This window comes from Jannaschia aquimarina, assembly GCF_000877395.1.
Lineage (GTDB): Bacteria > Pseudomonadota > Alphaproteobacteria > Rhodobacterales > Rhodobacteraceae > Jannaschia > Jannaschia aquimarina.
This window is the reverse complement of record NZ_JYFE01000081.1, coordinates 1-53030: the sequence shown is the minus strand read 5'-3', so window position 1 is coordinate 53030 and position 53030 is coordinate 1. Positions and strand designations below refer to the sequence as shown.

Below are 53030 nucleotides of genomic sequence, written 5' to 3'. Positions count from 1 at the left end.
CCTTGTCGGCGATGTCGAATCCCAGAGGGCCGACGAGGCAAAGATCGACCTGAAGCGCCGCGCAGGTCCGCGCGATGGTCCCGGTATTTCCGGGGATCAGCGGTTCGACCAGGACGATCGCGGGGCCCGCGCTCACGCGTGGACGGCCCACCACCGCTCGATCAGGTCGAATTGCAGGCTGCGCGCGCGCCGCCCCCAGGCGCGGCCCCCTTGCGGGCGTTCCCGCTCGGAGACCGACAGGCCGGCCCGGCGCCGCGTATCGGCGCAGAAGGTCGCAAAGGCCAGCGGACGACCGGAGGAGGCGTTGAAGTAGCCGCCCAGGCCGGACACGAAGTTCAGCGTCCCGGTCTTGGCCTGGATGGGGATGTTGGCTTGCGTGCCCTCGATGGTGATCTCCTTGAGGATCGGCCGCAGGATGCCCTCGGCTCGCGGCGCCGTCAGCATCTTGACCATGCCGATGCCACTGAGGCGCGTTGTCCCGTTGAGCCCCGAATGATCGTCGAAGTCGGCGCGCGTCACGCTGGCCCGCTGGCCCAGCCACCGGGTCATCAGGTCGCCCGAGGCGTCCAGCGTCGCCCGGTCCAGCCCCCGCTGTGCCGAGGCGGACAGGCCGATGACCTCTGCGGTGAGGTTCGTAGAATAGCGCAGCATGGAGCGTGCCACGCGGTTGAGCGCGGCCCCCGTCTCCGTGGCGATCGTCTGTCCGGCGGGCAGGCCCGTCATGCGCTCGGCTGCCGGAACGACGATGCCCTCGGACCTCAGCATCGTGCGCATCACGTCGCCGGCATAGAGCGCGGGGTTCCGCACCGGCAGCCAGCGCGATCCCGATCCGCCCAACTGCCCCCGCGCCACGGTCCAGGCATCGACGCTGCCGCGCGTGTCGTAGGTATAGACCGGCATGCTCCGGTCGGCGATGCGCATCGTCGACGTGGTGACGTCGGGACGGAACCGGCCCGTCCGGGCGTCCATGGTGGTCCGGTATCCGTTGCCCCCCCGTTCCCACGAGAAGTGGACGCGGTTGAAATTCAGGTTCAGGCCCGACACGGCGGGATTGTAGCCGACATGCTCGGGCTGGGACCGGTCGATGCGCTCGATCGTGGGCAGTGCGCCGGACGACACGAGAAACCGCCCCGTCACCTCGCGCAGACCGGCGGCCTTGGCGGACGCGGCGAGGTTGTGCAGCCCGTCGGTGTCGAGCGAGGGGTCCCCGCCGCCGACGAGCACGAGGTCGCCCTCCAGCCGTCCGTTCGAAATCGGACCCGTGGCGACGAGCCGCGTGGAGAAGCGATGCTCCGCGCCCAGTGTCTCTATGGCATAGAGGGCCGTGACCGCCTTGGTGACCGAGGCCGGCGGCAATGCGCGGATCGGATTGTAGGTCTCGAGGATCTCGCCGGTTCGCGCATCGGCGACCACTGCGGACACGTCTCCGCCCAGATTGGCGGAGGCGACCAGCCGTTCGGCCGCAGCGGCCGACCGGGCGAGGATGTCGTCCGGCTTGAGGACCGGACGCGCTGACGTCTCCGGCGCGTTCGCACAAGCCGGAAGCGCGGCCGTCGTCAGAATGCCGGACAGAAAGCTGCGCCGATGCATCATTCACGTTCCCCTTTCACCCAACATGCTTTTGATGCCCCGCCCGGCGCCCGTTGTGAAGGCCGTGCGCGCCTGTTAGCGCGCTGTGTATGGATCGCCACACACTCGGATCGGTCGCGCTGATGTTCGCCGCGATGTCACTGATCCCCATGGGCGATGCGGCCGGCAAGCTGCTGACCGGCACCTACGGCGCGAGCCCCCCGTTCGTCGCCTTTGCGCGCTTTGCGGTCGGGGCGGCGATGGTCGCGATCCTGCTGCGCGAACGCGTGATGTGGTGGCTCTACCGGGACTGGCGGATCTGGCTGCGCGCGGGCCTCATCGCGGGCGGGATCGGATGCATTCTGGCGGCGCTGCGGACCGAAGAGATGGCGACCGTCTTCGGCGCGTTCTTCGTGGGGCCTCTCTTCTCCTACGGGCTGTCGGCCTGGCTTCTGAAGGAGCGGATCTCGGCGGGGCAGTCGGTGCTCGTACTGGTCGGGTTCTGCGGGGTGCTGCTGGTGGTCCGTCCCGGCTTCGGCGTGACGTCCGGGGTCGGCTTCGCGCTGGCGGCGGGCCTGCTCTACGGGGCATTCCTGACCACATCGCGTTGGCTGGCGACGATCGCCCCGCCCAGACAACTGATGATGACCCAGACCTTGCTCGGGACGTTGATGCTGGCGCCGCTCGGGCTGGCCGGGACGGTCCCGGCGATGGATGCGACTGTGGCGGGGCTGCTTCTGGTTTCGGGCGTGGCATCGGCATCGGGCAACCTGATCCTGATCCTCGCCTTCCGCAGGACGGGGGCGACCGTGCTGGCGCCCTTCGTCTATTTCCAGCTGATCTCGGCCACCTTCTTCGGCTGGGCGGTTTTCGGGAATTGGCCCGATGGGATCACGCTTGCCGGTCTCGTCCTCCTGCTCTCCGCAGGCTTCGGTACGCTCGCGTTCCGGCGCTAGGACCAGTCTCCGGCGCGCCGGATATCGGTCGAGGAGGCCGGATGCATCGGAACGTTGATGAGGCACCAGGCCGGCGGGTCCGTCCGGCCCAGCCGGTGGCTTTGCGCCTCGGGGAGTTGCCACCTGCGAAAGGCGTGGGCCGCCGGTGACATGCGCGCGCGCATGCGTTCCCCCGGCCGGGCGACGATGCCGACAGGCGTCGTCCGCAGAATGGTCCGCCAATCGTCCCACAGGTGGAACTGCGCCAGATTGTCCGCGCCCATCAGCCAGACGAACCGCCGGCCGGGATAGAGCAGCCGGATCGCCCGAAGGGTCCGCGCGGTGTAGCGGGTGCCCAGCCGGCTTTCGAGATCGGTCACCTCTACGCGGGGATGCCGCATCATCGTACGGGCCCGTCCCAGCCGCTTGTCCAGCGGCGCCGGACCTGACGTCTTGAGGGGGTTCCCCGGGGATACGAGCCACCAGACGCGGTCCAGGCCGAACCTGCTGAGCGCGGCGCGCGTGATGTGTACATGTCCGGCATGGGCGGGATCGAACGACCCGCCCAGAAGACCCACGACCATGCCGGGCCGGGCAGAGGGAAACGCCAATCGCATGCCGCGCAGCTAGGCCCGTTCCGGCGGGTAGGGCAAGGCGGACCGGATGGCGGCCATCATCCTTCGGCCGGGTGGTGCGCCGATGCGTTGCGCCCGCCGCGCGCCCCGACTACATCCCGGCCAAATCCCGAAGGGAGCGCGACAGATGGCCAGCTATCAGTATGTCTACCACATGGACGGGGTCTCGAAGACCTATCCGGGTGGCAAGAAGGTGTTCGAAAACATCCGCCTCAGCTTCCTGCCGGGCGTGAAGATCGGCGTCGTCGGCGTCAACGGCACGGGCAAGTCGACGCTGATGCGCATCATGGCCGGTCAGGACAAGGAGTTTCAGGGCGAAGCCTGGGCCGCCGAGGGGGCAAAGGTCGGCTACCTCCCCCAGGAGCCGCAACTCGATGAAAGCCTGACCGTCCGCGAGAACGTGATGCTCGGCGTCGCCGAGAAGAAGGCCAAGCTGGACCGCTTCAACGAACTGGCGATGAACTACTCGGACGAAACCGCCGAGGAGATGGCCAAGCTCCAGGACGAGATCGACAGCGCGGGCCTGTGGGATCTCGACGCGCAGATCGACATCGCGATGGAGGCGCTGCGCTGCCCGCCGGACGAGGCGATGCCCGCCAACCTGTCCGGTGGCGAACGCCGCCGCGTGGCGCTTTGCAAGCTGCTGCTCGAAGCGCCGGACATGCTGCTGCTGGACGAGCCGACGAACCATCTCGACGCCGAGACGATCGCGTGGCTTCAGCGGCACCTGATCGACTATAAGGGCACCTGCCTGATCGTCACCCACGACCGCTATTTCCTCGACGATATCACCGGCTGGATCCTCGAACTCGATCGGGGCCGGGGCATTCCCTACGAGGGCAACTATTCGGCCTGGCTGGAGCAGAAGGCCGAACGCGTGGCCCGCGAGGCGAAGGAAGACAAGTCCCGCCAGAAGACGCTGGAGCGGGAACTCGAATGGATCCGCGCCGGCGCCAAGGCCCGTCAGGCCAAGTCCAAGGCCCGGATCCAGGCCTACGAGCAGATGGCGAACCAGTCCGAGCGCGAAAAGGTCGGCCGCGCCCAGATCATCATCCCGAACGGGCCGCGTCTCGGCTCCAAGGTGATCGAGGTCGACGGGCTCAAGAAGGCCTATGGCGATCGCCTGCTGATCGAGGACCTCACCTTCGCCCTGCCGCCCGGCGGGATCGTCGGCGTGATCGGGCCGAACGGCGCCGGCAAGTCGACCCTGTTCCGTATGCTGACGGGACAGGAGCAGCCCGACGAAGGAACGGTCGAATACGGCGACACGGTCAAGCTGTCCTATGTCGACCAGTCCCGCGATGACCTGAACGCCGACTACACGGTCTGGGAGGCGATCACCGGCGGGGCCGAGCTGATCAAGCTGGGCGACGCGGAGGTCAATTCCCGCGCCTATTGCTCCAGCTTCAACTTCAAGGGCGGGGACCAGCAGAAGAAGGTCGGCCTGCTCTCGGGAGGAGAGCGAAACCGCGTCCACATGGCCCGTCTCCTGAAAGAGGGCGGCAACGTTCTGCTGCTCGACGAGCCGACCAACGACCTGGATGTCGAGACGCTGCGCGCCCTTGAGGATGCCATCGCCGATTTCGCAGGCTGCGCGGTGGTGATCTCGCACGACCGGTTCTTCCTCGACCGCCTCTGCACCCACATCCTCGCCTTCGAGGGCGAGGCCCATGTCGAATGGTTCGAGGGCAACTTCGAAGCCTACGAGGAAGACAAGGCGCGACGCCTCGGTCCCGATGCATTGGAGCCGACGCGGGTGAAGTACAAGAAATTCACGCGGTAAAGAGGACCCTGCCATGTCGGACGCATGTTGCTCTGGCATGGGCCTGACCCTCCGCAGGGGGGCGCCGGAGGGCGCGGCGGGGATCTGACCCGCGCCATGTCGATCCAAGCGTTCCGTGGTGGGGCTCGGCCTGCCGCGTGCAGAGGACGATCCGGAGAGAGGCGAACGGTCGGGTCGCGCTGGACACAAGGGGCGTGGCGAGTTCGAGGGACGCGGATGCGCCGCGTCCGGATCGGAAAGCGATGAAGGGTGCGCGAATGGCGAAGTTCGGGGGGCGTCACCTGTGCCACTGGGTCTGCCGCCCCTTCTCCCTTCGACCCGCCGCATGCTACCGGCCCCTCGAAGATCGGGGAGCGTGATGGCGGCATTGGGCAGGTTCGCGTGGCTGGTGGTTCTGCTTTCAGCGATCTGGGTTGTGCAGGCGGTCAACTGGGTCACGGGATATGTGCTGAACGGCTGGCTCGGCCTGATCCCGCGAACCGTGGCGGGGCTGGACGGGGTGCTGTTCATGCCGCTTCTCCACGGGTCGTTCTCGCATGCCGCTGCCAATACCGGGCCGCTTGCTGTCTTCGGCGGATTGCTGACGTTGACGGCGCGGGCCCATATCGCCCCGGCCACCGCGATCGTGGTCGCCCTGGGCGGTTTCGCGGTCTGGGTCCTTGGGGGCGCGGCCATCCATATCGGGGCATCCGGCCTGATCTTCGGCTGGTTCGGCTATCTGCTCGCGCGGGGTCTGGTGGACCGCCGTCCGGTGCCGTTGCTGGTGACGGTGGGGGTGGCGCTGATCTACGGCACGATGCTCTGGGGTGTGCTGCCGGGCCAGCCAGGCGTCAGTTGGGAGGCGCATCTCTTCGGCGCCGTCTCGGGCATCTGCGCCGCCTTTCTGCTGCGCGGACGCCTGCGCGCGCTCTGACAGGGCGTGCGGGTCGCCGAAAGCGCCCGACACGCCCCGGCGAAAAACGCACTGAAAGGGGTGCAAGGTTACGGGCGGTCGGTCACATCCTTGATCCATGAGAATCGCCGCTTGGTCAGGTCCCCGAAATCTCTCGACGGCGATGATGTACAGCTTCGCCGCCAGACCCGATGTCGACGCGGTGGACGAGCCCTTCTATGCCGCCTTCCTCGCCCGCAGCGGGCTGGAGCATCCGATGCGGGAGGTCGTCCTGTCTGCCCAGCCGACCGATCCGGCAGAGGTCGCCGCCGGCCTGGCCCGCGAGGGGGCCCGACACAGCTATCAAAAGCACATGGCTCACCACATGGAGGGGATGCCGCTCGATTGGGCCGGGGGCTGCGTGCACATCCACCTGATCCGCCATCCCGCCCGCGTCATCGCGAGCTATGCCGCCAAGCGCGAGAACCCGACCGAGAGCGATCTGGGCTTCGCGGCGCAAGCGACGCTCTATGACCGGCTGGGCGGCGTGGTGGTGGACACGTCCCTGCTGCGAGAGAATCCCCGCGCCATGCTGGAAGCCCTCTGCGCCGAGATCGGGCTGCCTTGGGACGACGCGATGTTGCGATGGAAGGTGGGGCCCAAGCCCTATGACGGGGCTTGGGCGCCGCATTGGTACGGTTCCGTCCATCGCTCCACCGGGTTCGCGTGGCCGGAAGGGCCGTTGCCAGAGGTGGCGCGGGACGACCTGCTACGTGCGGCGATGCCGTTCTACCGCGCGATGGCCGCGCGGGCGTTGCGGCCCTGAGGGTGGTTCAGCCCTCGGCCCAGAGTTCCTCGTAGACGCGGCCGATCCCGTCGGCCTCGGCTTCGATGGAATGCAGCTCGACCGCCCTTTCACGGGCGCGCCGGGACATCTCGGCATGGCGAGGCGGATCCGACAGCAGCGCGTCGATCCGGCTTGCGGCCTCCTCGATCAGCTCTGCCTCCTCGACGACCAACCCGGCTTCTTCGCCCTCGGCGAAGGCGCGGAAGTTGCCGGCCGTCGAGCCGACGAAGGGCACGCCCGAGGCCATGCCTTCCAGCGGCGTCATCCCGTAAGGCTCGTAGCGGGGGACCGGCACGGTCAGGGACAGGGCGCGAACGAGCGCGGGCATCGCGTCGGGTCCGATCTCTCCGGGGAAGAGCAGGCGGTCGGCCAGGCCCGCCGTTTCGACCTTGCGCTTGAGACCGTCCAGAAAGCCCTGATGCTGTGGCTGCGCCTTGCCCAGAACAAGCGCCGTCAGGTCGGGCTGACGGGGGAGGACGCGCAGCATGATCTCGACGAAGCGATCCGTCCCCTTCGACGACCTGATGCGCCCCACCGCCGCCACCCCCCGCGTGCCGGGAAACCCCGTCGCCGCCCAAGCCGCCGCGCGATCCTCTGCCGGGTGCCAGACCGTGCAATCGACGCCGTGGGGAACGACGGCGCGGACATGGGGCTTGCCCTCGGCTGCCGCAGGGATGGTCGCGATCAGGGCGTCCATCCGCGACATAAGCCAGCGCGGAAAGGCCGAATGGCGGTGCGTTCCCGCGCTGGTGAAAACGATGCGGATCGGCAGCCGCAAGACGTCGCGCCCGAAAAGCGCGGCGCGCATCTCGTTGTTGCGGCGCACATGCCAGATGGCGAAGGGCTTCCCGGCCGGAGCTTCGCGGGTCAGGCGCCATGCTTCCCGCACGCCGACAGGATCGGGGCAGCCGGGCAGGGCGGTGCCGCACAGGACGGCATCGTAGCGGTGTCGCTGCACGCCCAGAACGCGGGCGGCTGTAGAGGATACGCCGGTAAAGTTGCGGTTCAGGTTGGTGACGACCAGTTCGGTCATGCCGCCTGCTCGATCTGAGTCGCGGCGAGTTGCGCATAGAGCCCGCCTTCGGCCAGCAGCTCGCCATGGGTGCCGCGCTGGACGATGCGACCCTGCTCCATCACGAGGATCTGGTCCGCGTCGCGCACGGTCGAAAGCCGGTGCGCGATCACCAGCGTCGTCCGGTCCGCCGAGAGCCTGGCCAGCGCGTCCTGGACCAGTTTCTCGGACTTGGTGTCGAGCGCGCTGGTCGCCTCGTCCAAAAGCAGGATCGGCGCGTCCCGCAACAGCGCGCGGGCGATGGCGACGCGCTGGCGTTGCCCGCCCGAAAGGTTGCCGCCGCGCGGCCCGGCCGGACTGTCGAGACCCTGCGGCAGCCCCGCGGCGAAGTCGGTGACATGAGCGGCCTCGAGTGCCGCACGCAGCCGATCCTCGGGGACCTCGCGGCCCAGGGTCACGTTCTCGCGCAGCGTCTCGTCGAAGAGCAGCGTCTCCTGGCTGACGGTGCTGAAGAGGCCGCGCAATGCCGTCAGGTCGAAGTTGCGCAAAGGCTGGCCGCCGATCGTGACTTGCCCGGCATCGGGGTCCACGAGCCGGGTCAGGACGTTGAAGACCGTGGTCTTGCCCGCCCCCGACAGGCCGACCAGCGCCGTCACCGTGCCCTGCCGCGCCTCGAAGTCGAGCCCACGCAGGACGGGCGCGTCACCATAGGCCAGCTCCACGCCCTCAAAGCAAACATCCAGCCTGTCGGGCCGGGCCGCGACCGGGGTCGCGGGCGACAGGATGGTCGGCGCCGTGTCGCGCAGGGCGTAGATCCGCTCCAGCGAGGCGGTCAGGGTCTGCCATGTTCCCGCCAGCCCGGCCAGCCGGCGCAAGGGCTGGAAGGCCAGAGCCATGGCGGTGAAGAACGACATGAACTCGCCGATGGTCTTTTCGCCCGCGACGATCTGGGGGCCGCCATAGAGGAGCACGGCGAAAAAGCCGATCCCCACGGCGATGTCGACCAGCGCGGGCACCGTCGCTTGACCCGCCGTGGTGCGGATCGTGGCGCGGACCATGTCCTCGGTCGCGGTGCGGAAGCGGGCCTGCTGATAGGCCTCCATCGCGTTGAGCTTGATCGGTGCGATGCCGTGGAAGATCTCGTCCAGGCGCGTCGTGCGGCGACCGGCGATGTCGCGCAGCTTGTGGGCCTTGCGCTTGATGTAGCGCTGCACCACGAGGCTGGGCAGGATCAGGAGAGGGGCGCCCACGACGGCGACCGCCGTCCAGACCGGATCCACCGACAGGGCCACTGCAAAGAGCGAGATCAGCCCCACGGCATCGCGTCCGAAATTGGTGATGATCGTGGTCCACTGGGTCTGGATCGCCTGCACATCGCCCTGCACGCGCTCGATGAGCAGGCCCGGCGACCGGGCGGCGAAAAACGCGCTGTCGAGGCGCAGCACATGGGCCAACAGATCCTGTTGGAGTCGCGAGGACGCCCGAAACGAGACCCGCGCCATGATCACGCGCTGCGCCACGCCGGCGAGGCCGCGCACGAGGAACAGCGCGAAGATCGCGCCGCCGACCCAGGCGATCAGGTCGGTGCGGCCCTCGACGAAGACGGTGTCGAACATCGGCTCCAGCATCCAGGCCAGCGCACCGACGGCACCGCCCTCGATCGACATGAGCAGCGCGGCGACCGCGATCCAGGGCCAGGAGCGGCGGAGATATTCGCGCCACAGGCGGCGGAAGGGGTGCGGTTGCGCCATGACTGGCGCCTAGCGCGGCGGCGGGGGGTGCGGCAAGCTCGCACGTGATGCCCTATGCGCGCGACAGCCTGTTCACGCTGGAAGCCTGGCAGATCGCAGGGGTTCTTGCGGTCGCGGGCCTGCTGGCGGCGATTTGGGTTGGCTTGGCTTTGCGGACGAGTGGGCCATGGCCCGTCCGTTTGGCATTCGGTGCAGGGCTGGCCTGGTCGTTCGAGTGGCTCTCGCCGCAGGTCTTTTATCTCTACTACCTGGCGGTGTTGGAGGGGCTGCCGCTGCAATGGGTCATCGGCTGGCCCCCCGCCCCGGCACGTATGCTGGAACTGCTGACCTTCGGGGAGGCGGAAAGCCTGTCCGGTCTGGGACGCGGGTTGTTGGGCTGGGTGGTGATCCTGCTGTCGCTCTGGCGGCGGGGGCGAGGGGCCAGCCCCTCGCGCTCCCCGGGATATTTCTAGCAGGATGAGGGAGGGTCGCGCTCTCCCTCTTCTGGGGTCAGATCGTACCGTTCCGCAAGTTTCCAGACATGGCCGGGGACCATGTGGCGCATCCTTTCGGGCGCGGCACGGCGCAGGTGCAGGATCGTCTCGACGGCCTTCATCTCGACACGCGCGCGGGCGAATTCCATGCCCTTGGGTCCGATCCGGGGCTGGAGCCAGGCGACGATGGGGCGCAGCCAGTCCGGCATCCGGCGGAGCGGCAGCCCGCCCGCCGCCCGTTCGGTGTTGGCCTTGAAGCCCTCCACGGCCGCCTGCCGCTTGCCCCGCGACGTCAGCGGCTTGAGCGCGACCGTGTCGCCCAGACCCGCCAGCATCTCCGCCCCGCAGGCGTTACGGACGATCAGCCATTGATCGCCGTCCCCGCCCATATATCCGACCGTGATGTCTGCGAGACGGTTGGTGTAGTCCACGCAGGTCCGGCAGGTCAGCGGGAAGAAATCGGAAGGCAGATCGGAGAGCGGCAGCTTCAGGAACGGGATCAGGCGTCTGGCGCCGTCCGAGAACCGCATCTCGACGCGGTAATCGGCACGGAATTCGAGATATGTCACATCGCCCGGTCGGTCCGTGAGGCGTCCGAGGAAGGCGTGAAAGTTCTCGGTCGTGGTGTTGTCGCTGCAAGGCGTGCCGATCACGTAGAGCCGCTCCAATCCGAGCTGCGTCTCGATCGCGCGCAGGGCGTAGACCTGACAGGGAATTCCGATGACTGCGATGCGCCGGTGGCCCTGCGCCATCGCAGGCTCAAGCAGCGCGAGAAGCGGCGCATAGCCCATCCGCATGCCGCGGACCTGAGCCATGCCCTCCGGCGCGGTGACGATCACGGGGACGGGCCGGAACGGATCGTCCTCGGCCGGTGCCAGGGTCAGGACGGCGGTGACGGCACCGCTTTCGAGCAGACCTTCGGCCAATGCGGTGGTGATGCCGGTCCATTGGGCGCCGGGCGCGGGGTTGCGCAGGGCCGCGCGGTGCATCGCGAGATGCGGGCCGAAATGCGGGTCATCCGCACGGTCGCCGTGGATCTGGTGCTGCGACGCCGGATAGTCCGGCACGGTGAACTGGCAGGCGCGGCCGCATTCCCGCGCGAGGCCCATCCGCGACAATCCGCAATCGGTACACATCCCGCGTCGGGCCGGGGGCGGCAGATCGGGTGCCTGGACGGCGCTGACATCCGGATTGTCTCGCATGACGAACAGCGTGGACCGCGCGCGCGGCCACGTCCACCCCGCGCGCGATGGCTGGACGCGGCGTGGCCGTCATGATCTGCCTGCCCGCCGGAGGAGACCCATGAAGATCGGCATCGCCGCCCTGACGCTCGCCTACGTGTTGAGCCAGTTCTACCGTGCGTTTCTCGCGGTGCTCGCCCCGGAGCTTGAGGCAGAGCTGGGTGTTGGTGCAGCGCAACTGAGCCGGGCGTCGGGCATCTGGTTCCTGGCTTTCGCGGCGATGCAGATCCCCGTGGGATGGGCGTTGGACCGGATCGGTCCACGCATCACGGCCTCGACATTGCTGGCCCTGGGTGGTGCAGGGGGCGCGGCCCTCTTCGCGCTGGCGGGGGCGGGCTGGCAGATCGAGCTGGCGATGGGCCTGATCGGCATCGGATGCGCACCGGTTCTGATGGCCAGCTACTACATCTTCGCGAGGACCTACCGGCCCGCGGTCTTTGCCACCTTGGCGGCGACATTGGTCGGGGTCGGCTCCCTCGGCAACATCGCAGCATCGGTACCCCTGGGCTGGGCGGCCGAGACGGTGGGCTGGCGCGGCGCGCTCTGGGCGCTTGCGGCGGTAACGGGGCTCGTCGCGCTGGCGGTGGCCCTGCTGGTCCGCGACCAGGAGGCGGCCGATGGCGCGGGTGACGGATCGCTCTGGGACGTGCTGCGGATCCCGGCTTTCTGGGCGATCCTTCCGATGATGCTGATGAATTATGCGCCCGCCGCCGGGCTGCGGGGCCTCTGGGCCGGGCCCTACATCGCCGAGAGCTACGGCGCGCAGTATGTGGGCGTCGTCACGCTGGTGATGGGGCTTGCCATGATCGCGGGGAACTTCGCCTATGGCCCGCTCGACCGGCTGACGGGGACGCGGAAGGGCGTGGTGCTGGGCGGCAACATCGCCGGCGCCCTCGTGCTGGCGGCGCTGTGGTGGGTGCCCGTGCCCGGTCTCTGGGCGGCGGCGGCGGCCCTGGCGCTGGTGGGGGCGCTGGGGTCCAGCTACGCCGTGGGCATGGCCCATGGCCGCGCCTTCGTTCCCGCGCATCTGACGGGGCGGGGCGTGACGCTGCTCAACCTCTTCTCGATCGGCGGTGTTGGCGTGATGCAGTTCGCCACCGGCCCGATCTTCGATGCAGCCGGGGGCGGGACCGAAGGCTATCGCGCGCTCTTCGGTCTCTTCGCGCTGGCCCTTGCGGCGGGCTGCGCGATTTATGCCTTCGCCCCCGATCGGACGGATTGATCGAACCGAATCGGCCCGTTGCCGGTTGGCCCTCCGAAGTCCCAACGACGGAGCGAGCCATGGCCGACGCGAAAAAGACCGATCCAGACCTGTGGGAAGAGGTGAAAGAGGAAATCAAGGACTCCGACAAGGGCGGCGATCCGGGCCAATGGTCGGCACGCAAGGCCCAGATGGCGGTGCAGGAATACAAGAAGCGCGGCGGCGGCTACGAGGATGACGGCCCCGACCAGGAGGATACCGACCTCCACGAATGGACCGAAGAGGATTGGGGCACCAAGTCCGGCGGCCAGTCCGACGACACCGGAGAGCGCTATCTGCCCAAAAAGGTCCGCATGCTGCTGACCGAGGACGAATATGCCCGGTCGACCCAGAAGAAGAAGGATGGCGATCAGCAATTCGTGGACCAGCCCGACGACGTCCGCGACAAGGTGGCCCATATCAAGGAGAACGGCCCCACCAAGGAGATGCTGGTCGAGCGGGCCAAGGATCTGGATATCGACGGTTACTCGCAGATGGACAAGGACGAACTGCTGGACGCCATAGAGGACGCGACCGACGAGAATGGGCGGGGGAAAGGCTCCAGAGTTGCGCTGGAGCAGAAGACCAAGGACGAGCTGATGGAGATGGCGCAGGACTGCGACATCGACGGGCGGTCCGACATGTCCAAGGACGAGCTGGTCGAGGCGCTGGCTGGCAAAAAAGACCTGTCCTCGAAGACGAAGGACGAACTCATGGAGATGGCCCAGGACCAGGAGATCGAGGGCCGCAGCGACATGACAAAGGACGACCTGATCGACGCGCTGAAGGAGGCGTCATGAGCACGCCGCTCGAAGATCTCAACGTGGATGCCCTAAAGGATCTCGGTCGGGTGCAGAAGGTCGAGGGCCATAACGACATGACCCGCGACGAGTTGCTGGACGCGCTGGACGGACCCGCGGATGACGATCTGGCGAAATGGCTCGGCAAGCCCCGGTCCGAGATTTACGAGGCCGCCGGAGAGAAAGGCATCAAGGGCCGGAAGGACATGCAGAAATGGGAATTGCTGGAAGCACTGGCCAAGGCCTGACCGGGACCCGCAGGGCCGAGATGGCATCGCGCGTGACGAGGATGCTTTGCCTTAACGCTTAGGTAACCAATTTCATCGAATCCTCTCGCCGACCCTTGGCAGGAGGATCCGGCATGTCCATCGCATCGAAGCTCGCCATTCGCAGCCGGCGGGACATTCTGGGCCACCTCCGCTTCATCCCGCTTGCGTCGGACGTGGATCCCCGGAGGGCCGGGCGGATCGTTCAGTTGGATGCACCAGACGCGGACAACGCATCATGCGAACGCCACATCGTTCCGGATGCCGCCGGAACGGTCGTCACATTCGGCGGCATGCAGAGCGGGATGGGCATTCCGCGCCGGGAATTCGCAGGCACGCTGCGCGATCGGGGACGGAACCTGCTTTTCGTGAAGGACTTCGCGCAATGCTGGTACCAGAAGGGTCTGGCCGGTCTCACCACCAGTCGGGCCTCTACCGCTCTGTTTCTGGCGAAGCAGCTTTCCACCTTGCCCCGGCCGTGGACCTTCGTGGGCCTGTCGGCTGGCGGCTATGCCGCGATCCATTTTGGCCGCGCATTGGGCGCAGACCACGTCGTAGCCTTCTCGCCGCAGACCTCCGTCGATCACGAGGCATGGAACAGGTTCGCCAGCGTCTCGACGGTTCGGAACCGGTTCCGACTGGACGACCCCGAGAACGATCTCAGTGCTGCCAGCGAGGCGCCGGAGGTTCCGGTGGACCTCCATTTCCCCGCGCACAACCCCTATGATGCCGGGCAGGCGCTCCGGCTTCAGGGACAGGCGGGCGTCACGCTTCGACCGCATGGCCATGACGATCACAACGTTCCCCGGCAATTGCGCAATGCCGGGCGCCTGCATGCGACAATACTTGGTGGGGCCCAGCGGAACGAGGCGCCCGCCCTCGCCTGACCGTCCCGCGCGCGGTGGATGGTCAGGGCGATCGGGCGCGCATATGGTGGAGGCCATGCGGCGTCTCCTCCTTTCCATGGCCTTCCTCGTCCTGGCGGTCCCGCTCTACACGGCCGCGATGGCGCGCGTCGGCGGCACGGAGCCGCCGGCCCTGCGGCCCCCGGATCAGCGCGCCGACCTGATCCATGTCGACAAATCGGAGCGGAGGATGACCCTGCTGCGTAACGGTCACGTCTTGGACAGCTACGAGATCAGCCTGGGCGCCGACGGCGACGGAGGCCACAAGCAGCGCGAAGGCGACGAGCGGACGCCCGAGGGCCGCTATGTCATCGACTGGCGTAACGACCACTCCATCGCACATCTGTCGCTGCACATTTCTTACCCCAACGCGGCCGATAGGGCCCGTGCCCGCGCGGCGGGCGAGGATCCCGGCGGCTTCATCATGATCCACGGCATCGCCAACGGATGGGGCTGGCTTGGGCCGTTGCATCGGCTCTGGGACTGGACCGATGGCTGCATCGCGGTCACCGATGCCGAAATGCGCGAGATCTGGTCCCGCGTCGCCGACGGCACGCCCATCGAGATCGAGGCCTGACCGGCGGCCCCGGCCTGGGCTACGACCGCCCGGGGAAGCCTGCCGTGCCGCGTGCCTTTCCATCGCGTGGGCCCTGCCTAGATATGATGGTCAAGGAGAGGACGCCCAGATGACACCGACGACCCGCGCATTCGCGTTCTGGCTGATCCGCGTCGGCATCGCCGTGGCGCTGGTGATCGCGATCCAGGCGTGGCGGGGGCCGGATCCCCTCCTGTGGTGGCTGGCGGCGATCTACACGGTGATCTCCCTCTTCACGACGCTGATGATCCTGCGCAGCAAGCGGTGACGACGATCGGTCGCGTGTTGCGGGCCCGAGATCCAGCGCCGTCGCAGTCTCGGCCGCACGCCGGCGATGGGATCGAAACATGAGGCACCGGATGCGATTCGTTTTCCTCGTCTTGCTGGGGCTGGTCTTCCTGAATGCGGCGTCGATCGTCCTTTCAGTCGAGAGGCTCGCGCGTCTACCGGAGGGGGGATGGCAACTGGGCGGGTTCCGCGTGGTCGGGGCGGGGGCCGCGCTGCTCGTCGTGAGCACGGCCGTGGCGATGTGGCAGGTTGCACGCCGCGTGCCCCTTTCGGGCTGGCTGGTCCTGGCCTACCCGACCGGTGCGATCCTATATCTCGCGGGATCTGCTAGAGCGATGCTCGGCATCACGGGCGGGGATGCGTTGACGATCGGATGGCTCGCGATACTTGCCCTTCTGCATATCGTCGCAGCCTTTCCCCTGCTCAGAGCCCAGCCGCCCGGATGACCCCAGAACTCACCGCCCTCGCCGTCGCGATCCTGATCCAGGCGCTCCAGTTCGTGATCTACGCGATCCCCGCCAACCGGGAACTCGGCACCGGCTACACGATGTCCGCCCGCGACAGAGAGCCATCGCGCGGGATGTCGGACCGGACGGCCCGGCTGGGACGGGCGATGGACAACCACTTCGAGGGTCTGATCCTGTTCACGGCGGCGGTCCTGCTGGTCGTCGTCTCTGACCAGTACACTGCGATAACGGGGGGACTGGCCTGGATCTACGTGGCCGCCCGTATCCTTTACGTTCCCGCCTATGCCTACGGGTGGCGGCCCTGGCGGTCGATCATCTGGATGGCGGGGTTCACGGCCACGCTCCTAATGGTTATCTCGACGCTCATCTGACCCCCGGCCCTCGGGGCGCCTCGTACATAGATCGTATGCACGGGCGGTGCACAGGGGGTGTACGGGGGGTGCACGTCTAGATTCGCGCCGGAGAGGCTTCATGAGCGACCCCCAATCCTACGACCTGATCGTCATCGGCTCCGGCCCCGGCGGCTATGTCTGCGCCATCCGCGCAGCCCAGCTGGGGCTCAGGACGGCCTGCGTCGAGGGGCGCGAGACGCTGGGCGGGACCTGCCTGAACATCGGCTGCATCCCGTCGAAGGCGCTGCTGCATGCCAGCCACCAGCTTCACGAAGCCGAGCACAACTTCGCAAAGATGGGTCTGAAGGGCGCGGCCCCCTCCGTCGATTGGAAGCAGATGCTCGCCTACAAGGACGATGTCATCGGCCAGAACACCAAGGGCATCGAATTCCTGTTCAAGAAGAACAAGGTCGACTGGATCAAGGGCTGGGGCAGCATCCCGGCCGCGGGCAAGGTGAAGGTCGGCGATACGACCTACGAGGCCAAGCATATCGTGATCGCGACGGGTTCTGACTCCGCCCCCGTTCCCGGAGCGGAGGTCGAGGTCGACGAGAAGATCGTCGTGACCTCGACCGGCGCGCTGGAGCTGTCGAAGGTGCCGAAGACCATGACCGTGATCGGCGGCGGCGTCATCGGGTTGGAACTTGGTTCGGTCTATACCCGGCTGGGGACGGAGGTGACGGTGGTCGAATACCTCGATGCCATCACACCCGGGCAGGATGCCGAAGTGGCCAAGCAGTTCCAGAAGATCCTGGGCAAGCAAGGCTTGAAATTCGTCACCGGCGCCGCCGTCTCGAAGGTCGAGACGAAGGGCAACAAGGCCACGACGCATTACACCCTGCGCAAGGACGACAGCACCCACGAGCTGAAATCCGACATCGTTCTGGTCTCCACCGGACGGCGCCCCTTCACCGATGGGCTGGGCCTTGAGGAGTTGGGCGTCAAGACGACGCAGCGCGGACAGATCGCCGTCGATGACGAGTACCAGACGAGTGTCGCGGGCATTCGCGCTATCGGTGATGCGATCGAGGGACCGATGCTGGCCCACAAGGCTGAGGATGAGGGCATGGCCGTCGCGGAGATCCTCGCCGGGCAGGCGGGTCACGTGAACTACGACGTCATCCCCGGCGTGATCTACACGCATCCCGAAGTCGCCAGTGTCGGGCTGACCGAAGAATTGGCCAAGGAGTCCGGTCGGGCCTACAAGGTCGGCAAGTTCAGCTTCATGGGCAACGGCCGGGCGAAGGCCAACTTCGCCGCTGACGGGTTCGTCAAGATCATCGCCGACAAGGAGACTGACCGGATCCTGGGCTGCCATGTCATCGGTCCGATGGCGGGTGACCTGATCCACGAGGTCTGCGTCGCGATGGAGTTCGGAGCAGCGGCCGAGGATCTGGCCCGCACCTGCCACGCCCATCCGACCTATTCCGAGGCCATGCGCGAAGCGGCGCTGGCCTGCGGGGACGGTGCCATCCACGCCTGACGTCCTCTGCGAAAGAGCGTCTCCGCCTACTCGAACCGGGCGGGGACGGCCTAGGAAGCGCCGCAAAAGCGCGCAAGGCTCTCCACCGCTTTGCCGCATTCGCGCGCCAAGGGTTACGTCGACAAGACTTGGACCCGACATGCCACTCGCCCCGCTCGCCCTTCTGACCCACGCCCTCCGGCCCATGGATCCAACCGAGCCGCTGCACGTCCCCGAACCCTTCGCGACCATTCCCGCGGATTTCTTCGGAACGAACTGGCCTTTGGCACTGACGATGATGATCTGCGGTGCGGTTCTGATCGTGACGACCCATCGCAGGTTCGCCAAGCGGCGCCACAAGAAGCGGATCCTGATCCTGGGACAGGGCCGCGGTCCCGGTTTCATGCTGACCGACATCCTGTGCCACGCGATCCGGAAGGGGCCGATGGTCCATCCCGCTCGGCTGAGAAGGGCGGTGCAGGTCGCCAACGATCTGACCGGAATGGACTACGACGAAGAGACGCTGCGCCAGGCCGCGCGCTACGCCGACAAGATCGTGATGCCGCTGTCCTTCGCATGGATGCGGCCTGCGCTGGATCATGCCGGACGCCGCCGGATCGTCGAAGCGGCGACCGCGGTCATGCTCGAATCCGGACCGTTGACGAATGGGGACAGGGCCTTCTTGCGCACGGTGGCGACCTCGATCGGAACACCGCCGGAGCGTGTCCAGGCCATGCATTGGCTGCACCAACCGATCTGAGGAGAGACATGGGACAGGTGCTGACACTTGCCGCGGCCACGATGGCGGCCGCGATCCTTTCGCTCGCCACGCCGGCAGAGGCCGGGCGCAGCGACGGGTTCGATCTGCGGGCCGTGGGGCAGATGGCCAAGGGCGCCAAGACCTGGCTCCAGAGCGGCCTCTATCCGCTCGACCCGGCGGTGACAGTCGATCTAGGGCGGGGGCGGGAGACACTCTGCCATCGCCGCCAGCCCTATGCGGTCTGGCACATGCTCGGTCTGGTCGAGATGCAGGTCGAATATGCCTTGTCGCGCGAGGGATGCCGCGATCGCGGGGGCGAGCCGCTTCCGATGTCGGTCGATACGCTGCAATCCATCGGCCGGTTGCCGGCGACCTTGCCGGCTGCGCCCGCCTTCGTTCCGACAGAGCGGGACAAGCTGATCGCCCTGGGCCCCTGGGTCGCGTTCGGCGCGATCCTGACGCTGGTCTCGCTGCGGCGGGGAATGCGAAGCCGTCGCAGACGCATCCGCCGGGAGATTATGGGCCTGCCCGACGGTCCCGTCTTCCGCTTGATCGACGCGATGGCACATGCCGCCGCCTGCGATGGCGACGCCGCCCCCGAAGAGCTTGAGCATATCCTGCGCGTCGCGCGCGAGGTCACCGATCTGGACTACACGGCCGATCATATCTCGGAACTCGTCTCGCGCAGCGAGCGCCCGCGCAGCGTGGGAGCCATGCGCCGGGAATTCGCGGACGGCCTGACCGTGGCGCAGGGCAGGCTGATGCTGAACGCCGTCCTCTCCGTCGTTGCCGCCGACGGGCGCATGGCAGGGGCCGAGAAGCGCTTCGTGAACCGGCTGACCAAGGCACTCGGCTTCCGGCGAAAGGAAGTCCGAACGGCGCTTGCCGACATGCTCAGCCGGCGAGGAGACGCAGCCCCTGCGTGACATCCGCGCGCACGGCGAGGCGGAGACCCGGTTCGTCCCCGGCGTGGAGCGCGGCGACGATCAGACGGTGGTTCTTGGGGAGTTCCGTCCGGTTGAGCCGCCCATAGAGCGACCGCATCGTCGGACCGAGTTGAAGCCAGACCGTCTCGACCATTGCCAGCATCGCCGGCGCCTGTGCCCGGAGATAGAGTGTGCGATGGAATTCGAGGTTCGTCCGGATGTAACCCGGCGCATCGTGCTTCACGACCCGCTCGGCGATCGAGCTGTTGATCGCGTCGAGGCGATCCACGAGGGCCGGATGGGCCCGCGGCAGGGCGCGCGCGGCCAGTTCCGGCTCCAGCAGGGCACGCAGGCTGGCCAGTTCCTCGATCCGCTCTGTCGACAGCGCGGGCGTGGTCACGCGCCCTGATGCCGACAGCGACAGCGCTCCCTCGGCGACCAATCGGCGCATCGCCTCGCGCACCGGGGTCATCGAGACCCCGTAATCCCGACCGATCCCCCGCAGGGTCAACGCTGCCCCTGGCTCAAGTTCGCCGTGCATGATCCGGACCCGCAGACTGCGGTACAGGCGGTCGTGGGCCGCGCCGGCGCCTTCGGGGAGCGGGTTCAGAAGCATGGCTGCACCCTCTCTCACGGGTCGCCTGCGATCAAGCGCCCCTGCGTGACGCCCGGAGTCCGACGCCGCTTGGAACCTCGTCACCCGAAGTCGATGGCGTGAAGCGTTGCGCCGTTCTTCTTCAACCAAGCCCGGCGCGGCGCGTAGTCCGGCAGGAGACGCCCGACGCAGGCCCAGAAGCGCGGTGAATGGTCCATATGGGCAAGATGCGCGACTTCGTGTGCGGCCACGTAGTCAAGCACGTTGGGCGGAGCCATTGCCAATCGCCAGCTGAACATCAGGTCACCGCGTCCCGTACAGGACCCCCACCGGGATCGCGTATCGCGCAGCGTGATCCGGCCTGCCTGGCGACCGAGCGCTTCGGCGTGGCGATCGACCGCTGCGACCAGATGGCTCCGTGCGACCTCCTTCAGAAGGGCGGCGATCCGGCGCCCCGCCCGTTCGTTGTCCGGCACGGCCACCGCCTCGCCTGTCCATCGCGCGGAACGCCCACCGCCGACGATCACCGGAACCTCTCGGCCCAGAACCGGGATCCGCGCACCCACGGTGACCGGCCGGGCACGGGGGGCGGCTTGGACCTGACGCGCGATCCAGTCGGCTTGACTGGCAGCGAATCCCTCTGCCTCGTGATCAGGTACGCCCGGCGGCACGGTCAGCGTCACGTTTCCGCCGACCCGGGCCACCCGCAAAGTCATGCGTCGGACGCGGGCCGAGCGGCGCAACGCGACGTCCACCTCACCGATCCTGAGCGTCCGTGTCATGCAACTCCCGATCTGGTCTTGCCACCCGTTCCGGGAAGTGGCATCCGGCCCAGATTCCCGACCCCGCTGGGGCCTTTCCAGCCCGGAGGACACGACATGCCCAAGGAAGAATGGGGCGTCAAGCGCGTCTGCCCGACGACCGGCAAGCGCTTCTACGACCTCAACCGCGACCCCGTCGTCTCGCCCTATACGGGCGAGGTCGTTCCCGTCGATACTGGCACGAAGACGCGCGTCCTCGTTGCCGACAAGGCGGATGCCGACGCCAAGAAGGATGACGAAGACGAGGATCTGCTGCTCGACGAGGAAGATGACGTTCTCGACGAAGATTCGGACGATACCGATGACGACGTTCTCGACGACGATGACGATGATACCGTCAGCCTCGACGAGATCGGCAGCGACGTCGCCGACGACAAAGACGACGACTGAGAGAGCGGGCGCGAGGGTGGATTCCCTCTTGCGCCCCTTTCCACCGCGCCCTAGATGGGCGCACCTGATGGGGCCTTAGCTCAGTTGGTAGAGCGCTTGCATGGCATGCAAGAGGTCAGGGGTTCGACTCCCCTAGGCTCCACCAAACACCTTTCGCCAGAAAGGTGGCCCCCCTCTCCGCAGTGGACCCGAGCGACAGCGTGATCGAAGATCGCGCGAGAGCATCCAGCGTTCGAACCAGGTCCCGAAAGGTCCACCAGACATCATTTGCCAGACCATTTGCATCCTCTTCCGTTCCAGAGAGTGCGGGGGCCTGTCAGGCTCGAGGTGTCACGGGCGTTCACCCGTCAGACCTACCGCTCTTTCGTCATCACCGTATGAGCTTGCGCCCGTCCGGGGCGGACGATTTCGCCGGAATCCGAGTGGTACTTGCACGAGGAGCCGTTTGACGCGCTTTCGGGTTCAGACCGCTGCCCGCGGCGGCGCTGGCGCAATGTTGACCCTGCGGAATGGCGCTGTTTCGGCGCGGGGCGCTTGGCCAGCTATCGCGCATGTGACAGGTTCCTTCGCGTGTTTGAGGGGTTGACGATATCGTGGCCGAAGGATTTGGCAGCGCCCGTCCGCAATCCGCCATGATCCGCAGGCTGAACCTTCCCGACAGCGCAGAACCTGATCGGGAGGGGCTTCTTCACGCGCCATCTGCCGCGCGCAACCAGAAGCCAATCCTCGATGCGCTGGGACCGCACCTTCCGCATGGCGGCCTCTTTCTCGAGGTTGCCTCAGGAACCGGTCAGCATGTTGCCGCGCTCGCTGCGGAGCATCCGGACCTCCGCTTCCAGCCTAGTGAGCCGGACCCGGTGCGCCGTCGTGCGATAGACGCGCGAACGCGAGACCTGCCGAATGTTGCGCCGGCCCGATATCTTGATGCGTGCACGCCGGGATGGGGGCGTGGTCTGCGCGCGGATGTGATCCTGACCGTCAACCTTCTGCATCTGATTTCCGATGCGGAAATGGCCGTCCTGCTGGATGAGGCGGCGCAGGCGATCGTGCCGGGTGGCCTTCTGGCGATCTACGGGCCGTTTCTGCGAGGCGGGCAGGCCACCAGTGAGGGCGATGCAGGGTTTCACATGAGCCTTCAGCGCCAGGATCCCAGCATCGGCCTGAAGGACGCGGATCTCGTCGTATCGGTCCTGCAGGCGCTGGCCTTCGCGGTCGACATCGTGCCGATGCCTGCGAACAACCTCATGCTTCTGGCACGGAGCGGATCGAAACCGGGCTTCTAGACCTTGTCGGACAAGATATGCCCCGATCACATCCCGTTCGACGCTCCGTCTAGAACCTCCGCTCCGGACGTGGAGACCACGGGCGCGGGCGGACGATACGTTCCGCGTCCACCACCTCGCATTTGAGGACCGGCGGGGGCATGGCGAACCGTTCCCTGTCGATCAGTCCGATCAGGCAGGACAGCGGATCCCCCGGTAGGGATGCGTCGCTGTCCAGCGCGGGGCCTAGCCCGAAGGCGGACAAATCGACGATCAGGATGCGGGTCAGTCCATTCAGGGACGGCCGGTCGATCCGTACAGCGGCCGGTCTTTCAGCGCAGACCCTACCACAGAGACGGCCGAACCGGGGCAACGCTTCGAGGTTCTGCCATCGGCGCAGCAGAACGACCTGAACATCCGCCGTCTCCGGATCAGCGCTGTTCCAGGCCCCGGTCTTGTTGAAGAATACAGCGGCAATAGCGTCCCGACCGTCTCCGCTGAGATGTAGCCGTCCGGGCGAGGCCGGGACGAAGGCGCCGCGCAGGATCCAGCCGAACACCGCCCCCAGAACCAGCAGGATGATCGCTCGCGATCCAATTCGGCGCGTGCCGTCAGCCATCCGCGCGGATACGCGCGTTCTTCGGGTCGTAGGGGCTGTCCTCGGTCACCTCCGCATTCCACAGCGCACGCTGCATCCGCACCTTCAGCTTCGTCCCCGGTTCCACCAGATCGAGGCGGACGTAGCCCATGCCGATCGACTTCCCGGACGCGACCGAGTAGCCCCCCGAGGTCAGGCGACCGACGCGGGTGCCGTCCTCCGTGTAGAGCGCTTCGCGTCCCCACGGGTCAGCGTCGTCAGGACCGTCGATCAGCATCGTGACGCAGCGCGACCGGATGCCGGTCTGCTGCATTGCCTCCTTGCCCAGAAAGTCCTTCGAGAGATCCACGAACCGGTCGAGCCCCGCCTCGAGCGGCGTGGCATCGCGGCCGAGTTCGGTTCCGAAGGCGCGGTAGGATTTTTCCTGCCGCAGCCAGTTCTGGGCCCGGGCCCCCACCAGTCGCAGGCCATGGGCCTCGCCCGCTTCCATCAGACGGTCGAAAAGGTAGGTCTGCATTTCCATCGGGTGATGCAGCTCCCAGCCCAGTTCGCCAGTGTAGGCCACCCGGATCGCGTTGACCGGGCACATCTTCAATTCGATGTTCCGTTGGCTCAGCCATGGGAACCGGGCATTCGACAGCGCGGAGACGGGATCGGCGTCGCGGATCAGATCGGCGAGGATTGCGCGCGAATTCGGGCCGGCCAACGCGAAGACACCGGACTTCGCAGTCACGTTCTCTTCGTTGATGCGACCGAAGCGATCCTCATGCTCCATGATGGCCTTGTAGAGGTAGTCCTCGTCATAGGCCTCCCACGCGCCGGCGGAGACAAGGTAGAAATCATCCTCGGCCATTCGGACGATGGTGTATTCGGAGCGCGTCGTGCCTGCCGGTGTCAGGGCGTAGGTCAGGTTGATCCGGCCCACCTTGGGCAGCTTGTTCGTCGTGAACCAGTCGAGGAAAGCCGCTGCGCCGGGTCCGCTGATGCGATGCTTGGCAAAGGCGGTCGCGTCGATCAGGCCTGCCGCCTCTCGGATGGCCTTGGCCTCGTCGCGGGCGTGCTGCCACCACTTTCCGCGCCGGAAGCTGCGGGAGGTGAGGTCGAAATCCGCCTCGGCGCCGGGCACGAAGTAGTTCGGCCGCTCCCAGCCGTTGACCTGCCCGAACTGTGCGCCGGCCGCCTTCATCCGGTCGTAGCAGGGCGCCGTCTTGAGCGGGCGCGCCGCAGGCCGTTCTTCGTCGGGATGATGCAGGACGTAGACGTGGTCGTAGCATTCCTCGTTCTTGCGCATGGCGTATTCGGTCGTGACCCAGTCGCCGTAACGCTTGGGATCGAGGCTCGCCGTGTCGATCTCGGCCTCCCCGTCGACCATCATCTGTGCGAGGTAGTGACCCGTCCCGCCGGCGGCCGTGATGCCGAAGCTGAACCCCTCGGCCAGCCACATGTTGCGCAGGCCGGGTGCCGGCCCGACCAAGGGGTTGCCGTCGGGCGTATAGCAGATCGGGCCGTTGAAATCGTCCTTCAGGCCCGCATTCTCGGACGAGGGGATGCGATGGATGAAGGACATGTACTCCTCCTCGATCCGCTCCAGGTCGAGGGGGAAGAGGTCCGCGCGAAAGCTGTCGGGGACGCCGTATTCGAAGCGCGCCGGCGCGTTCTGTTCGTAGGGGCCGAGGATCCAGCCCCCGCGTTCCTCGCGGACGTACCACTTGGCGTCGGCGTCGCGGATCACGGGATGCTGATCGTTGGTCTTGCGCCACTCGACCAGGGCTGGGTCCGGTTCGGTGACGATGTACTGGTGCTCGACCACGATAGCCGGCATCTTGATACCCAGAAGGCGGGCCGTCCGCTGGGAATGGTTGCCGGTCGCGGTCACGACATGTTCGGCGGTGATGACCTGCTGTTCCTCGGTGGGCACGAGGTTGCCGCCCCGTTCGGCCATCCTGGTCACCGTCACCCGCCATTCCGAGCCGGTCCATTCGTAGCCGTCGACCTGCCACTTCCGCTCGATGGTCGCGCCGTGCTGACGCGCGCCCTTGGCCATCGCCATCGTGACATCGGCCGGGTTGATGTAGCCATCGGTCGGATGAAGGATCGCGCCTTTCAGATCGTCGGTCCGGATCAGCGGGTACCGATCCCTGATGTCCTTGGGCGTCAGCCATTCGTGCGGTATGCCGACCGTCTCGGCGGTCGCCGCATAGAGCGCATATTCGTCCATCCGGTCGTCGGTCTGCGCCATCCGCAAATTGCCGACCACGCTGAAGCCGGGATTGAGGCCCGTCTCGGCTTCGAGCGTCTTGTAGAACTCGACCGAGTAGGCGTGGATGTGGCTGGTCGCGTAGCTCATGTTGAAGAGCGGCAGCAGGCCCGCGGCGTGCCATGTTGAGCCCGAGGTCAGCTCGTCGCGCTCCAGCAGCATCGTGTCCCAGCCGGCCTTCGCCAGATGGTATGCGATGGACGTCCCCACCGCCCCGCCGCCGACAACCAGCGCCCTCACATGGCTCTTCATGCCCGTCCCTCCGTGCCGTCTTTCACGGTTGTGGCGCGCTGCGTCGGGTCAGGGGGCGCCGGCGGCGACAGGACGGCCTGCGATTGCGACGCGTCCGGCCTGCCGGGAGGATCGTAGGGGGAACTGCCGCGAGGGGGCCGGGCCTTTGCCCCTGACCCTGGGATATCTGCTGCAGGATGAGGGCTGGCGGAGCGCATCGGTTCTGTTCGCGCTCTCCGTTGGATGGCCGTCAGAGCACGCCCAGTTCCGCCAGAGCCACCTGCAACTTCGGTGGAAGCGGTGCTTCGGCGGCGCGGGCCGGATCGAGATCGGCAGGCGCATCGTCGGGCGTCAGGTAGCGCCAACCCTGAAAGGCCCGCTTGGGCGTCGGCGCCACGGGGACCAGCCCGGGTTGAAGGACGATCCCGCAGCGCGGGATGCCGTCCTGGCGCCGCACCTCCTCCAGCCTCAGGATCGGCTGACGGCATAGGACGACACCCTTGATGACCCAGTAGATCGAGCCGCCTTCCAGAAGTTCGGCCTCCCGCTTGGGCCACATCCGGGTGACATGCCGGGGGTTGCCGTCAGGCCCCTTCGCCCGCGCGCTGCGCTGCCACTTAGCCAGTCCGTCGATCGACGTCGTGCCCACGCTGAGCTTGATCAGGTTTACGGCCATGATGACTCCCCCAAGTCCGGTGGCTATATCTAGAGTCCTTGCGCCCGCGCGCAACCAGCCCTTGCCCTCGGAGCGTCCAAATGTCCGACTTCGCCGCCCCCATCGCGGAATCCATCTGGGACATGAAGTATCGGCTCAAGGCGGCCGACGGCACCCCGATGGACGCCACGATCGGCGCCACCTGGGACCGGGTCGCGGGCGCCCTTGCCGCAGCCGAGGACGACCCGGAGACCCACCTGCCTGCCTTCCGCGCCGCCTTGCAGGATTTCCGCTTTCTGCCAGCCGGACGGATCGTGGCGGGCGCGGGTACGGATCGCAGCGTGACGCTGTTCAATTGCTTCGTCATGGGCCGCATCGAGGACGACATGGGCTCGATCTTCGCCCATCTCCGCGAGGCGGCGCTGACGCTGCAGCAGGGCGGCGGGATCGGTTACGATTTCTCGACCATCCGGCCGAGGGGCGCGCCGGTCGCGGGCGTGGCGGCCGATGCGTCGGGGCCGCTGTCGTTCATGGATGTCTGGGATTCGATGTGCCGCACGATCATGTCGGCCGGATCCCGCCGGGGGGCGATGATGGCTACCCTGCGCTGCGACCATCCCGACATCGAGGATTTCGTCGCCGCCAAGGCCGATCCCGCCCGCCTGCGTATGTTCAACATGTCCGTCCTCGTGACCGATCCGTTCATGGAGGCGGTTGAGGCCGACGAGGATTGGGACCTCGTCTTCGGCGGCCGCACCTACCGGACGATGCGGGCAAGGCAGCTCTGGGACGCGATCATGCGCGCCACCTACGACTATGCCGAGCCCGGGGTGATCTTCATCGACCGGATCAACCGGACCAACAATCTCGCCTACGCAGAGAGGATCGCGGCCACGAACCCGTGCGGAGAGCAGCCGTTGCCCCCCTACGGCGCCTGCCTCCTGGGCTCGATCAACCTTGCCCGCCTCGTCCGCGATCCGTTCGGAGCGGGCGCGGCCATCGATACCGACGACCTGGCCCAGCTTGTGACGACCGCGATCCGCATGATGGACAACGTGGTCGAGGCGTCGCGTTTTCCGCTGCCGGCCCAGGCGGACGAGGCGCGCGCCAAGCGTCGCGTGGGATTGGGCGTGACCGGGCTGGCCGACGCACTGGCCATGTGCGGGCTGACCTATGGCAGCGCTGAGGCGGCGGAGCGGACGGGCGGTTGGCTGCGCGCCATCGCCAACGCGGCCTACCTCGCCTCGGCAGATCTGGCGCGGGAAAAGGGCCCTTTCCCCCTCTACGACCGGGATGCGATCCTCGCGGCGCCGATGATTTCGCGGCTGGACCCCGAGGTGCGCGAGGCCATCGCGGCCCATGGCCTGCGCAACGCATTGCTGACTTCGATCGCGCCGACAGGAACGATCAGCCTGCTCGCAGGAAACGTCTCCAGCGGGATCGAACCGATCTTTGCGCTCGATTACACCCGCAAGGTGCTGCTGCCCGACGGGACCCATCGCGAGGACGTGGTCGAGGACTACGCCGTTGCCGAATGGCGCCGCCTGAATGGCGACGCGCCCCTCCCGGAGACCTTCGTGACGGCGCAGACACTCGCTCCCGAAGCGCATGTCGCGATGCAGGCCGCGGCGCAGGAATGGGTCGACAGCTCCATCTCGAAGACGATCAACGTGCCCGCAGACATCGCCTTCGACGCATTCAAGGACGTGTACCTTCAGGCTTGGCATACCGGGTGCAAGGGCTGCACCACCTACCGCCCGAACGACGTGACGGGCAGCGTCCTGTCGGCCGAGCCCGCCAAGCAGAAAGTCGTGACCCTGTTCGACCCGCTCGACCGGCCGGAGACACTGGAAGGCGCGACCTACAAGCTGCGCTGGCCGAACTCGGAACATGCGCTCTACATCACCATCAACGATATCGTGCTCGACGGACGACGGCGGCCGTTCGAGATCTTCGTGAACTCGAAGAACATGGAGCATTTCGCCTGGACGGTCGGCTTGACCCGGATGATCTCGGCCGTGTTCCGACGCGGCGGCGATGTCAGCTTCGTCGTCGAGGAACTCAAGGCCGTCTTCGATCCGCGCGGGGGGGCCTGGATGGAGGGCCGCTACGTTCCGTCGATCCTCGCGGCGATCGGCGGGGCGATCGAGCGGCACATGATAGAGATCGGGTTTCTGGGCGCCGAGGGAATGGGCCTGAAGACGGACCCGGCGCTTGACGGGTTCGGCCGCGTTGCCGTCACGCGCACCGACACGTCCCCGCCCGCCGCGGCCTGCCCGAATTGCGGTGCGCCCGAGTTGCGCGTGGCGGAGGGCTGTTCCACTTGCGCGAATTGCGGCTTTTCGGAATGCGGGTGATCGACCTGAAGGGTCTTGCGGTCCGTGAGCCTCTCGGTGGAGTCCGTGAATAGGCGGATATGGAGGGGTCGCCAAAGCCGGGCATGACGGCCTGTTCCCTTTTCGCTGGGTCTTTTCAGTCTGCAATTCGTCGGAGACGGGTCGCCGAAGTTCGGCTTTGTGGACGCTCCTGGCCGCTTCCGGTTTCTTACGCTGCGGGGCCGGAACGGCGCCACGTCCATCGCAGGACGAAGGCCGTGACGGCGACGACCGGCAAGGCGCCCAGGACGAGCAGTGTCCAGCCGAAGCCCGCCACGAGCGCTCCGGAAGAGAAGGCGGCGATCGTGGACGCCAGCGCGATCGCCGTATCGTTTATGCCCTGGATCGAGGCCCGCTCCTCCGGGGCGAGGGCATCGGCAAGCAGGCTCGTCGCACCGATGAAGCCGAAGTTCCATCCGACGCCCAGCACGATCAGAGAGACGTAGAAATGGGCGAGGCTCAGACCCGTCGCAGCGATGAGAGCCGATATGGCCAGAAGGGCGAGGCCCGTCAGGACGATGAGTGAGGCGCCGAACCGCTTGATCAGGAAGCCGGTCACGAAGCTGGGTGCGAACATCGCGACGACATGCCAGCCGACCACGCTTCCCGCCGTCGCGGCATCGAAGCCGCAGCCGACCATCACGATGGGAGTGGGCACCATGAGCAGCGCCATCACTCCTTGGGAAATCGCGGCCGCGAAGACCGCGGCCGCAACGGTCGGACGTCTGAGGATAGCCAGCACGTCGATACGCGCCTGGGCAGGGCCGCCGGATGTGACCGGCCGGGGCATTCCGCGGACGAGCAAGAGCGGCAAGGCGCCGATGACGGCAAGGCCGATGATCGCGCCGTAAGCGCCCGCAAACGGGAAGGGGGCCAGCAGGCCCGTCGTGCGTGCGAAGATCTCTGGGCCGAGCAGCGCGGCGACAAGACCGGATGTCAGCATCAGGGATATCGCGACCGATCGCCATTGGTCCGGCACGACTTCGGCAGCGGCAAAGCGGAAGAACTGGAAGCAGGTCAGCGCCGCTCCAAGCAGGAAGTGCCCCGCAAGCAGGAGGAGGAAGCTCGACTCCATCATGCCGAACAGACCCGCCGCGCCCCCGGCGGCCGCACAGGCAGCACCCAGCAGAAAGCCTGCCTGCCTGCCAAAGCGCCCCATGAAGAGCGAAAACGGTGCCGCCGCGATGAGCCCGGCCAACGTCGAGATGGAGAGGGGAAGGGTGGCCAGGCCGGGCGTCGGTGCCAGCATCAGGCCGGCCAACCCGCCCAGCACGATGAGCATCGGCAGCGCGGAGGCGAGAATGGCATTCGCACTCAGAAGAAGTGCGAAGTTGACGATCCCGGCTGGTGCGGTCTCTTCGGCGATCTTCATGCATGTCCCTCGCCGATAGCAGTCACCGAACGGCTGCCCTTTGACACTGATCTAGATCGCCGTGCGAAAACGACTGCCCGGCATCGGAGGCACGAGAAATCCCGACGCGTGGGATTTCTCGACTGGCATGGCCCGAAGACCACTCAGCGCGTATCTTGCCGGACATCACATCACTAGATGCCCTGCTTCTCGCCGGGTGGGGATTCCACCAACTCGCGGTAGAGATCTCGAAGACGGATAGTGACCGGACCCGGAGCGGCGCCCAGAACCCGTCCGTCGATGCTCTCCACCGGGGTCTGTGCGCCGAAAGTGCCGGTCAGGAAGGCTTCTTCGGCGCAGTAGCAGTCGACCAGACTGAAATTGCGTTCGTGGCAGGGGATGCCATTGGCGCGGGCGAGGTCGATGACGGCCTGACGGGTGATGCCGTTGAAGCAATAGTCCCCCGTCGAGGTCCAGAGCCCCCCTTTCTTCACGATGAAGAAGTTGCAGGCATTCGTCGTCGAGACGAAGCCGTGGACGTCCAGCATCAACGCCTCGTCGGCGCCCGCCTTCTCGGCTGCGATACAGGCGAGCACGCAATTCACCTTGGAATGGGTGTTGAGCTTCGGGTCCTGACTCATGGGCAGGCCGCGGATATGCGGAACGGTGGCCAGTCGGACGGGACGGGGGGCGGCCGGGACCGAATGTTCCATGATGATGACGAGCGTGGGCGCCGTCTCGGTCAGGCCCGGATGCTGGAACGGCAGGCGCTTGCGACCGCGCGTCACCATCAGGCGGGCATGGGCGTCGGAGGTCATGGAGTTGGCCTCGCGCGTGGCCTCTAGCGCGGCGAGGATCTTTCCGCGCGGGGGCAGGGCGATGTCCAGGGCGCGCGCGGCCTCCTCCAGCCGGTCCATATGGGCGTCGAGGAAGGCCCAGCGACCGTCGTAGAGGCGCAGCCCCTCCCATACGCCGTCGCCCAGAAGGAAGCCGCTGTCGTAGACGCTGACCTTGGCCTGCGGGCGCGGGACGAGGTCGCCATCGACCCAGATCAGGATGTCGGCATTGCGCGGATCTGGCAGGGCTTCGTGGGTGGAGAGCGTATCCATGGGCGCAGCGTTGGGTCACGGGCCCGTGATTTGCAAGCCGTCGGGGCAGGGGCGAAAATGGGATTGTCGAAGAGGGAGATGTCCCATGACACAGACGGGCTATAATATCAGGCTGATCGTCCTCGCCGCCGCCATCTTGGTTGGCGCAGCGCTCCACAAGGCCGAGGGCGGCGAGATGGCGGGCAAGACTGGAGACTGCGTGGAGACGGTGGTTCTGGGATAGGTCAGTCCGGCGTGGGGGCGACCAGATCTCGCAGACCCCTGGACCCAAGATTGCGAGGTCTGTCCTCTTCTTGAGACGATAAGCTTGCTGCCGGTCTTGGTCCGTCGAGAGGCGAGGAATGCGATCCGCCGCGGATCACGCGTTTGCGGTTATTCCAACTGCTCTTTTCGACCCGTTCTGATGCCGTGTTCCAGTTCCTGATCCGCGATGTCCGGCACGACAGCGCCCATTCATGAGCGTTTCCCGCCATGTGCCGCGGGCCCCAGCCATTTGCAGCATCGAGGTCTTCGACAGGTCCCGGCCTGACGTTTTGCTTCGGATCCGGTCGCTCGGAATGCTAGGTGAAGTCAGTGCCAGACCAAGAGAAGGCGGCCTGATCGGTTGTCATCGCATGGCCAGTCACGGACGGCGTTTCGGTCCCGGCCCGGGCGGCGTATTTCCATTCCGCCTCGGTCGGCAGCTGTAGACCTCGGCTCCGACCCGGCCGTTCAGCCATCGAACGTAATCTATCGCGTCGTGATAGGAGATGCGGAAGGCAGGATGGCTTCCGCCGATCTGCTGCCATTCTTCCGCGCCTTCCGGCTGACACTTTCCCGTGTCCCTCCCCCTGTCCCTCAGGATGCGCGTGGGCAGATCATTCCGCGGCCTGCTCCCCCGCGATGGGCGAGGATGTGGCGCCTCAATAGAACCCGCAGGCCGAGGGCAGGTTGTTGCGGATCACCGTTTGCAGCATGAAGATGCCGAGGATCGCCACGAGCGGTGCGAGATCCAGCCCTCCGGTCGCCGGCAGGACGCGGCGGATCGGGCCGTAGAGCGGCTCCAGCAGGCGGGTCAGGCCGTCCCAGATCTGCCCGACGATCGGCTGGCGCATGTTCAGCACGCCGAAATTGATCAGCCACGACATGATGACGTGGACGATGATGATCGTCTGCGCCACCGAAAGCAGCGTCGAGAGGATCTGAAGCAGGGAACACATGGGCGGCGCCTTCCGGGTCTGTCCGGCCCTAGCTAGGGGCGCGCGGGGCGGGGGGCAAGGCGGGTGCCGCAACGCCCGGCTTGACGTCCGCGTCACGTCCACGCATCGGGGCGCCATGTATCCCTTCGTCCGCCTCGCCTGGCAGATGTGGCGCAACCGCGCCGCGCCGCCGCTCGCCCTGACCGAGACCCATGTCAGCCGGCATCTCTGCTGGCCCTGGGATCTGGACGGCTTCGGCGAGATGAACAACGGCCGCGTCCTGACGCTGATGGATATCGGGCGGTTCACGTCGGGCATGCGCTACGGACTTCTGTCGATGTTGCGGCGGGAAGGATGGGGGCTGGCGGTTGCCGGAAGCTCGATCCGCTACCGTCGGCGCATCCTGCCTTTCGCGCGGATCGAGATGCGGACTAGGCTGGCGGGGTGGGACGCGCGGTTCTTCTACGTCGTGCAGGAGTTCTGGATCGACGGCGATTGCGCCTGCCAGGCGTTGTTGCGCACGGCAGTCACTGCGAAGGGCCGCGGGGCCGTTCCGACCGCGGAGGTGCTGACCGCTCTCGGCCGAGACGATGCCCCGCCCGTCCTGCCCGGCTGGGTGGCCGCCTGGATCGACGCCGAGGGGCAGCGGCCCTGGCCGCCGGTCGCGGCCTAGCCCGGCGCGGCGGATCCGCCGACACGGCGCCGTGGGGCCTTCAATCAGGACCGGCGGCTCGCTCCGTATCGCCTTATCCGCGCAGCGCCGGAAGGCCTACGCCGGTCGCCTCGAACCCGCCATCGGCGGCGAGGACCTGGCCGGTCACGTAGCTCGCCTCGTCCGAGCAGAGGAAGGCGATGCAGCTCGCGATCTCCTTCTCGGAGCCGTAGCGGTTCAACGGGATCGCATCGTGATAGGCGTCGACGATCTCCTGCGTGTGGACCGCCATCGCCAGCTTGGTGCGGACAGGGCCGGGGCAGATGCAATTGGCACGAATGCCGAACTCCCCAAATTCGGCCGCCTGCTGCTTCGTCAGCTGGATCACGGCGGCCTTGGAGGTCCCGTAGGCCACCCGCAGCGTCGATGCCCGAAGCCCCGAGATCGAAGCGATGTTGACGACGCTGCCCCGGCTTTCTTTGAGGGCGGGCAGGGCTGCCTGCGTCACCAGGAACGGGCCGTCGAGATTGGTCGCCATGACCTCGCGCCAAGTGTCGAACCCGGTCTCTTCGATCGGGCCGAACAGGGCGACGCCCGCATTGTTGACCACCGCGTCGATGCGCCCGAACGCCGTGCGCACGTCGTCGATCATCGCGGCGACCTGATCGGGGTCGGACACGTCGCACAGAAAGGCGCGCGCGTCCCGAAGCCCATCTGCGGCGGCGTCGAGCGCCGGGCCATCCCGGTCGATCATGGCGACGGTCCAGCCGCGGTCCAGCATGAGGCGGGTCGTGGCGAGGCCGATGCCACGGGCGGCGCCGGTCACGAGGGCGAGATTTCTGTCCATGCGGCCTGTCTGCCGCAGGGAGGACACGGCCCGCAAGGGAGCTATCGGCCCGGGACACATCGCCGTTGCGCGGGTCTGCCATCGCTCCCATGATCCGGGCGAGGGAACAGGGACAGGCCAGATGACCGACGTGACGGGCCCCGTGCGGGCGACTGCCGAGCAGAGGCGGCGCATCCGCGGCTGGATGATGTTCGACTGGGCGAGCCAGCCGTTCTACACGCTGTGCCTGACCTTCATCTTCGGGCCCTACTTCACGGGCGTGCTGGCCGACGCGCTGATCGGCGAGCTTGGCGAGCAGGCGGCGGATGCCCGCGCGCAATCCATCTGGTCCTGGACGCAGACCGGCATCGGTGTCTCGATCGCTCTGACCGCGCCGCTCCTGGGGGCGCTGGCCGACCGGTCGGGGCGGCGGATGCCGTGGATCGTGACCTTTTCGGTGCTCTACGTGGTGGGGATCGCTGGGCTGTGGTTCATGGCGCCGGACGCGTCGGGCTTCTGGCTGGCGGTGGGCGGCTTCGCCTTCGCGATGATCGGCGCGGAATACACCACGATCTTCACCAACGCGATGCTGCCAGACCTTGCCCCCCGCGAGGAGCTGGGCCGGATCGGCGGCACCGGCTATGCGCTCGGCTATGCGGGCGGGGTGACGGCGCTGTTCCTGATGCTCGGCCTCTTCGCCGACAACGAAAACGGACGGACCCTGCTGGGGGCCGCGCCCGCCTTGGGTCTGGAAGGAGAAGCGCGGGAGGGGACCCGTTTCGTCGGGCCGTTTTCGGCCTTGTGGTACGTGATCTTCATGGTGCCGTTCTTCCTGTGGGTGAAGGACCCGCCGGGCTCGGGCGGGCGGGCGACGATCGCGGAGGCTTGGGCCGACCTGAAGGCGATGCTCGCCTCGATCCCCGGGCGGACCAGCCTGATGGCATATCTGGCGGGCTCGATGCTCTATCGGGACGCGCTGGTGGCGCTCTATGCGTTCGGGGGCGTCTATGCGCGCCTCGTGCTCGACTGGGAGACGACGCAGATCGGCGTCTTCGGCATCGTGGGTGCAATCACGGCGGCCGTGTCGGCCTGGATCGGCGGACGGCTGGACGGCGCCTTCGGGCCGAAGCCCGTCATCACCGGCGCGGTGCTGGTCCTGACGACGGTGGTGATCCTCCTTTGCGGAATGACGCCCGAAGCGCTGTTCGGGATCCCCTTGTCCGACCGCGCGCCGCTGTCGGGCGCGGCAGCCTTCATCTTCGGCGCCGAGATGGGCGGGGCGGATGTCATCTTCTACGTGCTGGGCGCGGTGATCGGAGGCATGGGCGGCGTGCTGCAATCGGCCAGCCGCACGATGATGGTGCGTCACTCGGATCCGGCCCGCTCGACCGAGGCGTTTGGGCTCTATGCGCTGTCGGGGAAGGCGACCGCGTTCCTGGCGCCGATGTCGATCGGGATCGCGACCTGGGCCACCGGCTCGGCGCGGTTGGGCATCTTTCCGATCGCGGTGCTCTTCCTTCTGGGTCTCTTCTTGCTACGGTGGGTCGATCCCGAGGGAGATTGTTGATGATGCTTCGACTTCTGGCCTGCCTCGCCCTTCTTGCCATGCCCGTGCCGGGGCCAGCCCACGCGCAGCTCGCCAAGGAACTGTTCGGCGCCCAGCCACGAGCCAGCGCGCAGCGGCCGCAGCCCATCGGCAGCTATTCGAACGGCTGTGCGGCGGGGAACGTGCAATTGGCCGAGACCGGTCCGACCTGGCAGGCGATGCGCCTGAGCCGGAACCGCAATTGGGGCCAGCCCGTCCTTGTGGACTTCGTACAGGATCTGAGCCGCCGCATGACGCAGGTCGGCTGGCCCGGAATCTATGTCGGCGACATGAACCAACCGCGCGGCGGGCCGATGCTGACCGGCCATCGCAGCCACCAGAGCGGGCTGGATGTCGACGTCTGGCTGATGGAGCCGCCGCGCCTGAACCTGACCCGCCGCGAGCGCGAGAACATCTCGGCCGTCTCGAAGCGGCGGGCTGATGGGGCCTATGTGAACACCCGATGGACGGCCGAACATATGGAGCTGGTCAGGGCCGCCGCGTCGGATCGGCGCGTGGCGCGGATCTTCATCTTCCCGGGCGCGAAGGTGTGGATGTGCGAGAATGCGCGCGGAAACCGCAACTGGCTGCGCAAGGTTCGGCCGTGGTGGGGCCATCACTACCATATGCATGTCCGGCTCAGTTGTCCGCGTGGCGCGCGGGCCTGCGTCAACCAGGATCCGCCACCTCGCGGCGACGGCTGCGCCGAGGCGCGCCAATGGCAGCAGAATATCCTCAATCCGCCGCCCCCCGATCCCAACGCTCCGCCACCGCGCCCCCGGCGCGAGTTGCGGATGGCCGACCTGCCTCAGCAATGCGCTTCCGTTCTCTCTGCGCCGGCTGCGCGCTAGCCCTCGCCCCCTCGCTGGCTTGGGCCGATCCCCGGCTGCTGGGCTCCCATGGCTGGGAGCCGGACTGGCAGGGCGCGGGCGGATTCTCGGCGCTATGGCTCGGGCCGGACGGCCGGGCCTTTGCTGCGCTGTCGGACCGGGGGCAATGGGTCGAGGGGCAGCTGTCGCGGGACGCCGATGGTGCAGTCTCGGGTGTGGATGTCACCGGGCGCGGCCCGCTCCTGCATTCGTCGGGAGAGCGGTTGAGGGTCAGCGAGCGCGATGCCGAAGCCATCGCCCGCACCGACGACGGCTATTTCCTGGCCTATGAGGGCGTGCACCGGGTGATGCGGCACCCTGCCTTGGGCAACGCGCCCGACCGCATTCCCCAGCATCCCGCCTTCGAGGGTCTGCAATCGAATTCCGGGCTTGAGGCGCTGGCTGCCGATGCCGAGGGGCGTCTCTATGCCATTCCCGAACGGTCGGGACAGATCGCGCGGCCTTTCCCGGTCTACCGCTACGAGGATGGCGAATGGACCATCCCCTTCGCGTTGCGCCGAGATGGGCCGTGGCTGGTGACAGGGGCGGATATCGGCCCGGACGGGCGGCTCTATCTGCTGGAGCGCGATTTCGCGCTGATCGGGTTCCGGTCGCGTGTGCGGTCTTTCGATCTGACCGGCGGGGACGAGCGGCTGGTGATCGAGACGCCTTTGCGGATGCATGACAATCTGGAGTCGCTCTCCATCTGGCGTGACGGGAACGGACGGCTGCGGATGACGCTCTTGTCCGACGACAATTACAGCGCCTTCCAGCGGACCGAGTTCGTCGATTACATCCTGTCCGATCCCGCCGACCCGTCGCCCGGCGACGGCTAGGCGCGCCGTCAGGCCTCGACCCGGCCGGGGATTTCATCCCGGCGGGTGCGGGGCAGGGGCCAGTCGTCCAGAAGAGCCAGTGCTTCGTCGGCGGTATCGACGAAGCGGAAGAGGCCCAGATCGTCGTCGCCGATCGTGCCCGCCTCGCGCAGCGCATCCCAATTCACGATCTTCGCCCAGAAGTCGCGCCCGAAGAGCAGAAAGGGCACCCGCTCCATCCGGCCGGTCTGGATCAGCGTCAGGCTCTCGAACAGTTCGTCCAGCGTGCCGAAGCCGCCGGGAAAGACGCAGATCGCAGCGGCGCGCATCAGGAAGTGCATCTTGCGCACGGCGAAGTAATGAAAGTTGAAGCTGAGATCGGGGGTCACGAATTCGTTGGGCGCCTGCTCGTGCGGCAGAACGATGTTAAGGCCGACGCTGCGGCCGCCCGCCTCGTGGGCGCCGCGGTTGCCCGCCTCCATGATGCCCGGACCGCCCCCGGTGACGATGACGTTCCGACGCCCGCCGCTGTCGCGCAGGCTGTGTTCGGTGACGATGCGGGCGAAACGGCGTGCCTCCTCGTACTGGTCGGCCAGGCTGCGAAGCGTCTCGGTCCGGGCGCGGTCGCGATTGGCGGGCCGGGGGATGCGGGCGCCGCCGAACATGACCACCGTGCTTTCGACCCCTGCCTCATCCATGCTGAGCGTCGTCTTGAGGAGCTCCAGTTGCAGGCGGACCGGGCGCAATTCGTCGCGGCACAGGAAATCCTCGTCAGCGAAGGCGAGGCGGTAGGCCGGCGAGCGCGTCTGCGGCGTGTCCGGCACCGTGTGAGAGGTGTCGCGATCCTCGCGCGCGTGGCGCATCGGGTGGTTGCGGTCTTTGGCCATGTTCGTCCTTGCATCGGTCTGGTCCGGCCCTTCTAACGACCCCATGACGGATTGGCAGTCGGAAATCGAAGCGGCCGCGGCGCGGATCGCCGGTCACGTGCGCGTCACACCGGTCGCGCGGCTGACACTGGGTGGCTTCGACGTCGAGATCAAACTCGAGCAGATGCAGCATACCGGCAGCTTCAAGGCGCGGGGGGCGTTCAACACGCTTCTGTCTGGATCCGTGCCGCCGGGCGGCGTGGTCGCGGCATCCGGGGGCAATCACGGCGCTGCGGTGGGTCATGCGGCTGCGGCGCTGGGGCATGCCGCGCATATCTTCGTGCCCGAGATCGCGGGGCCGGCCAAGATCGCCCTGATCGAACGGACCGGCGCAACCTGCCACGTCGTCCCTGGTGTCTATGCCGATGCGCTGGAGGCTGCGCAGGATCACGAGGCGCGCACCGGCGCGATGCAGGTCCATGCCTACGATGCCGTGCAGACCTTGGCCGGGCAGGGAACCTGCCTGCGCGAATGGGAGGCGCAGGGGCTGGAGGCCGAGACCGTCCTGATCGCGGTCGGCGGCGGCGGGCTGATCGGCGGCTCGCTCGCCTGGTTGGCAGGGCGACGCAAGGTGGTGGCGGTCGAGCCGCGTCTGGCACCAACGCTCCACACCGCGTTGCAGGGCGGGCGGCCCGTGGATGTCGAGGTGGCTGGCGTGGCGGCGAATGCGCTCGGGGCGCGACGTATCGGCGAGCTGGCCTTCGGTTTGGCGCAGGGGATCGAGAGTGTGCTGGTCGAGGACGAGGCGATCCTTGCCGCGCGCGATCTGCTCTGGCGGGAGGCGCGGTTGCTGGTGGAGCCGGCGGGGTCCGCAGCTCTCGCCGCGCTCATCTCGGGGGCCTGCCGGCCGGACCCGGGCGAGAGGGTCGCCGTGCTGATCTGCGGAGCGAATCCCGCGCCCGACCCATTGGACTGATCCGGCGTACGCGCGCGGCGTCCCTGCCCCTGGGGGCTCTGCCTCCTGCGAGCGCAAGCGGTCGCGCCCCCGAAATTTATCGGGCAGGGTGAGGTTGAATGGACGTGAGAAAGCCGATGGCCCTGACGGAAACCGACGCTGCCGCATTGGGGACACCGTGCCCGGATTTCGCACTCCCCGACCCGCGGGGCCGGGTCTGGACGCGGGACGAGGTGTCAGGCCCCAATGGTCTGGTCGTGGCCTTCATCTGCAACCACTGCCCGTACGTGATCCGCATGATCGACGGCTTCGCATCCGACCTGGACATGCTGGGGGCCGAAGGCGTCGGCGCGGTCTGCGTGATGTCCAACGATTGGCATTCCTACCCGGCCGACGCGCCCGAGAGGATGGGCCCCTTCGCCGAGACCCACGGGCTGGCGGTGCCCTATGTGATCGACGCCGATCAGGCCTTCGCCCGCGAGATGGGAGCGGTCTGCACACCGGACCTGTTTGGTTTCGGCCCGGATCTGCGGCTCGCCTATCGCGGGCGGCACGAGGACCTGGTCGCGGCCATGCGAGCGATTGCCGGCGCCGATCCGGTCCCAGAGCAGACGCCTGGGATGGGCTGCTCGATCAAATGGCGGTCATAGGCCGAACGGATCAGGCGCGCGACAGGACAAGGCCGCCGGCGACAAGGGCGACGGCCAACACGCGCTGTGGTGTGATCTGGTGGACCGGCAGGCCGAACATTCCGGCTGCATCCATCGTCAGAGCGACGACGAGTTGACCCAGGATCATCGCGGAAACCGCTGTCACGATGCCAAGCTGTGGCACGCACCACAGGATCGCCCAGACGTAGAACGCGCCCAGCAAGCCGCCCAGCAGCAGCCGTCGGTCCACATGGCCGATCCGTGTCAGTGCGCTGCCGTCGCCCTGCGCCCATGTCACCGCGAGAAGGCCCGCGAAGCCCACGCCGAAGGACACCGCCGCGGCCCCCGTCCCGCTTCCCAGCCCACGTCCGAGCGCAGCGTTCATCGGCGCCTGTACCGCAGCCAAACCACCGGCCAGTACGATGAGGAACAGGGGAACATACTGAGCCATGACGGTCTCCGCTCGACACATGAGCAAAGTGCCTGCGAAATGAGCGTTGCGGAAAGTGAGGAATACCCGACCTTCCGTCCGAGGCGGTCCGCTCCGGTTGTGCGGCGTTGAGGCGGAGGATAAGGACCGCGCAGTCATTCCCACGTCCGGAGGCCGTCCATGCAGACCGACCAGCTCGAAGCCGCGATAGAGGCCGCGTGGGAGGCCCGTGACACGATCACCCCGCAAACGACAGGCAAGGCGCGCGACGCGATCGAGGCGACGCTGGATGCGCTCGATGCGGGCGAGTTGCGTGTCGCCGAGCCGCGCGAGGGCGGGGACTGGCATGTCAACCAATGGGCCAAGAAGGCGGTCCTGCTGGGGTTTCGCCTCAAGGATATGGCGCCGCAATCCGGTGGGCCGCAGGGCGGCACCTGGTGGGACAAGGTCGACAGCAAGTTCGCCGGATGGAATGCCGCCCGGTGGGAAGCGTCGGGCTTTCGGGCCGTGCCGAACTGTATCGTGCGCCGCAGCGCCTATATCGCTCCGGGCGTGGTGCTGATGCCGTCTTTCGTGAACCTGGGCGCCTATGTCGACAGCGGCTCCATGGTCGATACATGGGCGACCGTCGGATCCTGCGCACAGATCGGCAAGAACGTGCATCTGTCCGGCGGCGTGGGCATCGGCGGCGTGCTCGAGCCCATGCAGGCGGGCCCCACGATCATCGAGGACGATTGCTTCATCGGCGCCCGGTCCGAAGTGGTCGAGGGCTGCATCGTCCGCCGCGGCTCGGTCCTAGGAATGGGGGTCTTCATCGGCAAGTCGACCAAGATCATCGACCGTGAGACCGGAGAGGTCATGTATGGCGAGGTGCCCGAAGGCTCTGTCGTGGTGGCGGGCTCGATGCCGTCGAAGAACGGCGTGAACCTCTACTGCGCGGTGATCGTGAAGCGCGTCGACGAGAAGACGCGCTCGAAGACATCCATCAACGAGCTTCTGCGGGACTAGGGCCCTCCGGCTGCGCCGATCGGGCGGGGGCGCCGGGTCGGATGCGGCGCCGGTTCCACGGCCCCGCACCCGGCGCGCGGCGAACGTGGTGCCCGCCCGGACCCAGGCAGGGCGTCAGTTCCCCCCGAGGAGCTTCGACACGAGGCGGCTCAGAAGTCCGGCCCTAGACCGGTCGCTTCCAGCGAGCCAGGCTGATTGACTTGCCTTCTCCTGAGCGTTGAAACGACGAAGGTTCTCGACGAAGTAGGTCGACTCGGTGATCCAGTCCTCCATCCAATCGAGGAAGCCGGACATCCGAGCCGCGTCTGTGGCCATTTCGAGCCGCGCGTCTTCGAACCATGGATGGGTGTCACACCGGGCCAGACCCTGAGGCCAGAGCAATCCTCCAACCTCCGTCTCGCCCGCATCCATCCCGTTCCAGTCCCGGTAGAAGACCTTTCCGGACAGGTCGCCGGTCAGCGGCATGACGAAGTCGAAGGTGCATCCCCCATCCCCGAGAAAGAGCAGATCGGGCCCGCCATCCTTTTCCCGGGTCGTCAACTCCGGAGGGACGTTGCGCCCGCCATGTCGGTCCGGCGGCCCGTGCCAGGCAGCGTCGAGGCGGATCTGCACGTCGGCGCGCGTCACGTCCGTCAGACGGCGGAACGCCCCCGCTTCCGGATCGTCGTCGGGCTCGAACGGATAGATCTCGGGAGCGAGGCCGTAGCACGGGGCCGGACCGCCGCCGACACGGAGGAGCCACTCGCGCAGATCCTCCGGGAGGGGTGCGGGGCAGCGGCGCTCCAGGTCATGGATCTGCCGAAGGGTCCACTTTTGGGTGCGGTACTTGTGACCGTCGGCCCCGAAGACGCGGTTCCGACGGTCCTTCCGGGCTAAGCGGTCCAGGTCGCGGGCGAGGGCTTCGATCCGTGTCATGGCCCTTTGGACCGGATCGGGCGCCTGCGCGCAACGAAATCCCTTGACGCGAATCGCGTTGCGACGCCATTGGGAGAACCCGGCGGGACGACCTGCCGAAACAGCCGAGGGGACGGATCGTGACCACACGGTTCCATAATTTGCGCAATTCGCTGGCGGACGTTTCGTCCGGCCTGCTGCTGCGCAGTGAGCGGCTCCACACCTAGATCACGTCCCCCTCTCCCGCACCCCCGGGCGAGTTCCAGGGGCATTACGGGAGAAAACCCATGACTCATCTGACTGGGCAGGATCTGATCGATGCCGGCCTCGTGCCCGGCCCGGCCTTCGGGCCGTTGCTCGCGCGTGCCAACGCCGCCCCCGACCGGGACGCTGCGACGGCCATCGTGCGCGACGCTGTTGCGGCCGCGAAGGTCGAGGCCGACGCGCAGGCCGCGCGGGTCGCGGCCCTGCGCCCGCCGCCGCGAGACCCGCCGGACTTCCAGATCCACCTGGATCCGCAGTCCGAGGACGAGGTCGCAAACCTTGAGGCCGTGTCCCGCACCATGGCGATCCTGATGCGGACGCCGACGCTGGAAGCGGGCGTGGCGATGCCGGATGCCTGTCCGGCAGGTCCGCCCGGCACGATCCCGGTGGGCGGCGTCGTTGCGGCGCGCGGCGCGATCCATCCGGGAATGCACTCGGCCGATATCTGCTGCTCGCTCTACGCGACGGCCTTCGAGGGGGCCGAACCGAAGGCGGCGCTGGATGCAATTCATGGAGCCACCCATTTCGGTCCGGGAGGACGGCACGACTTCGATCCGGGCCCGGACGCGGATCTGTTCGAGCGCATGGAGGCCAACCCGTTCTTCTCGGATCGGGCGGTCAAGGAGGCACGGAGTCATTTCGGCACGCAAGGCGACGGCAACCACTTCGCCTTCGTCGGGCGGTCCGAAGGGTCGGGCCGGGTGACGCTGGTCACGCATCACGGCTCGCGCGGGATGGGCGCGCAGGTCTACAAGGCCGGCATGGAAGTGGCCGAGCGGTACCGCGCGCAGCTTTCGCCCGGGACGGCGAAGGTGAATGCCTGGATCCCCTGGGACACGGACGAGGGCCGCGCCTATTGGGATGCGCTCCAGATCGTGCGTGACTGGACCAAGGCAAACCACGCGGCGTTGCACGACGCGGCAGCGCGGAGCTTGGGCCAGGAGCCGGTCGACCGCTGGTGGAACGAGCACAACTTCGTCTTCCGCGATGACGCGGAAGGAGACGTGTTCTGGCACGCGAAGGGTGCGACGCCCGTGCATCGTGGCTTCCTTCCCGATACCGACGGGCGCCAGATCGTACCGCTCAACATGGGCGCGCCGATCCTGGTGGTCGAAGGCAAGCGGACCGATGCGGGTCTGGGCTTCGCGCCGCATGGGGCCGGGCGCAATCTTTCGCGGACGGCGCATACCCGTCGGCTGATGGAGCGGATGGGCGCGGCCTATTCGGAGGAGGCGGTCTTTGCCGCCGAGACCGACGGGCTGGATGCCCGGTTCTTCTGCGGCAACGTGGACGTCTCGGAACTGCCTTCGGCCTACAAGCGGCCCGAGACGGTGACCGCCGAGATGGAGCGGGCGAACCTCGCAACGGTGACGGACCGGATCCTGCCCTACGGTGCGATCATGGCCGGCGACTGGGAGCGGGACGCGCCGTGGCGCCGCAAGCGGGACGCGAAGATGCGTCGCGCCGCGGGATAAGAAAGGGCGGGGCCTCGCGGCCCCGTCCGGATACCGATGCGCCGATGGGGGTCACCGATCCAGTGGGGATCGCGACGGAGGAGCCGCCTGTCAGGGCTCTGGCCGCGCGCGTGTGGGGCCTTCGGCGGCAGATCGCCCGAGACGACCGGTACCGGCGCGCCGGATCGCAGCCATCGTCGCCGGGGGGCCGATCAACTCGAACAGGACGGTGCTTGCGATGGTGAGTGCCATGATCGTCTGGGCCCAATCCGGAAAGACCTCTCCCGCGACGAGCGCCATGCCGACTGCGACGCCCGCTTGCGGCAGCAGAGCAGGGCCGAACCAGCGTGCGGCCGGGCCGTCGATCTGACCGAGGCGTGCGCCGACCAGACCGCCTATCAGCCGCGAGCCAATCCGGAGCGCCATGTAGAGCACGCCGATCCAGCCGAGCGTGGCCAGCGACCCCAATTCCAGCGATGCGCCCGCGAGAAGGAAGAACAGAATCATGAAAGGCCACTGGATGTTCTCGATCTCGTGAAAAGCGCGATCATGATGGCGCGCCAGATTCGCGACGATCGCCCCCGCGGTGATCCCGACGATCAGGAAGGAGGCGTGCAGCCAGAGCGACAGGCCCGCGCACAGGAAGACGATCCCGATCGCCTCGGCCTGTTGCGGCTCTCCTGGCGAGAGGCGCCCGGTGAGGAAGGCGGCCGGTAGCCCGATCGCGGCGCCGAGCAGGAGGCTGCCGCCCAATTCCGCGGTCGCGGTAGACAGGACCCCGGTCCATCCGTCGGACTGCCCTGCAAAGACAAGCGCAAAGCTGAAGACGATCAGGCCCCAGACGTCGTCGATCGCGACGACCCCTTCGAGGGTATCCACGAATTCGCTTCGGATGCCGGATTGCCGGATGACGTCGGCGACCGCGGCGGGCGCCGTGGCCGTGGCGATAGCCCCGAGGATCAGCGCGAGCCCCGGTGGAACACCGGCCGCCATCAGACCAAGCGATACCATAGCAAGCGTGATGAGCACGATGGACAGCGAAAGCGCGAGGATCGCGCGCCCGTGCCGCGCCAGGTTGTTGCGTGACAGCGACCCGCCCAAGAGGAAGGCGACCATGGTCAGCGCGATGATCGAAAGGGCTTCGAACCATTCGGCCACCGCATCGGGAATGAGGTCGAAGCCGGCCTCCCCGGCCAGAAGACCCAGGATCAGCAGCATCGTGACGCGGGGCAGACGGGTGAGCCGCCCCAACTGGTCGGCTGCGAGACCGGCGAGAAAGAGCACTCCGAATGCCGTGAATGTCAGGGCGAGATCCATGAGCGCCCGTTTCTCACCCCCGGCGCCGCGGCACCCTGATCCGGATCATCCGCGGGAGGTGATTTGTATACTCTTCCCGTCCTGCCTTGCGGCCATCTCGAGCTCGCGGCGGATCACGAGCGCGTCCTGTGCCAGCCGCTCGGCCTCGATTTCGTCCATGAGCCGCAGCGCCACCTTCTCTCGCCAGAGTGCGCGTCGCATCGCCTTGCGCCAGGCCCGGCGGGCCGATGTCGGGGACCAGGGCAGTGCGGCCTGCGCCAGCCAATGGCGCAGCACCGGTGGCAGGCGGTCATACTCCGCCATGTTGTGCCGCTGAGACCGGCTCAGGGCGAGCGACGTGCGCTGATTTGCCGATGCCATGACCCGAAGATGGAGCTTCGCGGCCCGTTTGGCGAGGGGAACCGTGTCGCGGCTGCGGCGTTCTGTCCCACACGCACAACCATTCGGAAGGAATTGCAAATGTCGGGTCTGGGTTGGATCGCCGCCATCATCGTGGGCGGCCTCGCGGGTTGGGTCGCCAGCATGATCATGAAGGCGGATACGGGGCTGTTCCTGAATATCGGCCTCGGCATCGTCGGTGCGATCGTCGCCAACTTCCTTTTGGGGCTCGTGGGTATCCAGGCTTCGGGAACTTGGATCGCACAGATGATCGTCGGCATCATCGGCGCCTGCCTGTTGATCTTCGTGGTCCGAAAGGTGCGCAGCTAGAAAATCCGGTTCAGCGGCTCGGGCACAAACGCCGTCGACCCGGGCCGCGGACCTGCCGCAACACCGTTCGGACGGCGTTGCCCCGGCTTTGGCACGCAGGTCTCTGCTACCGTGCCGCAAACCCCGCGCCGAACCATTCCCGCTGAAGATCGACATATGTCCCGTCTTCTTCGAGGCGAAGGAGCGTTCGGTTGATGGGTTCCCGCAAGGCCGAATTCGTCGGCAGGGCGATCCCGTAATATTCCCGCTGAAACACCCGGTCGATCAGGCGCGCCCGTCCGTCGGAGCGCGTTTCGATGTAGTAGGCCAAGATCGGACCGTCGAAGGCGACGGCATCGAGGTCCCGGCGTTCGAACGCGTCGAGCAGCGCATCCAGGTCATCGAAAGCACGATAGCCTACCCCACGCAGATCTAGATATCCCGCCGTCGTCGATCCGACGGTGGTCCCGACCCGGCGTCCGTCGAGGTCGGTAATGCGCTGCACGTCCCGACCGATCGCCTCAAGGGTCAGGTTCGCCGTCAGGTTCGCCACGAAGAGCGAGACGACGAACAGGCTCGCCACGATCATCAGCGTTCCGAATATGCGGCCCAGCGGGGAAGCCGGCGTGTCCTCCTTGTAATCGCCCGAGATCAGGACGTTGAGGGCCCACCAGAAGGCGGGGAAGGCGGCCTTGCCCGGCGTCTCTCCGAAGGTGCGGACGCGGCGTTCGAAGAGCCACATCGCCATACCCAGCAAAAGCAGGCCAAGGAACCCCGCAAGCAGAAGGCCGATCAGGCGCGGCGACAGCGCGGTGCGCAGCATCGTGCCGACCCCGCCTTCGGACGGGACCATGACCTGAACGCCGGCGGTGAAGATGGGCTGCGTGAAATCCATCCGCGTCTCGCGCTCGGAGTTGATGGAGATGTTGGCGACGGCGAGGTTCGCGCGGCCCTCCTCCACGGCGGTCAGCATCTCCGGGAAGGTCCCGTACCTGTCGATCCGGTATTGCAGGCCCAACTCGTCGGCGATCTGTCCCCAAAGCTGCAGGCTGAACCCCGTATCGACCCCGTCCACGACCATCGAGAACGGCGCTCGGGTGACGGTGGCGACGACAAGCTCGTCGCTGCGCGCGCCATCCTGGGCCTGAGCCGGAAGGGTGACGAGGAAAAGCAGGAACAGGATCACCCTTCGCATCCGCGCACCTTTCCCTTGCGTCACCCGGTTGACAAGACCGAACCGGGCGCGCACCCGCAAGCTATGTCCGACAAGCCCAAGCGCCCGCATCACGTCTACACCCTTCTGGTCGAGGTCGGCCGCAAGCCCGGCGACGGCCTGCCCGACGGATCGTCTGGCGCTGCCCTGATGTGCTACGCCTCGGGCGTGGACGAAGAGGAGGCCGTGCGCGAGACGGTCGCCATCCTGAAACAGGCCGACATGGCGGTGCTGGAAGTGTCCGGCTATGGCAGCCTGGAGGAACGCGAGGAAGAGGGCCATGACATCGCCGATGACGAGCGCGCGCTGATGGCCCGCGCTCTGGACGAGAACTCGGTCGTCGTCGCGCAGACCACCGTCTTCCGAGAGGGCGATGACCGGGAGGCGGGCGCATGAGCGTCGACCCGGTCGACCTGACGGCACGGCTGGTGCGCTGCCGCAGCGTGACGCCGGCCGAGGGCGGGGCCCTTGCCCTGCTGGAGGAGCTTTTGTCAGAGCATGGCTTCGCCTGCACGCGCGTGGACCGGAACGGAACGCCCAACCTCTTCGCCCGCTGGGGAGACAAGGGTGCGCGGACGTTCGGGTTCAACGGGCATACCGATGTCGTCCCGGTCGGAGATCGGGACGCCTGGACCCACGACCCGTTCGGCGCCGTGATCGAGGAAGGCTGGCTCTATGGGCGCGGTGCGACCGACATGAAATCGGGCGTCGCGGCCTTTGCCGCCGCGGCCTGCGATGTCGTGGCCGACCGGCCCGACGGCGCCATCGTCCTTGCCATCACCGGCGACGAGGAGGGCGACGCAACCGACGGCACGGTCGCGTTGCTCGACTGGATGGAAGAGCAGGGCGAGCGGATGGATGTCTGCCTCGTCGGAGAGCCGACCTGCCCCGACGAGATGGGCGACATGATGAAGATCGGCAGACGCGGCAGCCTGACCGCGTTCTTCGCCTTCCATGGCGTGCAGGGCCATTCCGCCTACCCGCACCGCGCGAACAATCCCGTTCATGCCTGCGCGACGCTGATGGACCGTCTGGCCGGTCACAGGCTGGACGAAGGGACGGAGCATTTCGACCCCTCCACCGTGCAGGTGGTCACGATCGACACCGGAAATGCCGCCACCAATGTGATTCCCGCCGCATGTCATGCGACGGTGAACGTCCGCTTCAACGACGCCCACGACTCGGGCACGATCCTCGACTGGATGCGGATGGAGGCCGACCGGGTCGCGGACGAGACCGGTATTCGCGTGGAGATCGTGTCCAAGGTGTCAGGTGAAAGCTTCCTGACGCCGCCCGGCCCCCTGTCGGACCTGGTCGGCGCAGCCGTGGCCGCCGAAACGAACCGGGTGCCGGACTTGTCCACGTCTGGCGGCACGTCGGATGCGCGTTTCGTGAAGGATCACTGTCCGGTCGTCGAATTCGGCTTGGTCGGGCACCGGATGCACGCCGTGGACGAGCGGGTCCGCGTCGAGCAGATCGAGGCGCTCAAGCGGATCTATGCGCGCATCCTGCGCGACTGGTTCGACTGATCGCGATCCCGTGGGGACAGGCTGGGGCTCTGCCCCAGACCCCGGAGTATTTTCACCGAGAAGAAGCTCACTGGCTGTGATACCGCCCTGCTTCTTCTCGGCAAAAATACTCCGGGGGAGGCGCAGCCGGGGGCAGAGCCCCCTCCGTCGGCTTTCGCGCGTGTCGCGCTTCCGGCACTTGATCCCGGCCTTCCCTTGATCTGTTCACCGCCTCGGGATCCCGTCACTGGGGATCCGGATTACTTGCCGGTCTTCGTGGATTGCGTGGTCTCGGTCGGCTCCGGCCACATGATCGGCGGGCCGAGATCGGGAATGAACGGCCCGGCTGCGACCTGGAGAGGAACGAGGAGGGCGGCGGCGAGGATGAGCTTGCGCATCGGAGGGTCCTTTCTTCTGTACACCCGATATCGGGTGCCCACGCGCATCGGAGAATGACCGCTTCTGCGCACGTGCTCTGCGTTTTCGCATATCCCCTTCGGGGCGGGACTGCGCTAGGGCAGAGCCATGTACGAATGGTCCGATATCCGCACCTTCCTGGCCGTGATGCGTCTGGGCTCCGCCGCGGCGGCGGCGCGCGAGCTCGGCACGAACCAGACGACGGTCGGGCGGCGTATCGAGAGGTTGGAGGCGGCGCTATCGCTCCGTCTTTTCGAGAGGGGCGCACGCGGCACGGAGCCGACATCGAACGCGCATGCCCTGATGCCGGAGGCGGAGGCGATGGAGGCCGCCGCGCTGGCTCTGGACAGCCACGCCCGGGGCATGCGGCGGCATCTGTCCGGCGTGATCCGACTGACGACGGTGCCCGGGGCCGCACGGTATATTTCTGGCCTCCTGCGCGCCTTCCGGGCAGAGCATCCGGACGTGCGCTTCGAGCTGGATGCGGACGATCGCGCGCTCTCCCTCGAGATGGGCGAGGCGGATGTGGCGATGCGCGCGGCCGAACGGCTGACAGGCGATACGCTGGTCGCGCGCAAGCTGTTCGATCACCCTTGGGCGCTCTATGCGTCGGAAGACTACGTGCAACGCCACGGGAAGCCGGCATCGCTGGGGGATCTGAAGGACCATCGCACCGTGCTCTATGCAAAGCTGGTCGGAGAGCGGGTGGATTGCGTCGGGCAGGTGCAGGACATGATGTCCGGAGACGAGGGGCCGCTGCGCGTCTCTTCGGTGGAGGCGATGACAGGCCTGTTGCTCGATGGCGAAGGGGTGGGGCTGTTGCCGCGCGCCAGCGGAGACGTCGAGCCGGGCCTGCATCTCTGCATCACCGAGCCGTGGATCTACCAGAGGTTCTGGCTGGTCTGGTCGCCCCAGGGCGACGCGACGCCCCATGTCCACGCCTTCATCCGGTTCGCCCTGGATCGTTTTCCCGGGTTCCTGAAGGCGCTGCCGAAGGAATGGTCGGCCTGAGCCAAGACCCGGCGACGGGTCAAGGTGTCAGCGCACCATGCCAACGATCTCGTAGGTCCGCGCGAGGATCGGAGCCGTGATCTTGCGGGCACGTGCCGCGCCTCTGGCGAGGATGCGATCGATCTCTGCCGGGTCGGCCATCAGGCGGGCCATCTCGGATGAGATCGGCGCCAGTTTCTCGACCGCGAGATCGGCCAGATCCTGTTTGAAATGGCCCAGCTGGCCGCCAGCCTTCTCGGCAAGGACCGCATCCACCCCGTGCCCCGAAAGCGCGGCGTAGATATTCACGAGGTTACGCACGTCCGGCCGGTCGTCCAGTCCCGCCGCCTCGCCCGGCAGGGGATCGGGATCCGTCTTGGCCTTGCGGAACTTCCTGGCGATCGTGTCCGCGTCGTCCGTCAGGTTGATGCGGCTGGCATCGACGGGATCGGACTTGGACATCTTCTTGGTGCCGTCCTTCAGCGACATGACGCGCGTCGCCACGCCCTCGATCACCGGTTCTGTCAGTGGGAAGAACTCGACGCCGTAATCGTGGTTGAACTTCGTCGCGATGTCGCGCGTAAGTTCCAGATGCTGCTTCTGGTCGTCGCCGATCGGCACATGGGTGGCGTGGTAGATCAGAATGTCGGCTGCCATCAGCGCCGGATAGGCGAGAAGCCCCAGCGACGCCTTCTCTGCGTTCTTGCCGGCCTTGTCCTTCCATTGCGTCATCCGGTTCATCCACCCCATCCGGGCCACGCAATTGAAGATCCAGGCCAGTTGCGCGTGTTCCGGCACCTGCGACTGATTCACCAAGATGGACCGCTCGGGGTCGATGCCTGCGGCGAGGAATCCGGCGCAGAGCTCGCGGGTGTTGTGCGCGAGGGTCGCAGGCTCCTGCGGTACGGTGATCGCGTGCAGGTCGACCATGCAGTAGATCGTCTCGTGCGTGCCTCGATCCTGCCAGTCGACGAACTTGGTGATCGCACCGAGATAGTTGCCCAGCGTCAGCCCGCCCGATGGCTGGATGCCGGAAAAGACGCGGGGGGTGAATTCGGCCATCTCTCGCTTCCACTGGTCTGGGGGCGCGCGTCGGGGTAGCCCCGTCACAACCGGTCGTCAACGAGGCCCGCCATGGACCCGCGCAACGAAAGCCCCTTCAACGCCCTGCCGCCCGTCGTCGTCGGGCTGGCGGTCGTCATCGTCGGCGTCGAGCTTCTGTTCCAGGCCGCGAGTCTGGGTCTCGTCGGAGGCGCGCAAGGGGTTGGCTGGCGGCTGACGGCCCTCGGGGATTGGTCGGTCGCCGACCCGGTCTGGCAATGGATGTGGACCAACCGCAGCTTTCCGCCCGAGCTTCTGGTGCGGTTCGTGACCTATCCGCTGCTGCATGTGAACTTCACCCATGCGCTATTCGTGGCGGTCTTCGTTCTGGCCTTCGGCAATGTGAATTCGGTCGCACTGCCCGGTTGGCGGCAACTCGCCATCTTCTTCGGCGGTGCGGTGGCGGGCGCGTTGGCCTTCGTGATGCTCTACGATGCGCGGATGCCGCTGGTGGGTGGCTTTGCCGGCGCCTACGCGATGATCGGGGCCTTCACCTACCTCACACGGCTGGGCCTGACGCCGGTGCCGCCGGATCGGGCGTTCCTGCTCATCGGATTCCTGCTGGCGCTTGGTCCGATCTTCGGGTTCGCGACGGGGGCGGGCCTGTCCTGGGTTCCGGACTGGACGGCCGAGGTCGCGGGCGCCGCGGCGGGGTACGGGATCGCCGTCCTGCTCTTTCCCGGCGGGATCGACCGGTTGCGGGCGCGCCTGCGTCAGCGCTGACGGCGGATCATCATGCGCAGGTCGTCGCGCGTGGCCGCGCCTGTCAGCAAGGCGAAGAGCGCGTAGGACCCCATTCCCACGACCACCATCGCCGCCAGCACGACCGCCCGCAAAGGCCCGATCAGCGTCGGACCGAGCACGAATTGCGAGGCCCACAGGACCACGCCCATAAGCGCCGAAGCGACCAGGATCCTCCAGACCCGCCCCCGTGCGCGGGCGTCGATCCGCCCCACATCGCCCATCCGGCGCACCCCTCGCCAGAGCAACAGGAGCATCGCCCAGGATGCCACGGTGGTGCCGAAGGCGGCAGCGGGCCAGCCGATGAACGGGAAGAGCCCGATGGCTATTGCGGCATTCGCCACCAGGCCGAACAGCGCGAAGCGAAGAGGGGAGCGCGTGTCCTCGCGGGCATAGAACAGAGGCTGCAGCACCTTTTGCAGCACGAAAGCCGGGAGGCCGATCGCGTAGATCATCAGGGCGAGCGCCGTTGCCGCCGTGTCGTCCGCAGCGAACTCGCCGCGTTCGAACAGGACGGACACGAGGGGGATCGGGACGACCAGAAAGGCGACCATGGCAGGGATCGTCAGAAGCAGCGAGAATTCGGCCGCCCGGGAATAGGCGGCCTTCTGGCCGGGGGCGTCTTCCGCGCGGATCCTGCGCGACAGTTCGGGCAGCAGGACGATGCCGATGGCGATGCCGACGACGCCCAGCGGCAGTTGGTACAACCGGTCCGCGTAGGACAGCCAGGCGATCGCTCCCTGCTCTCCGAGGCTTGCGACCTGGCGTCCGACGAGCAGGTTCACCTGCAGCACGCCGTTGGCCAAGAGGGCGGGCGCCGCGATGATCAGGAGGCGCTTCAGATCGGGGGTGAGGCGGGGTCTCCGGCGGGGCCAGAGCCTGTGCCCGGCCCGGCGCGCGGCCCAGGCCACGAGGCCAAGCTGAGCCAGGCCGCCGAATGGGACGGCAGCGATCAGCAGCCAGCCCACCGCTCGCGGCAGGGACGGCACGGCGAGCCAGGTTTGCACCGCCTCGGGCGCGATCCAGGCCAGCGTCATAGCGGCGATGAAGACCACGTTCAGAAGCGCCGGGGCGGCGGCGGCGGCCAGGAACCGGCGGTTCGAATTCAGCACCCCCGACACGAGCGCGCCCAGCGAAATCAAAAGGATATAGGGAAATGCGATGCGCCCGTAGGCCACGGCCAGATCGAAGCGTTCGTCCCCTGCGAAGCCCGACGCCATGGCCAGCACGAGCGCGGGCATGGCCAGGATCCCGATCACGGAGAACAGGGTCAGGACCAGCACCATCATCGCCAAGGCGTCGCGGGCGAAGGCGTCGGCTTCCTCCGGGTCGGCCTCCAGCTTCTTGGCGTAGAGCGGCACGAAAGCCATGTTGAACGCGCCCTCTGCGAAGAAGCGACGGAACATGTTGGGCAATGAAAAGGCTACGAAAAATGCCTCCGCCGCAGCCCCCGTGCCGAGGAAGCGGGCGATCAGGATATCGCGGACGAACCCCAGCACGCGCGAAAGCAGGGTCCAGCCGCCGACCGTGAGGAAGCCTTTGATCATGGACGGGGTATGTCGGATGCGCAGGCCGAGCGGAAGACGCGACGGAGGGGTGCCGTTGCCGGGGATCCGGCAAAAGGTTAACGCCGGAACGCTCCTGTCCGAGATATCCCTCAATTTCAGATATCTAAGTGATTCGGTGGGTCCCGGACCGCCATCGGCCCGGTATGCACCCCCCGTGCACCCCCCGTGCACCCCCCGTGC

The 53030-nt window shown here is 67.2% G+C and carries 57 protein-coding genes, 1 tRNA gene and 1 pseudogene (1 of these 59 running past the window's edge); 34 read left to right on the top strand and 25 right to left on the bottom strand.

Annotated elements, in window-relative coordinates; genetic code table 11:
- Together jaqu_RS19885 and dacB are read right to left on the bottom strand one after the other, a co-directional pair.
- Nucleotides 1-136 carry the start of a tRNA (cytidine(34)-2'-O)-methyltransferase gene (locus tag jaqu_RS19885; RefSeq protein WP_043920865.1) on the bottom strand. The gene continues 317 nt to the left of window position 1, outside the view, so the window shows 136 of its 453 coding nt (coding positions 1-136); the start codon lies at nucleotides 134-136; its stop codon lies beyond the left edge, outside the window.
- Complete coding sequence (gene dacB, locus jaqu_RS19880) at nucleotides 133-1593, bottom strand: D-alanyl-D-alanine carboxypeptidase/D-alanyl-D-alanine endopeptidase (RefSeq protein ID WP_043920781.1); 1461 nt, start codon at nucleotides 1591-1593, stop codon at nucleotides 133-135. The genes jaqu_RS19885 and dacB overlap by 4 nt, the downstream gene beginning before the upstream one ends.
- Before the next feature lie 86 nt (nucleotides 1594-1679).
- Here dacB and jaqu_RS19875 point away from each other — a divergent pair, with 86 nt between their 5' ends.
- Nucleotides 1680-2525, top strand: a complete 846-nt coding sequence (locus jaqu_RS19875) for a DMT family transporter (protein WP_043920780.1) — start codon at nucleotides 1680-1682, stop codon at nucleotides 2523-2525.
- Here the strand turns inward: jaqu_RS19875 and jaqu_RS19870 are convergent.
- The gene (locus tag jaqu_RS19870) at nucleotides 2522-3121 is read right to left on the bottom strand and encodes a nicotinate-nucleotide adenylyltransferase (RefSeq protein WP_043920779.1); all 600 of its coding nucleotides are present in this window, start codon (nucleotides 3119-3121) and stop codon (nucleotides 2522-2524) included. The genes jaqu_RS19875 and jaqu_RS19870 overlap by 4 nt on opposite strands.
- Before the next feature lie 145 nt (nucleotides 3122-3266).
- Between jaqu_RS19870 and ettA the strand changes: the two genes are divergently transcribed.
- The 3 genes from ettA to jaqu_RS19855 all read left to right on the top strand — a co-directional run bounded on the left by ettA (nucleotide 3267) and on the right by jaqu_RS19855 (nucleotide 6619).
- Complete coding sequence (gene ettA, locus jaqu_RS19865; RefSeq protein ID WP_043920778.1) at nucleotides 3267-4922, top strand: energy-dependent translational throttle protein EttA; 1656 nt, start codon at nucleotides 3267-3269, stop codon at nucleotides 4920-4922.
- Nucleotides 4923-5280: 358 nt separating this feature from the next.
- Nucleotides 5281-5835 carry a rhomboid family intramembrane serine protease gene (locus tag jaqu_RS19860; protein ID WP_043920777.1) on the top strand — a complete coding sequence of 185 codons (555 nt, stop codon included), beginning with the start codon at nucleotides 5281-5283 and terminating at the stop codon, nucleotides 5833-5835.
- Between the two features lie 97 nt (nucleotides 5836-5932).
- Nucleotides 5933-6619 carry a sulfotransferase-like domain-containing protein gene (locus tag jaqu_RS19855; protein ID WP_043920776.1) on the top strand — a complete coding sequence of 229 codons (687 nt, stop codon included), beginning with the start codon at nucleotides 5933-5935 and terminating at the stop codon, nucleotides 6617-6619.
- Nucleotides 6620-6626: 7 nt separating this feature from the next.
- Here jaqu_RS19855 and jaqu_RS19850 read toward each other — a convergent pair whose 3' ends face one another.
- Both jaqu_RS19850 and jaqu_RS19845 read right to left on the bottom strand, forming a co-directional pair.
- Nucleotides 6627-7673, bottom strand: a complete 1047-nt coding sequence (locus tag jaqu_RS19850; RefSeq protein ID WP_043920775.1) for a glycosyltransferase family 4 protein — start codon at nucleotides 7671-7673, stop codon at nucleotides 6627-6629.
- A complete protein-coding gene (locus jaqu_RS19845) occupies nucleotides 7670-9403 on the bottom strand; it encodes an ABC transporter ATP-binding protein (protein WP_043920774.1) in 1734 nt (577 codons plus the stop codon). Before jaqu_RS19845 ends, jaqu_RS19850 begins: the two co-directional genes overlap by 4 nt.
- A gap of 47 nt (nucleotides 9404-9450) precedes the next feature.
- On the opposite strand from jaqu_RS19845, the gene jaqu_RS19840 reads away from it, so the two are divergent.
- Nucleotides 9451-9855 (top strand): hypothetical protein, encoded by a 405-nt coding sequence (locus jaqu_RS19840; RefSeq protein WP_043920773.1) that lies wholly within the window; start codon nucleotides 9451-9453, stop codon nucleotides 9853-9855.
- Here jaqu_RS19840 and jaqu_RS19835 read toward each other — a convergent pair.
- The gene (locus jaqu_RS19835) at nucleotides 9852-11078 is read right to left on the bottom strand and encodes a Coenzyme F420 hydrogenase/dehydrogenase, beta subunit C-terminal domain (protein WP_043920772.1); all 1227 of its coding nucleotides are present in this window, start codon (nucleotides 11076-11078) and stop codon (nucleotides 9852-9854) included. The two genes, jaqu_RS19840 and jaqu_RS19835, sit on opposite strands and share 4 nt — an antisense overlap.
- Nucleotides 11079-11178: 100 nt before the next feature.
- On the opposite strand from jaqu_RS19835, the gene jaqu_RS19830 reads away from it, so the two are divergent.
- The 11 genes from jaqu_RS19830 to jaqu_RS19785 all read left to right on the top strand — a co-directional run bounded on the left by jaqu_RS19830 (nucleotide 11179) and on the right by jaqu_RS19785 (nucleotide 19218).
- Nucleotides 11179-12339 (top strand): MFS transporter, encoded by a 1161-nt coding sequence (locus tag jaqu_RS19830; RefSeq protein WP_043920771.1) that lies wholly within the window; start codon nucleotides 11179-11181, stop codon nucleotides 12337-12339.
- 59 nt (nucleotides 12340-12398) lie between these two features.
- Nucleotides 12399-13157, top strand: a complete 759-nt coding sequence (locus jaqu_RS19825; RefSeq protein ID WP_084630080.1) for a Rho termination factor N-terminal domain-containing protein — start codon at nucleotides 12399-12401, stop codon at nucleotides 13155-13157.
- Nucleotides 13154-13405 carry a hypothetical protein gene (locus jaqu_RS19820; RefSeq protein ID WP_043920770.1) on the top strand — a complete coding sequence of 84 codons (252 nt, stop codon included), beginning with the start codon at nucleotides 13154-13156 and terminating at the stop codon, nucleotides 13403-13405. Before jaqu_RS19825 ends, jaqu_RS19820 begins: the two co-directional genes overlap by 4 nt.
- 113 nt (nucleotides 13406-13518) lie before the next feature.
- Complete coding sequence (locus tag jaqu_RS19815) at nucleotides 13519-14310, top strand: hypothetical protein (protein WP_043920769.1); 792 nt, start codon at nucleotides 13519-13521, stop codon at nucleotides 14308-14310.
- Between the two features lie 55 nt (nucleotides 14311-14365).
- The gene (locus tag jaqu_RS19810; protein WP_043920863.1) at nucleotides 14366-14905 is read left to right on the top strand and encodes a L,D-transpeptidase family protein; all 540 of its coding nucleotides are present in this window, start codon (nucleotides 14366-14368) and stop codon (nucleotides 14903-14905) included.
- Nucleotides 14906-15014: 109 nt separating this feature from the next.
- Nucleotides 15015-15191 carry a hypothetical protein gene (locus jaqu_RS21810; RefSeq protein WP_161793912.1) on the top strand — a complete coding sequence of 59 codons (177 nt, stop codon included), beginning with the start codon at nucleotides 15015-15017 and terminating at the stop codon, nucleotides 15189-15191.
- A gap of 91 nt (nucleotides 15192-15282) precedes the next feature.
- On the top strand, nucleotides 15283-15657 hold the full coding sequence (locus jaqu_RS19805; RefSeq protein WP_043920768.1) for a hypothetical protein: 375 nt from the start codon (nucleotides 15283-15285) through the stop codon (nucleotides 15655-15657).
- The gene (locus jaqu_RS19800) at nucleotides 15654-16049 is read left to right on the top strand and encodes an MAPEG family protein (protein WP_043920767.1); all 396 of its coding nucleotides are present in this window, start codon (nucleotides 15654-15656) and stop codon (nucleotides 16047-16049) included. Before jaqu_RS19805 ends, jaqu_RS19800 begins: the two co-directional genes overlap by 4 nt.
- Nucleotides 16050-16149: 100 nt before the next feature.
- Nucleotides 16150-17553, top strand: coding sequence for a dihydrolipoyl dehydrogenase (gene lpdA, locus jaqu_RS19795; protein WP_043920766.1), 1404 nt, complete (start codon nucleotides 16150-16152; stop codon nucleotides 17551-17553).
- 139 nt (nucleotides 17554-17692) lie between these two features.
- Entirely contained in the window at nucleotides 17693-18292 is a 600-nt protein-coding gene (locus tag jaqu_RS21805; protein WP_043920765.1) for a hypothetical protein, read from the top strand.
- An 8-nt stretch (nucleotides 18293-18300) separates the two neighbouring features.
- The gene (locus jaqu_RS19785) at nucleotides 18301-19218 is read left to right on the top strand and encodes a tellurite resistance TerB family protein (protein ID WP_043920764.1); all 918 of its coding nucleotides are present in this window, start codon (nucleotides 18301-18303) and stop codon (nucleotides 19216-19218) included.
- Here jaqu_RS19785 and jaqu_RS19780 read toward each other — a convergent pair.
- The gene (locus jaqu_RS19780; RefSeq protein WP_043920762.1) at nucleotides 19187-19834 is read right to left on the bottom strand and encodes a GntR family transcriptional regulator; all 648 of its coding nucleotides are present in this window, start codon (nucleotides 19832-19834) and stop codon (nucleotides 19187-19189) included. The genes jaqu_RS19785 and jaqu_RS19780 overlap by 32 nt on opposite strands.
- Nucleotides 19835-19914: 80 nt before the next feature.
- Nucleotides 19915-20595 carry a M48 family metallopeptidase gene (locus tag jaqu_RS19775; protein ID WP_043920761.1) on the bottom strand — a complete coding sequence of 227 codons (681 nt, stop codon included), beginning with the start codon at nucleotides 20593-20595 and terminating at the stop codon, nucleotides 19915-19917.
- 96 nt (nucleotides 20596-20691) lie between these two features.
- Between jaqu_RS19775 and jaqu_RS19770 the strand changes: the two genes are divergently transcribed.
- The 3 genes from jaqu_RS19770 (at nucleotide 20692) to jaqu_RS19760 (ending at nucleotide 22307) form a co-directional block, all read left to right on the top strand.
- Nucleotides 20692-21024: a TIGR02300 family protein gene (locus tag jaqu_RS19770; protein WP_043920760.1), complete on the top strand. Its 333-nt coding sequence runs from the start codon at nucleotides 20692-20694 to the stop codon at nucleotides 21022-21024.
- Between the two features lie 69 nt (nucleotides 21025-21093).
- Nucleotides 21094-21169 (top strand) — tRNA-Ala (locus jaqu_RS19765).
- A 448-nt stretch (nucleotides 21170-21617) separates the two neighbouring features.
- A complete protein-coding gene (locus tag jaqu_RS19760; protein ID WP_236687909.1) occupies nucleotides 21618-22307 on the top strand; it encodes a DUF938 domain-containing protein in 690 nt (229 codons plus the stop codon).
- Between the two features lie 49 nt (nucleotides 22308-22356).
- Here jaqu_RS19760 and jaqu_RS19755 read toward each other — a convergent pair whose 3' ends face one another.
- The 3 genes from jaqu_RS19755 to jaqu_RS19745 all read right to left on the bottom strand — a co-directional run bounded on the left by jaqu_RS19755 (nucleotide 22357) and on the right by jaqu_RS19745 (nucleotide 26048).
- Nucleotides 22357-22905, bottom strand: coding sequence for a hypothetical protein (locus tag jaqu_RS19755; protein WP_043920758.1), 549 nt, complete (start codon nucleotides 22903-22905; stop codon nucleotides 22357-22359).
- Nucleotides 22898-25393, bottom strand: coding sequence for a GcvT family protein (locus jaqu_RS19750; protein WP_043920757.1), 2496 nt, complete (start codon nucleotides 25391-25393; stop codon nucleotides 22898-22900). The genes jaqu_RS19755 and jaqu_RS19750 overlap by 8 nt, the downstream gene beginning before the upstream one ends.
- Before the next feature lie 229 nt (nucleotides 25394-25622).
- A complete protein-coding gene (locus jaqu_RS19745; protein ID WP_043920756.1) occupies nucleotides 25623-26048 on the bottom strand; it encodes a DUF1489 family protein in 426 nt (141 codons plus the stop codon).
- Nucleotides 26049-26128: 80 nt separating this feature from the next.
- Between jaqu_RS19745 and jaqu_RS19740 the strand changes: the two genes are divergently transcribed.
- Entirely contained in the window at nucleotides 26129-28384 is a 2256-nt protein-coding gene (locus jaqu_RS19740; RefSeq protein ID WP_043920754.1) for an adenosylcobalamin-dependent ribonucleoside-diphosphate reductase, read from the top strand.
- Between the two features lie 187 nt (nucleotides 28385-28571).
- Here the strand turns inward: jaqu_RS19740 and jaqu_RS19735 are convergent, their stop codons facing one another.
- Nucleotides 28572-29774: an MFS transporter gene (locus jaqu_RS19735; protein WP_043920753.1), complete on the bottom strand. Its 1203-nt coding sequence runs from the start codon at nucleotides 29772-29774 to the stop codon at nucleotides 28572-28574.
- 173 nt (nucleotides 29775-29947) lie between these two features.
- Nucleotides 29948-30862, bottom strand: coding sequence for an aminotransferase class IV (locus jaqu_RS19730; RefSeq protein WP_043920752.1), 915 nt, complete (start codon nucleotides 30860-30862; stop codon nucleotides 29948-29950).
- An 85-nt stretch (nucleotides 30863-30947) separates the two neighbouring features.
- On the opposite strand from jaqu_RS19730, the gene jaqu_RS21800 reads away from it, so the two are divergent.
- Nucleotides 30948-31085, top strand: a complete 138-nt coding sequence (locus jaqu_RS21800) for a hypothetical protein (RefSeq protein WP_161793911.1) — start codon at nucleotides 30948-30950, stop codon at nucleotides 31083-31085.
- 1 nt (nucleotide 31086) lies between these two features.
- Here the strand turns inward: jaqu_RS21800 and jaqu_RS22440 are convergent.
- Both jaqu_RS22440 and jaqu_RS19725 read right to left on the bottom strand, forming a co-directional pair.
- Nucleotides 31087-31581: pseudogene (locus jaqu_RS22440) on the bottom strand (formylglycine-generating enzyme family protein).
- A 183-nt stretch (nucleotides 31582-31764) separates the two neighbouring features.
- Nucleotides 31765-32061 carry a YggT family protein gene (locus jaqu_RS19725; RefSeq protein ID WP_043920751.1) on the bottom strand — a complete coding sequence of 99 codons (297 nt, stop codon included), beginning with the start codon at nucleotides 32059-32061 and terminating at the stop codon, nucleotides 31765-31767.
- Nucleotides 32062-32176: 115 nt separating this feature from the next.
- On the opposite strand from jaqu_RS19725, the gene jaqu_RS19720 reads away from it, so the two are divergent.
- Nucleotides 32177-32713, top strand: a complete 537-nt coding sequence (locus tag jaqu_RS19720) for an acyl-CoA thioesterase (protein ID WP_043920750.1) — start codon at nucleotides 32177-32179, stop codon at nucleotides 32711-32713.
- A 73-nt stretch (nucleotides 32714-32786) separates the two neighbouring features.
- Here the strand turns inward: jaqu_RS19720 and jaqu_RS19715 are convergent, their stop codons facing one another.
- The gene (locus tag jaqu_RS19715; RefSeq protein WP_043920749.1) at nucleotides 32787-33539 is read right to left on the bottom strand and encodes an SDR family NAD(P)-dependent oxidoreductase; all 753 of its coding nucleotides are present in this window, start codon (nucleotides 33537-33539) and stop codon (nucleotides 32787-32789) included.
- A gap of 121 nt (nucleotides 33540-33660) precedes the next feature.
- On the opposite strand from jaqu_RS19715, the gene jaqu_RS19710 reads away from it, so the two are divergent.
- The 3 genes from jaqu_RS19710 to jaqu_RS19700 are packed head-to-tail and all read left to right on the top strand — an operon-like array spanning nucleotide 33661 to nucleotide 36808.
- Nucleotides 33661-35085 carry an MFS transporter gene (locus jaqu_RS19710; protein WP_043920748.1) on the top strand — a complete coding sequence of 475 codons (1425 nt, stop codon included), beginning with the start codon at nucleotides 33661-33663 and terminating at the stop codon, nucleotides 35083-35085.
- A complete protein-coding gene (gene mepA, locus jaqu_RS19705; protein WP_043920747.1) occupies nucleotides 35085-35954 on the top strand; it encodes a penicillin-insensitive murein endopeptidase in 870 nt (289 codons plus the stop codon). The genes jaqu_RS19710 and mepA overlap by 1 nt, the downstream gene beginning before the upstream one ends.
- On the top strand, nucleotides 35918-36808 hold the full coding sequence (locus jaqu_RS19700; RefSeq protein WP_043920745.1) for an esterase-like activity of phytase family protein: 891 nt from the start codon (nucleotides 35918-35920) through the stop codon (nucleotides 36806-36808). Before mepA ends, jaqu_RS19700 begins: the two co-directional genes overlap by 37 nt.
- Before the next feature lie 8 nt (nucleotides 36809-36816).
- On the opposite strand, the gene jaqu_RS19695 is transcribed toward jaqu_RS19700, so the two are convergent.
- Nucleotides 36817-37674, bottom strand: a complete 858-nt coding sequence (locus jaqu_RS19695; RefSeq protein ID WP_043920744.1) for an LOG family protein — start codon at nucleotides 37672-37674, stop codon at nucleotides 36817-36819.
- 43 nt (nucleotides 37675-37717) lie between these two features.
- Between jaqu_RS19695 and jaqu_RS19690 the strand changes: the two genes are divergently transcribed.
- Both jaqu_RS19690 and jaqu_RS19685 read left to right on the top strand, forming a co-directional pair.
- Nucleotides 37718-38629, top strand: a complete 912-nt coding sequence (locus tag jaqu_RS19690; protein ID WP_043920742.1) for a threonine/serine dehydratase — start codon at nucleotides 37718-37720, stop codon at nucleotides 38627-38629.
- Nucleotides 38630-38727: 98 nt separating this feature from the next.
- On the top strand, nucleotides 38728-39258 hold the full coding sequence (locus jaqu_RS19685; protein WP_236687908.1) for a thioredoxin family protein: 531 nt from the start codon (nucleotides 38728-38730) through the stop codon (nucleotides 39256-39258).
- Between the two features lie 10 nt (nucleotides 39259-39268).
- On the opposite strand, the gene jaqu_RS19680 is transcribed toward jaqu_RS19685, so the two are convergent.
- On the bottom strand, nucleotides 39269-39709 hold the full coding sequence (locus jaqu_RS19680; protein WP_052501090.1) for a DMT family transporter: 441 nt from the start codon (nucleotides 39707-39709) through the stop codon (nucleotides 39269-39271).
- Between the two features lie 159 nt (nucleotides 39710-39868).
- Between jaqu_RS19680 and dapD the strand changes: the two genes are divergently transcribed.
- Nucleotides 39869-40696, top strand: a complete 828-nt coding sequence (gene dapD / locus jaqu_RS19675; RefSeq protein ID WP_043920739.1) for a 2,3,4,5-tetrahydropyridine-2,6-dicarboxylate N-succinyltransferase — start codon at nucleotides 39869-39871, stop codon at nucleotides 40694-40696.
- Nucleotides 40697-40810: 114 nt separating this feature from the next.
- Here dapD and jaqu_RS19670 read toward each other — a convergent pair whose 3' ends face one another.
- Entirely contained in the window at nucleotides 40811-41611 is an 801-nt protein-coding gene (locus jaqu_RS19670) for an SMI1/KNR4 family protein (protein ID WP_043920738.1), read from the bottom strand.
- Nucleotides 41612-41877: 266 nt separating this feature from the next.
- On the opposite strand from jaqu_RS19670, the gene jaqu_RS19665 reads away from it, so the two are divergent.
- On the top strand, nucleotides 41878-43329 hold the full coding sequence (locus jaqu_RS19665) for an RtcB family protein (RefSeq protein ID WP_043920737.1): 1452 nt from the start codon (nucleotides 41878-41880) through the stop codon (nucleotides 43327-43329).
- 90 nt (nucleotides 43330-43419) lie between these two features.
- Here the strand turns inward: jaqu_RS19665 and jaqu_RS19660 are convergent, their stop codons facing one another.
- Together jaqu_RS19660 and jaqu_RS19655 are read right to left on the bottom strand one after the other, a co-directional pair.
- A complete protein-coding gene (locus jaqu_RS19660) occupies nucleotides 43420-44625 on the bottom strand; it encodes a cation:proton antiporter (protein WP_043920736.1) in 1206 nt (401 codons plus the stop codon).
- A 45-nt stretch (nucleotides 44626-44670) separates the two neighbouring features.
- A complete protein-coding gene (locus jaqu_RS19655) occupies nucleotides 44671-44985 on the bottom strand; it encodes a DUF6525 family protein (RefSeq protein WP_170938624.1) in 315 nt (104 codons plus the stop codon).
- A 99-nt stretch (nucleotides 44986-45084) separates the two neighbouring features.
- On the opposite strand from jaqu_RS19655, the gene jaqu_RS19650 reads away from it, so the two are divergent.
- Complete coding sequence (locus jaqu_RS19650; RefSeq protein ID WP_043920735.1) at nucleotides 45085-45333, top strand: GlsB/YeaQ/YmgE family stress response membrane protein; 249 nt, start codon at nucleotides 45085-45087, stop codon at nucleotides 45331-45333.
- Nucleotides 45334-45439: 106 nt separating this feature from the next.
- Here jaqu_RS19650 and jaqu_RS19645 read toward each other — a convergent pair whose 3' ends face one another.
- Nucleotides 45440-46498, bottom strand: coding sequence for a transporter substrate-binding domain-containing protein (locus jaqu_RS19645; RefSeq protein ID WP_392387227.1), 1059 nt, complete (start codon nucleotides 46496-46498; stop codon nucleotides 45440-45442).
- Between the two features lie 72 nt (nucleotides 46499-46570).
- On the opposite strand from jaqu_RS19645, the gene jaqu_RS19640 reads away from it, so the two are divergent.
- Both jaqu_RS19640 and dapE read left to right on the top strand, forming a co-directional pair.
- Entirely contained in the window at nucleotides 46571-46921 is a 351-nt protein-coding gene (locus jaqu_RS19640) for a hypothetical protein (RefSeq protein ID WP_043920733.1), read from the top strand.
- A complete protein-coding gene (dapE, locus tag jaqu_RS19635; protein WP_043920731.1) occupies nucleotides 46918-48054 on the top strand; it encodes a succinyl-diaminopimelate desuccinylase in 1137 nt (378 codons plus the stop codon). Before jaqu_RS19640 ends, dapE begins: the two co-directional genes overlap by 4 nt.
- 239 nt (nucleotides 48055-48293) lie before the next feature.
- Here dapE and jaqu_RS21795 read toward each other — a convergent pair whose 3' ends face one another.
- Entirely contained in the window at nucleotides 48294-48431 is a 138-nt protein-coding gene (locus jaqu_RS21795; RefSeq protein ID WP_161793910.1) for a hypothetical protein, read from the bottom strand.
- A 127-nt stretch (nucleotides 48432-48558) separates the two neighbouring features.
- On the opposite strand from jaqu_RS21795, the gene jaqu_RS20885 reads away from it, so the two are divergent.
- Entirely contained in the window at nucleotides 48559-49461 is a 903-nt protein-coding gene (locus tag jaqu_RS20885) for a LysR family transcriptional regulator (protein WP_052501089.1), read from the top strand.
- A gap of 27 nt (nucleotides 49462-49488) precedes the next feature.
- Here the strand turns inward: jaqu_RS20885 and trpS are convergent, their stop codons facing one another.
- Nucleotides 49489-50502: a tryptophan--tRNA ligase gene (gene trpS / locus jaqu_RS19625; RefSeq protein ID WP_043920730.1), complete on the bottom strand. Its 1014-nt coding sequence runs from the start codon at nucleotides 50500-50502 to the stop codon at nucleotides 49489-49491.
- A 72-nt stretch (nucleotides 50503-50574) separates the two neighbouring features.
- On the opposite strand from trpS, the gene jaqu_RS19620 reads away from it, so the two are divergent.
- Nucleotides 50575-51264: a rhomboid family intramembrane serine protease gene (locus jaqu_RS19620; protein WP_043920729.1), complete on the top strand. Its 690-nt coding sequence runs from the start codon at nucleotides 50575-50577 to the stop codon at nucleotides 51262-51264.
- Here jaqu_RS19620 and murJ read toward each other — a convergent pair.
- Nucleotides 51255-52829 (bottom strand): murein biosynthesis integral membrane protein MurJ, encoded by a 1575-nt coding sequence (gene murJ / locus jaqu_RS19615; RefSeq protein WP_043920728.1) that lies wholly within the window; start codon nucleotides 52827-52829, stop codon nucleotides 51255-51257. The genes jaqu_RS19620 and murJ overlap by 10 nt on opposite strands.
- Nucleotides 52830-53030: the final 201 nt, after the last annotated feature.

Coding starts and splice junctions, on each gene's coding strand:
- jaqu_RS19810 (WP_043920863.1), top strand. CDS start 14,366: ATGCGGCGTCTCCTCCTTTCCATGGCCTTCCTCGTCCTGGCGGTCCCG.
- jaqu_RS19660 (WP_043920736.1), bottom strand. CDS start 44,625: ATGGATCTCGCCCTGACATTCACGGCATTCGGAGTGCTCTTTCTCGCC.
- jaqu_RS19870 (WP_043920779.1), bottom strand. CDS start 3,121: ATGCGATTGGCGTTTCCCTCTGCCCGGCCCGGCATGGTCGTGGGTCTT.
- jaqu_RS19835 (WP_043920772.1), bottom strand. CDS start 11,078: ATGCGAGACAATCCGGATGTCAGCGCCGTCCAGGCACCCGATCTGCCG.
- jaqu_RS19745 (WP_043920756.1), bottom strand. CDS start 26,048: ATGGCCGTAAACCTGATCAAGCTCAGCGTGGGCACGACGTCGATCGAC.
- jaqu_RS19700 (WP_043920745.1), top strand. CDS start 35,918: ATGCGCTTCCGTTCTCTCTGCGCCGGCTGCGCGCTAGCCCTCGCCCCC.
- jaqu_RS19775 (WP_043920761.1), bottom strand. CDS start 20,595: ATGACACGGACGCTCAGGATCGGTGAGGTGGACGTCGCGTTGCGCCGC.
- jaqu_RS19730 (WP_043920752.1), bottom strand. CDS start 30,862: ATGGATACGCTCTCCACCCACGAAGCCCTGCCAGATCCGCGCAATGCC.
- jaqu_RS19715 (WP_043920749.1), bottom strand. CDS start 33,539: ATGGACAGAAATCTCGCCCTCGTGACCGGCGCCGCCCGTGGCATCGGC.
- jaqu_RS19825 (WP_084630080.1), top strand. CDS start 12,399: ATGGCCGACGCGAAAAAGACCGATCCAGACCTGTGGGAAGAGGTGAAA.
- jaqu_RS19780 (WP_043920762.1), bottom strand. CDS start 19,834: ATGCTTCTGAACCCGCTCCCCGAAGGCGCCGGCGCGGCCCACGACCGC.
- mepA (WP_043920747.1), top strand. CDS start 35,085: ATGATGCTTCGACTTCTGGCCTGCCTCGCCCTTCTTGCCATGCCCGTG.
- jaqu_RS19805 (WP_043920768.1), top strand. CDS start 15,283: ATGCGATTCGTTTTCCTCGTCTTGCTGGGGCTGGTCTTCCTGAATGCG.
- jaqu_RS19770 (WP_043920760.1), top strand. CDS start 20,692: ATGCCCAAGGAAGAATGGGGCGTCAAGCGCGTCTGCCCGACGACCGGC.
- jaqu_RS19720 (WP_043920750.1), top strand. CDS start 32,177: ATGTATCCCTTCGTCCGCCTCGCCTGGCAGATGTGGCGCAACCGCGCC.
- jaqu_RS19850 (WP_043920775.1), bottom strand. CDS start 7,673: ATGACCGAACTGGTCGTCACCAACCTGAACCGCAACTTTACCGGCGTA.
- jaqu_RS19755 (WP_043920758.1), bottom strand. CDS start 22,905: ATGGCTGACGGCACGCGCCGAATTGGATCGCGAGCGATCATCCTGCTG.
- jaqu_RS19710 (WP_043920748.1), top strand. CDS start 33,661: ATGACCGACGTGACGGGCCCCGTGCGGGCGACTGCCGAGCAGAGGCGG.
- ettA (WP_043920778.1), top strand. CDS start 3,267: ATGGCCAGCTATCAGTATGTCTACCACATGGACGGGGTCTCGAAGACC.
- jaqu_RS19875 (WP_043920780.1), top strand. CDS start 1,680: ATGGATCGCCACACACTCGGATCGGTCGCGCTGATGTTCGCCGCGATG.
- jaqu_RS19665 (WP_043920737.1), top strand. CDS start 41,878: ATGACTCATCTGACTGGGCAGGATCTGATCGATGCCGGCCTCGTGCCC.
- jaqu_RS21800 (WP_161793911.1), top strand. CDS start 30,948: ATGACACAGACGGGCTATAATATCAGGCTGATCGTCCTCGCCGCCGCC.
- jaqu_RS19680 (WP_052501090.1), bottom strand. CDS start 39,709: ATGGCTCAGTATGTTCCCCTGTTCCTCATCGTACTGGCCGGTGGTTTG.
- jaqu_RS19670 (WP_043920738.1), bottom strand. CDS start 41,611: ATGACACGGATCGAAGCCCTCGCCCGCGACCTGGACCGCTTAGCCCGG.
- jaqu_RS19640 (WP_043920733.1), top strand. CDS start 46,571: ATGTCCGACAAGCCCAAGCGCCCGCATCACGTCTACACCCTTCTGGTC.
- jaqu_RS19655 (WP_170938624.1), bottom strand. CDS start 44,985: ATGGCATCGGCAAATCAGCGCACGTCGCTCGCCCTGAGCCGGTCTCAG.
- jaqu_RS19860 (WP_043920777.1), top strand. CDS start 5,281: ATGGCGGCATTGGGCAGGTTCGCGTGGCTGGTGGTTCTGCTTTCAGCG.
- jaqu_RS19695 (WP_043920744.1), bottom strand. CDS start 37,674: ATGGCCAAAGACCGCAACCACCCGATGCGCCACGCGCGCGAGGATCGC.
- jaqu_RS19735 (WP_043920753.1), bottom strand. CDS start 29,774: ATGAAGATCGCCGAAGAGACCGCACCAGCCGGGATCGTCAACTTCGCA.
- jaqu_RS19785 (WP_043920764.1), top strand. CDS start 18,301: ATGGGACAGGTGCTGACACTTGCCGCGGCCACGATGGCGGCCGCGATC.
- murJ (WP_043920728.1), bottom strand. CDS start 52,829: ATGATCAAAGGCTTCCTCACGGTCGGCGGCTGGACCCTGCTTTCGCGC.
- jaqu_RS19800 (WP_043920767.1), top strand. CDS start 15,654: ATGACCCCAGAACTCACCGCCCTCGCCGTCGCGATCCTGATCCAGGCG.
- jaqu_RS19815 (WP_043920769.1), top strand. CDS start 13,519: ATGTCCATCGCATCGAAGCTCGCCATTCGCAGCCGGCGGGACATTCTG.
- jaqu_RS21810 (WP_161793912.1), top strand. CDS start 15,015: ATGACACCGACGACCCGCGCATTCGCGTTCTGGCTGATCCGCGTCGGC.
- dapE (WP_043920731.1), top strand. CDS start 46,918: ATGAGCGTCGACCCGGTCGACCTGACGGCACGGCTGGTGCGCTGCCGC.
- jaqu_RS19650 (WP_043920735.1), top strand. CDS start 45,085: ATGTCGGGTCTGGGTTGGATCGCCGCCATCATCGTGGGCGGCCTCGCG.
- jaqu_RS19725 (WP_043920751.1), bottom strand. CDS start 32,061: ATGTGTTCCCTGCTTCAGATCCTCTCGACGCTGCTTTCGGTGGCGCAG.
- jaqu_RS19830 (WP_043920771.1), top strand. CDS start 11,179: ATGAAGATCGGCATCGCCGCCCTGACGCTCGCCTACGTGTTGAGCCAG.
- jaqu_RS19840 (WP_043920773.1), top strand. CDS start 9,451: ATGCCCTATGCGCGCGACAGCCTGTTCACGCTGGAAGCCTGGCAGATC.
- jaqu_RS19855 (WP_043920776.1), top strand. CDS start 5,933: ATGAGAATCGCCGCTTGGTCAGGTCCCCGAAATCTCTCGACGGCGATG.
- jaqu_RS19845 (WP_043920774.1), bottom strand. CDS start 9,403: ATGGCGCAACCGCACCCCTTCCGCCGCCTGTGGCGCGAATATCTCCGC.
- jaqu_RS20885 (WP_052501089.1), top strand. CDS start 48,559: ATGTACGAATGGTCCGATATCCGCACCTTCCTGGCCGTGATGCGTCTG.
- dapD (WP_043920739.1), top strand. CDS start 39,869: ATGCAGACCGACCAGCTCGAAGCCGCGATAGAGGCCGCGTGGGAGGCC.
- jaqu_RS19740 (WP_043920754.1), top strand. CDS start 26,129: ATGTCCGACTTCGCCGCCCCCATCGCGGAATCCATCTGGGACATGAAG.
- jaqu_RS19690 (WP_043920742.1), top strand. CDS start 37,718: ATGACGGATTGGCAGTCGGAAATCGAAGCGGCCGCGGCGCGGATCGCC.
- jaqu_RS19685 (WP_236687908.1), top strand. CDS start 38,728: ATGGACGTGAGAAAGCCGATGGCCCTGACGGAAACCGACGCTGCCGCA.
- jaqu_RS19750 (WP_043920757.1), bottom strand. CDS start 25,393: ATGAAGAGCCATGTGAGGGCGCTGGTTGTCGGCGGCGGGGCGGTGGGG.
- jaqu_RS19820 (WP_043920770.1), top strand. CDS start 13,154: ATGAGCACGCCGCTCGAAGATCTCAACGTGGATGCCCTAAAGGATCTC.
- lpdA (WP_043920766.1), top strand. CDS start 16,150: ATGAGCGACCCCCAATCCTACGACCTGATCGTCATCGGCTCCGGCCCC.
- jaqu_RS19620 (WP_043920729.1), top strand. CDS start 50,575: ATGGACCCGCGCAACGAAAGCCCCTTCAACGCCCTGCCGCCCGTCGTC.
- jaqu_RS21795 (WP_161793910.1), bottom strand. CDS start 48,431: ATGCGCAAGCTCATCCTCGCCGCCGCCCTCCTCGTTCCTCTCCAGGTC.
- trpS (WP_043920730.1), bottom strand. CDS start 50,502: ATGGCCGAATTCACCCCCCGCGTCTTTTCCGGCATCCAGCCATCGGGC.
- dacB (WP_043920781.1), bottom strand. CDS start 1,593: ATGATGCATCGGCGCAGCTTTCTGTCCGGCATTCTGACGACGGCCGCG.
- jaqu_RS21805 (WP_043920765.1), top strand. CDS start 17,693: ATGCCACTCGCCCCGCTCGCCCTTCTGACCCACGCCCTCCGGCCCATG.